The organism is Paramagnetospirillum marisnigri (assembly GCF_001650715.1).
GTDB lineage: Bacteria > Pseudomonadota > Alphaproteobacteria > Rhodospirillales > Magnetospirillaceae > Phaeospirillum > Phaeospirillum marisnigri.
In genome coordinates this window covers 115,343-168,256 of the sequence record NZ_LWQT01000010.1, presented here as the reverse complement: position 1 = coordinate 168,256, position 52,914 = coordinate 115,343, and the positions used below count along the sequence as shown (strand labels likewise).

42 protein-coding genes and 1 tRNA gene (1 of these 43 running past the window's edge) are annotated in these 52,914 nt (G+C 65.5%); 23 read left to right on the top strand and 20 right to left on the bottom strand.

What is annotated here, in order from left to right; all coding sequences use genetic code 11:
• Positions 1 to 325 precede the first annotated feature (325 nt).
• The 4 genes from A6A04_RS00705 (at position 326) to hemA (ending at position 5,132) form a co-directional block, all read left to right on the top strand.
• Positions 326 to 1,792 (top strand): redoxin domain-containing protein, encoded by a 1,467-nt coding sequence (locus A6A04_RS00705; protein ID WP_068489331.1) that lies wholly within the window; start codon positions 326 to 328, stop codon positions 1,790 to 1,792.
• A 75-nt stretch (positions 1,793 to 1,867) separates the two neighbouring features.
• Complete coding sequence (locus A6A04_RS00700; protein WP_068489330.1) at positions 1,868 to 2,173, top strand: hypothetical protein; 306 nt, start codon at positions 1,868 to 1,870, stop codon at positions 2,171 to 2,173.
• A 217-nt stretch (positions 2,174 to 2,390) separates the two neighbouring features.
• The gene (locus tag A6A04_RS00695) at positions 2,391 to 3,770 is read left to right on the top strand and encodes an aspartate aminotransferase family protein (RefSeq protein ID WP_068489329.1); all 1,380 of its coding nucleotides are present in this window, start codon (positions 2,391 to 2,393) and stop codon (positions 3,768 to 3,770) included.
• 123 nt (positions 3,771 to 3,893) lie between these two features.
• The gene (hemA, locus tag A6A04_RS00690; protein WP_068489328.1) at positions 3,894 to 5,132 is read left to right on the top strand and encodes a 5-aminolevulinate synthase; all 1,239 of its coding nucleotides are present in this window, start codon (positions 3,894 to 3,896) and stop codon (positions 5,130 to 5,132) included.
• Between the two features lie 12 nt (positions 5,133 to 5,144).
• Here hemA and A6A04_RS00685 read toward each other — a convergent pair whose 3' ends face one another.
• Complete coding sequence (locus tag A6A04_RS00685; protein WP_068489327.1) at positions 5,145 to 6,617, bottom strand: hypothetical protein; 1,473 nt, start codon at positions 6,615 to 6,617, stop codon at positions 5,145 to 5,147.
• Between the two features lie 305 nt (positions 6,618 to 6,922).
• Between A6A04_RS00685 and A6A04_RS00680 the strand changes: the two genes are divergently transcribed.
• Positions 6,923 to 8,602: a methyl-accepting chemotaxis protein gene (locus A6A04_RS00680; RefSeq protein ID WP_068489326.1), complete on the top strand. Its 1,680-nt coding sequence runs from the start codon at positions 6,923 to 6,925 to the stop codon at positions 8,600 to 8,602.
• A gap of 12 nt (positions 8,603 to 8,614) precedes the next feature.
• Here A6A04_RS00680 and A6A04_RS00675 read toward each other — a convergent pair whose 3' ends face one another.
• The gene (locus A6A04_RS00675) at positions 8,615 to 9,595 is read right to left on the bottom strand and encodes an NAD-dependent epimerase/dehydratase family protein (RefSeq protein ID WP_068489325.1); all 981 of its coding nucleotides are present in this window, start codon (positions 9,593 to 9,595) and stop codon (positions 8,615 to 8,617) included.
• Between the two features lie 203 nt (positions 9,596 to 9,798).
• Here A6A04_RS00675 and A6A04_RS00670 point away from each other — a divergent pair, with 203 nt between their 5' ends.
• The 3 genes from A6A04_RS00670 to A6A04_RS00660 all read left to right on the top strand — a co-directional run bounded on the left by A6A04_RS00670 (position 9,799) and on the right by A6A04_RS00660 (position 17,883).
• Entirely contained in the window at positions 9,799 to 13,239 is a 3,441-nt protein-coding gene (locus A6A04_RS00670) for an indolepyruvate ferredoxin oxidoreductase family protein (RefSeq protein ID WP_068489344.1), read from the top strand.
• Positions 13,240 to 13,276: 37 nt separating this feature from the next.
• The gene (locus A6A04_RS00665) at positions 13,277 to 16,873 is read left to right on the top strand and encodes a tetratricopeptide repeat protein (protein ID WP_068489324.1); all 3,597 of its coding nucleotides are present in this window, start codon (positions 13,277 to 13,279) and stop codon (positions 16,871 to 16,873) included.
• Positions 16,874 to 17,067: 194 nt separating this feature from the next.
• The gene (locus A6A04_RS00660) at positions 17,068 to 17,883 is read left to right on the top strand and encodes an amidohydrolase family protein (protein ID WP_068489343.1); all 816 of its coding nucleotides are present in this window, start codon (positions 17,068 to 17,070) and stop codon (positions 17,881 to 17,883) included.
• Positions 17,884 to 17,889: 6 nt separating this feature from the next.
• Here the strand turns inward: A6A04_RS00660 and A6A04_RS00655 are convergent, their stop codons facing one another.
• The 9 genes from A6A04_RS00655 to A6A04_RS00615 form a co-directional block, all read right to left on the bottom strand.
• Positions 17,890 to 18,231 (bottom strand): MORN repeat-containing protein, encoded by a 342-nt coding sequence (locus A6A04_RS00655; protein ID WP_068489323.1) that lies wholly within the window; start codon positions 18,229 to 18,231, stop codon positions 17,890 to 17,892.
• Between the two features lie 66 nt (positions 18,232 to 18,297).
• Entirely contained in the window at positions 18,298 to 18,519 is a 222-nt protein-coding gene (locus A6A04_RS00650; RefSeq protein ID WP_068489322.1) for a hypothetical protein, read from the bottom strand.
• A 49-nt stretch (positions 18,520 to 18,568) separates the two neighbouring features.
• Positions 18,569 to 19,336 carry an anti-sigma factor family protein gene (locus tag A6A04_RS00645; protein WP_068489321.1) on the bottom strand — a complete coding sequence of 256 codons (768 nt, stop codon included), beginning with the start codon at positions 19,334 to 19,336 and terminating at the stop codon, positions 18,569 to 18,571.
• Positions 19,333 to 19,839 carry a sigma-70 family RNA polymerase sigma factor gene (locus A6A04_RS00640; protein ID WP_068489320.1) on the bottom strand — a complete coding sequence of 169 codons (507 nt, stop codon included), beginning with the start codon at positions 19,837 to 19,839 and terminating at the stop codon, positions 19,333 to 19,335. The genes A6A04_RS00645 and A6A04_RS00640 overlap by 4 nt, the downstream gene beginning before the upstream one ends.
• Before the next feature lie 6 nt (positions 19,840 to 19,845).
• Positions 19,846 to 20,220: a COG4315 family predicted lipoprotein gene (locus tag A6A04_RS00635; RefSeq protein WP_068489319.1), complete on the bottom strand. Its 375-nt coding sequence runs from the start codon at positions 20,218 to 20,220 to the stop codon at positions 19,846 to 19,848.
• Between the two features lie 85 nt (positions 20,221 to 20,305).
• Positions 20,306 to 20,716, bottom strand: coding sequence for a response regulator transcription factor (locus A6A04_RS00630; RefSeq protein WP_082914586.1), 411 nt, complete (start codon positions 20,714 to 20,716; stop codon positions 20,306 to 20,308).
• Positions 20,717 to 20,864: 148 nt separating this feature from the next.
• Complete coding sequence (gene ppdK, locus A6A04_RS00625) at positions 20,865 to 23,549, bottom strand: pyruvate, phosphate dikinase (protein WP_068489318.1); 2,685 nt, start codon at positions 23,547 to 23,549, stop codon at positions 20,865 to 20,867.
• A gap of 82 nt (positions 23,550 to 23,631) precedes the next feature.
• Entirely contained in the window at positions 23,632 to 25,692 is a 2,061-nt protein-coding gene (gene glyS, locus A6A04_RS00620) for a glycine--tRNA ligase subunit beta (protein ID WP_068489317.1), read from the bottom strand.
• A 4-nt stretch (positions 25,693 to 25,696) separates the two neighbouring features.
• The gene (locus tag A6A04_RS00615) at positions 25,697 to 26,578 is read right to left on the bottom strand and encodes a glycine--tRNA ligase subunit alpha (protein ID WP_068489316.1); all 882 of its coding nucleotides are present in this window, start codon (positions 26,576 to 26,578) and stop codon (positions 25,697 to 25,699) included.
• Between the two features lie 162 nt (positions 26,579 to 26,740).
• Here A6A04_RS00615 and A6A04_RS00610 point away from each other — a divergent pair, with 162 nt between their 5' ends.
• The 4 genes from A6A04_RS00610 to A6A04_RS00595 all read left to right on the top strand — a co-directional run bounded on the left by A6A04_RS00610 (position 26,741) and on the right by A6A04_RS00595 (position 30,701).
• Positions 26,741 to 27,511: an enoyl-CoA hydratase gene (locus tag A6A04_RS00610; RefSeq protein ID WP_068489315.1), complete on the top strand. Its 771-nt coding sequence runs from the start codon at positions 26,741 to 26,743 to the stop codon at positions 27,509 to 27,511.
• 3 nt (positions 27,512 to 27,514) lie between these two features.
• Positions 27,515 to 29,032, top strand: a complete 1,518-nt coding sequence (locus A6A04_RS00605) for a 3-hydroxyacyl-CoA dehydrogenase (RefSeq protein WP_068489314.1) — start codon at positions 27,515 to 27,517, stop codon at positions 29,030 to 29,032.
• Between the two features lie 73 nt (positions 29,033 to 29,105).
• Positions 29,106 to 30,107 (top strand): glycosyltransferase family 4 protein, encoded by a 1,002-nt coding sequence (locus A6A04_RS00600; protein WP_068489313.1) that lies wholly within the window; start codon positions 29,106 to 29,108, stop codon positions 30,105 to 30,107.
• A gap of 57 nt (positions 30,108 to 30,164) precedes the next feature.
• On the top strand, positions 30,165 to 30,701 hold the full coding sequence (locus A6A04_RS00595; protein WP_216636065.1) for a heme utilization protein: 537 nt from the start codon (positions 30,165 to 30,167) through the stop codon (positions 30,699 to 30,701).
• Here A6A04_RS00595 and A6A04_RS22805 read toward each other — a convergent pair whose 3' ends face one another.
• On the bottom strand, positions 30,702 to 31,250 hold the full coding sequence (locus A6A04_RS22805; protein WP_068489312.1) for a PAS-domain containing protein: 549 nt from the start codon (positions 31,248 to 31,250) through the stop codon (positions 30,702 to 30,704).
• 92 nt (positions 31,251 to 31,342) lie between these two features.
• Between A6A04_RS22805 and A6A04_RS00585 the strand changes: the two genes are divergently transcribed.
• The gene (locus A6A04_RS00585) at positions 31,343 to 31,762 is read left to right on the top strand and encodes a thioesterase family protein (RefSeq protein WP_068489311.1); all 420 of its coding nucleotides are present in this window, start codon (positions 31,343 to 31,345) and stop codon (positions 31,760 to 31,762) included.
• Here the strand turns inward: A6A04_RS00585 and A6A04_RS00580 are convergent.
• The gene (locus A6A04_RS00580) at positions 31,759 to 32,274 is read right to left on the bottom strand and encodes a thermonuclease family protein (protein ID WP_245651034.1); all 516 of its coding nucleotides are present in this window, start codon (positions 32,272 to 32,274) and stop codon (positions 31,759 to 31,761) included. The two genes, A6A04_RS00585 and A6A04_RS00580, sit on opposite strands and share 4 nt — an antisense overlap.
• A gap of 146 nt (positions 32,275 to 32,420) precedes the next feature.
• Between A6A04_RS00580 and alaS the strand changes: the two genes are divergently transcribed.
• Positions 32,421 to 35,045, top strand: coding sequence for an alanine--tRNA ligase (gene alaS / locus A6A04_RS00575; RefSeq protein ID WP_068489309.1), 2,625 nt, complete (start codon positions 32,421 to 32,423; stop codon positions 35,043 to 35,045).
• A gap of 73 nt (positions 35,046 to 35,118) precedes the next feature.
• Complete coding sequence (locus A6A04_RS00570; RefSeq protein WP_068489308.1) at positions 35,119 to 35,493, top strand: hypothetical protein; 375 nt, start codon at positions 35,119 to 35,121, stop codon at positions 35,491 to 35,493.
• Positions 35,494 to 35,557: 64 nt separating this feature from the next.
• Here A6A04_RS00570 and A6A04_RS00565 read toward each other — a convergent pair whose 3' ends face one another.
• From A6A04_RS00565 to A6A04_RS00540, 6 genes are all read right to left on the bottom strand, one after another.
• Entirely contained in the window at positions 35,558 to 35,830 is a 273-nt protein-coding gene (locus A6A04_RS00565) for an HU family DNA-binding protein (protein ID WP_068489307.1), read from the bottom strand.
• A 211-nt stretch (positions 35,831 to 36,041) separates the two neighbouring features.
• A complete protein-coding gene (lon, locus tag A6A04_RS00560) occupies positions 36,042 to 38,453 on the bottom strand; it encodes an endopeptidase La (RefSeq protein ID WP_068489306.1) in 2,412 nt (803 codons plus the stop codon).
• 128 nt (positions 38,454 to 38,581) lie between these two features.
• Positions 38,582 to 39,847, bottom strand: a complete 1,266-nt coding sequence (clpX, locus tag A6A04_RS00555; protein ID WP_068489305.1) for an ATP-dependent Clp protease ATP-binding subunit ClpX — start codon at positions 39,845 to 39,847, stop codon at positions 38,582 to 38,584.
• A 152-nt stretch (positions 39,848 to 39,999) separates the two neighbouring features.
• On the bottom strand, positions 40,000 to 40,644 hold the full coding sequence (gene clpP / locus A6A04_RS00550) for an ATP-dependent Clp endopeptidase proteolytic subunit ClpP (RefSeq protein ID WP_068489304.1): 645 nt from the start codon (positions 40,642 to 40,644) through the stop codon (positions 40,000 to 40,002).
• 43 nt (positions 40,645 to 40,687) lie between these two features.
• The gene (gene tig / locus A6A04_RS00545) at positions 40,688 to 42,085 is read right to left on the bottom strand and encodes a trigger factor (RefSeq protein WP_068489303.1); all 1,398 of its coding nucleotides are present in this window, start codon (positions 42,083 to 42,085) and stop codon (positions 40,688 to 40,690) included.
• Between the two features lie 112 nt (positions 42,086 to 42,197).
• Positions 42,198 to 42,282 (bottom strand) — tRNA-Leu (locus A6A04_RS00540).
• Positions 42,283 to 42,524: 242 nt separating this feature from the next.
• On the opposite strand from A6A04_RS00540, the gene A6A04_RS00535 reads away from it, so the two are divergent.
• Positions 42,525 to 43,856 carry a globin-coupled sensor protein gene (locus tag A6A04_RS00535; RefSeq protein WP_068489302.1) on the top strand — a complete coding sequence of 444 codons (1,332 nt, stop codon included), beginning with the start codon at positions 42,525 to 42,527 and terminating at the stop codon, positions 43,854 to 43,856.
• A 17-nt stretch (positions 43,857 to 43,873) separates the two neighbouring features.
• Here the strand turns inward: A6A04_RS00535 and A6A04_RS00530 are convergent, their stop codons facing one another.
• A complete protein-coding gene (locus tag A6A04_RS00530) occupies positions 43,874 to 45,667 on the bottom strand; it encodes a sensor domain-containing diguanylate cyclase (protein ID WP_068489301.1) in 1,794 nt (597 codons plus the stop codon).
• 214 nt (positions 45,668 to 45,881) lie between these two features.
• On the opposite strand from A6A04_RS00530, the gene A6A04_RS00525 reads away from it, so the two are divergent.
• From A6A04_RS00525 to A6A04_RS00495, 7 genes are all read left to right on the top strand, one after another.
• Entirely contained in the window at positions 45,882 to 46,394 is a 513-nt protein-coding gene (locus A6A04_RS00525) for a (2Fe-2S)-binding protein (protein WP_068489300.1), read from the top strand.
• Complete coding sequence (locus A6A04_RS00520; protein WP_068489299.1) at positions 46,391 to 48,577, top strand: xanthine dehydrogenase family protein molybdopterin-binding subunit; 2,187 nt, start codon at positions 46,391 to 46,393, stop codon at positions 48,575 to 48,577. Before A6A04_RS00525 ends, A6A04_RS00520 begins: the two co-directional genes overlap by 4 nt.
• A 70-nt stretch (positions 48,578 to 48,647) precedes the next feature.
• Positions 48,648 to 48,848 (top strand): hypothetical protein, encoded by a 201-nt coding sequence (locus A6A04_RS00515; protein ID WP_068489298.1) that lies wholly within the window; start codon positions 48,648 to 48,650, stop codon positions 48,846 to 48,848.
• A gap of 60 nt (positions 48,849 to 48,908) precedes the next feature.
• Complete coding sequence (locus tag A6A04_RS00510; RefSeq protein ID WP_068489297.1) at positions 48,909 to 49,913, top strand: cysteine synthase A; 1,005 nt, start codon at positions 48,909 to 48,911, stop codon at positions 49,911 to 49,913.
• A 45-nt stretch (positions 49,914 to 49,958) separates the two neighbouring features.
• On the top strand, positions 49,959 to 50,816 hold the full coding sequence (gene sseA, locus A6A04_RS00505; RefSeq protein WP_068489296.1) for a 3-mercaptopyruvate sulfurtransferase: 858 nt from the start codon (positions 49,959 to 49,961) through the stop codon (positions 50,814 to 50,816).
• A gap of 519 nt (positions 50,817 to 51,335) precedes the next feature.
• The gene (gene metC / locus A6A04_RS00500; RefSeq protein WP_068489295.1) at positions 51,336 to 52,505 is read left to right on the top strand and encodes a cystathionine beta-lyase; all 1,170 of its coding nucleotides are present in this window, start codon (positions 51,336 to 51,338) and stop codon (positions 52,503 to 52,505) included.
• Positions 52,505 to 52,914 carry the 5' portion of a DUF1007 family protein gene (locus A6A04_RS00495; RefSeq protein ID WP_068489294.1) on the top strand. The gene runs 184 nt beyond the window's last position, so the window shows 410 of its 594 coding nt (coding positions 1-410); it begins with the start codon at positions 52,505 to 52,507; its stop codon lies beyond the right edge, outside the window. Before metC ends, A6A04_RS00495 begins: the two co-directional genes overlap by 1 nt.

The window sequence follows — 52,914 nt, the reverse complement described above, 5'->3', positions numbered from 1 at the left end:
GGAGGCGGGTTCTACCCCGCCAAAACAACCCCGTCAACACTTGTTTTTACCCGAAGGTAAACCCCGTCGACCGGGCCGTCCCACCACCCAAAACCCAGGGGGTTCGTTGCAGCGGGAGGCGGGTTGTAGTCCCATCCGACGATGCCGTCAACACCTAAATATGAAGGATCGATGACGGCGCCCCTGCGGTCGGGACGAAATTCAACCTTACTCCCGCACCCGGTACGACGCAACTGGCTTGTTGCCCGCTGCGGCCCTTGCAACCGACCGTCCGGGCAACCTTATAGAAGAGCAGGACTTGATTGGATCGGGTGGATTGCCAGGCATGTTCGGATTGACCCACGCCCCCGATTTCGACCTCCCCGGCCTAGCCTGGCTCAACACCGATGCCGCCATATCCCTTTCCGATCTGCGCGGGCGTCTGGTGATCCTGGATTTCTGGACGTTCTGCTGCGTCAACTGCCTTCATACCCTGCCGACATTGCGCCTGATCGAGGAGGAATTCGGCGACGAGGTGGCGGTGATCGGCATCCACAGTCCTAAATTCGACCACGAACGCGGGCTTGGCGCCCTGGCCGACGCCATCCGGCGCCACGACATCCGACATCCCGTGATCCACGATCCCGGCTCGTTGCTGTGGGACCAGTACTGCATCCGCGCCTGGCCCTCGCTGGTGCTGATCTCCCCCGATGGCATGGTGATCGGCCAGATGGCGGGCGAGCCCGATCCCGAGATGATGCTGAACGGCGTCGCCAGCATGTTGCAGCAGTTCCGTCATGAGGGCCAGTTGTGCCCGACCCCGCTGCCCCGCTGCCAGCCCATGCCCCAGACCGAGGGAGGAGCGCTGCGTTTTCCCGGCAAGATCAAGCCCTGCCCTGGCGAGGCTGGCGCCAGACAGTGGGCCATCGCCGATGGCGGAAATCATCAGGTGGTGCTGGTGGACGACCAGGGGCGGGAACTGCAGCGATGGGGCAGCGGCACGGCCGGTTTCAGCGACGGCACGGCTTCCGCCAGTTTCAATTCCCCCCAGGGACTGGCATGCGACAGCTTCGCCATCTATGTGGCGGATACCGGCAATCACACCATCCGCCGCATCGACCGCCAGACCTCGCGGGTGACCACCCTGGCGGGCAGCGGACGGCGCGGCGGCGCCCTGTGGCCGGGCGCCAATCCGCCGGGAACCGGGTTGGCCTCGCCCTGGGATGTGGAAGTGGTCCATGGTTCGCTCTATATCGCCAATGCCGGCAGTCATCAGATTCTCCGTCTTGACCTCGCCGACGAGTCACTGCATCTGGTCGCGGGAAGCGGCGGCGAGAATCTGCTGGATGGCATGGCCGAGGATGCCCTGCTGGCCCAACCCAGCGGCCTGGCCCTGGCCCCCGACGGACGCAGCCTCTATCTGGCCGATGCCGAAAGCTCCGCCATCCGCCGCATCGCCCTGGACGGCGATGCCGAGGTCACCACCATCGCCGGGCGCGGCCTGTTCGACTTCGGCAGCGATGATGGCCCGCTGGCCGAGGCCAGCTTCCAGCACCCCCTGGGGCTGGCCCTGGCCGGTGACATTCTCGCGGTAGCGGACAGCTATAATGGCGCGGTGCGGCTGGTCGACCTGGAGCATGGGCAGGTGCGCAGCCTCAGCCCCATTTGCACCGATGCCGCATGCCGCCCCTGGTCGGAACCGGCCGGCATCGCCGCCGATGGCCCCGACCGGCTGCTGCTGAGCGACACCAACAATCACCGCATCGTGGAGATCGATCTGGCGACTGGACGGAGCCGGACCTGGATGGAATAGACTATGGGGCAACCGCCCGATTGTCAGCAGGGGGCGCCTCGGCCTACTGTTGACCGAGCTGTTGGGGAGCGAAACATGGCGGCAAAGTCACGCACGGAAATCATCGACGATATCGAGGACTGCATCGGCCGCAATGGCGGCAATTTCGGGGAATGGTATGTGGGCTTCACCGGCAGCCCGAAAACCAAGCTGTTCGGCCTGCACAAGCTGAAGGAAAAAGGCGACGCCTGGATTTCGCGGCTCGCCAAGGATGAGTTCGAGGCCCACGAGGTGGCCGAATTCTTCCGCACCACTCGCAAGACCAAGGGCCCCGGCGGTCAGCCCGGCGACAACGACCTCTATGTCTATGCCTATAAGATGAAGTCACACACCAAGCCGTAATACCAAACTGCGATGAGTTGGACTCATTGCGGTTTGGCTAGGCCCAAGGGGCCGCGCGCCACATGGCGCGGGAGGCAAGGGCCACGGAGGTGGCCCACCCGCCGCTTGAGGGCGCGTTGATCGGTTTCGATCAACGCCGTTTGGAATAACCGAACCCCTTGCCCTCCCCTCCCCCGGCGGGTCTATGCTGCGGGTCCTTTCAAGACCGGGAGGCCCCATGGATTCGCGAGCCCGCAACCGCACCACCGCCGAGCGCGACGTGGATTCGGTGCTGCACCCCTACACCAACCTGATCCGCCACCAGGAGGTGGGGCCGCTGGTCATCACCCATGGCAAGGGCGTGAAGGTGTTCGACGAGGCGGGCCGCGACTATTTCGAGGGACTGGCGGGGCTGTGGTGCACCTCGCTGGGCTGGGGCGAGGAGCGGCTGGTGGAAGCGGCGGCGGCGCAGATGCGCAAGCTGCCCTTCTACCACCTGTTCAGCCACAAGACCCACGACCCGGCGGTGGAGCTGTGCGAGCGGCTGCTGGCCATGGCCCCCGTCCCCATGTCCAAGGTGTTCCTGGCCGGGTCGGGCTCGGAAGCCAACGACACCGCCCTGAAGCTGATCCGCTATCGCGCCCATGCCCTCGGCCAGCCGAACAAGATCAAGGTCATCGCCCGCGACAAGGCCTATCACGGCGTCACCGTCGCCACGGCGGCGCTGACCGGCCTGCCCAACAACCACCGCTCGTTCGGATTGCCGGTGGACGAGGTGATCCGCGCCGCCTGCCCGCACCATTACCGCTTCGCCCGGCCCGACGAAAGCGAGGAGGCGTACTCCAGCCGTCTGGCTACCGAGTTGGAGGCGCAAATTTTGAAGGAAGGCCCCGACACCGTCGCCGCCTTCTTCGCCGAACCGGTGATGGGCGCCGGTGGCGTCATCGTGCCGCCCGCCGGCTATTTCCCCAAGATCCAGGCGGTGCTGGACAAATACGACGTGTTGCTGGTGGCCGACGAGGTCATCTGCGGCTTCGGCCGCACCGGCAAGATGTTCGGCACCGAAACCTTCGGCATCCGGCCTGACATGATGACCCTGGCCAAGGGCTTGTCCTCGGGCTACGCCCCCATCTCGGCGCTGATGGTCAACCAGCGGGTCTACGGCCCGGTCGCCGAGGAATCGGGGCGCATCGGCGTGTTCGGCCACGGCTATACCTATGGCGGCCATCCGGTGTCGGCCGCCGTGGCGGTGGAGACCCTGAAGATTTATGCCGAGCGCGACATCCTGGCCCAGGTGAACGCGGTGGCGCCGGTACTGCAGGACGGACTCGCCGCCTTCCGTGGTCACCCCCTGGTGGGCGAAACCCGCGGCGTCGGGCTAATCGGCGCGGTGGAACTGGTGGCCGACAAGGCGAGCAAGGCGCCGTTCGATGCCGCCCTGGGAATCGGCGCCAGGGTGGTGGCCAAGGCCCAGGCCCATGGCGTGATTCTGCGGGCCATGGGCGATACTGTCGCCTTCGCGCCCCCCTTGATCATCTCGGCAGAGGAAATCCGAGACCTGCTGCGGCGTTTCGGCCAGGCCCTTGACGAAGCTCATGGCGAGATCACTCGCGCATAACTATGTGATACTTCAGTCGAAAGCCCAGGCGCATTACATCTTGTACACTTGCGCCCGAGCTTTTCGATCCTCTAGGATCGCCAAGGCTCGCGCCGGTTCAACGGCGCGTCGGGAGGAGCGTCGATGGATTACGAGCATTACTTCGCCAAGCGGATTTCCGAGCTGAAGAGCGAGGGCCGCTATCGCGTCTTCGCCGATCTGGAACGGCAGCGCGGGCGCTTCCCGGTCGCGCTGAACTACCGCGACGGCAAGACCTATGAAGTGGTGGTCTGGTGCTCCAACGACTATCTCGGCATGGGCCAGCATCCCGACGTGATCAAGGCCGCCCAGGAGGCGCTGGACCGCTGCGGCGCCGGAGCCGGCGGCACCCGCAACATCTCGGGCACCAATCACTATCATGTGATGCTGGAAGAGGAACTGGCCGCCTTCAACGGCAAGGAAGCCGCCTTGCTGTTCACCTCGGGCTATGTGGCCAACCAGACCACCCTGTCGACCCTGGGCGCCACCATTCCCGGCTGCGTCGTCTTTTCCGACGAGCTCAACCACAATTCCATGATCGAGGGCATCCGCCACGGCCGCTCGGCCAAGCATGTCTTCCGCCACAACGACCCCGAGAACCTGGACCAGTTGCTGTCGGCCTACCCCAAGGAGACCCCCAAGCTGGTGGCCTTCGAGTCGGTCTATTCCATGGACGGCGATATCGCGCCCCTGGCCGAGCTGTGCGACGTGGCCGAGGCCCACAACGCCATGACCTATCTGGACGAGGTCCATGCCGTGGGTATGTACGGCGCCGAAGGATCGGGCGTGGCCGAGCGTGATGGCGTGCGCGACCGCATCACCATCATCCAGGGCACCCTGGCCAAGGCCATCGGCGTGGTCGGCGGCTATATCGCCGCCTCGGCCTCCTGCGTCGATTTCGTCCGCAGCTTCGGCCCCGGCTTCATCTTCTCCAGCTCCATGCCGCCCGCCACCGCCGCCGCCGCCCTAGCCTCGGTCCGCTTCCTCCGCGCCCATCCCGAACTGCGCGACAAGCACCAGGAACGTGCCGCCATGGCCAAGCGTCGCCTGCTGGAACGCGGCATCCCGGTGATGCCGTCGGTCAGTCATATCGTGCCGGTGATGGTGGGCAATGCCGCCCTGTGCAAGCAGGCCAGCGACATGCTGCTGACCGAGCACGGCATCTATGTGCAGCCCATCAACTATCCCACCGTGCCGGTGGGGACCGAGCGACTGCGCATCACCCCCACGCCGCTGCATGACGATGCCATGATGGATCATCTGGTGGAGTCGTTCTGCGCCGTGTGGGAGCAGTTGGACCTGCAGAAGGTCCATCATCCCCGGGCGGTAAAGGCGGCGGAGTAATCCGCCGCTCCCTCAGGCGGCGACGAAGCGCGATCTTGGCGCCGGAACCACCATGGCCGGACGGGGAATGTCCTTCATCAGGCCGGGGCCGTTGACCATTTCCAGGCCGCCCTGCACCAGCCCGCCCACCACCTTGCGGCGACGCGCGCTCCAGAGATAGCAGCCGATGCCGTCCTTGGCGGTGGCCTCGTGCATGCGCTCCATGCTTTCGAGCAGGTGCTCGTCGTCCATCTTCTCCTCGGGCCGCAGTTCGGACAGGTCGAGCCCCACCATGGAAACACCGATCTCGGCCGCCAGGGAGCTGCGCTTGGCCGAGATGCGGGTGCGCACCAGCACCTCGCGGCACAGCTTGCGCAAATAGGACACCACCGCCTCCAGTTCCGGCGTGGTAGTTCCATCGGGAATGCCGAATATCTCCACCACCAGCCGCTGGTTGCGGATGTCCTGGGTCAGGTCGGAGAAGGGAACGATGACGCTGCCCCGTTGATCCGAGGCCAGCGACGACCAGCTGACGGGTACGATGGCCGAGGCCTGGTTGGCGGCCTCGTTGCCGGAACGCGCCGCCGCCAGGATGTCGCGCACCGCCGCCGAAACCACGAAGCGATCCAGAACCAGCGCGGTCTTCTCGTCACCCGGTGGGTAGGCGCGCACGCCCTCGATGGGCTCGTCGCCCTCGCGGTCCAAACGGCAGATGCGGGCGCCATAGGCGGAGATGGCCTCGCCCGACGCCACCCAGGTGGGCCGCCAGGTCAGGGAAAGCTTGGCACCCGGCGGCAAGGCTCCCACCATGTCGGGATCGAAGGCCGGCGCCTTCTTGGTGCCGCTGGCCTCCATGACCTCCCAGGCCATCTCTTCCTTGCGGGCCTGTTCGGATCGACCCAGGCTGGTCCATTTGTTGTCGCTGTCCGCCACGGTCTGTGGCCCCTGGGTCCGTCGGCTGGTCACCGCCGCCTGAACCCGGCTGGGAATCAGGCTGCCGTCGGCATCCACCGCCTCGGCGGCCGACAGTTCGGCCGACAGCGCCAGGGACTTGCCCCCGGCTGCCATATGCTCGCCGAAGAGATGGCGGCCCAGATCCTCGACCATGGCCCGCGTGCATTGACGGGCGGTATCGGGGGACCGGTTAGGGAAGGCGACGATCCAGGCATCCTCGCCATCACGGCAGAACGGGGTTTCGCGCCCGCCATGGCGACGGATCACCTGTTCGACGATCATGGCGACCTTGTCGCCGAGGCGAAGCCATTTATCGCCCACCGATTCCCGGTATTCCGCCAGGGAGATGATATGGAGGCATCCCTTGAACTCGGGATCATTGAGGAAACGGTCGCGCAGGGAATCGGCGGCGGCTTCCGCATTGCCGCCGCGAGGCTTTGAAGGCTCGTCGCTTTTCGCTGCCGTGCCTGGGCCGGTCTGCCGGTCATCCTCCCAGATCGTCCGGAGGGACTGCGCCAGACGAAGCCAAATGCTCGCCGGACCTGCACTCATAACGCCCTCCGCCCGCATTTCGTCCCGATAGGTATAATATTAGTCCGTTTCATGGCGGACGCAAGGACTAGGGGCACATCAACGTAATTGTTGTCTTCAACACCCCCAGCATAATAACCACATTTTTAATATCATTACTCAGGCGCATGCCTGGGTCTCGTCAGCCGCAAGCAAGACGACTGATGAGACGCTCCCTCCTAGGGGGGTTGCAAATCACTTTCACGGTCAACATATGGGATTCAGCTTATGACATCCGCCATAGACCAGCGGGTCGGTGGCGCTCTCCTATCCATAAGGAGCGTCCCATGCTTGACCGGTTCACCGTCGCCCAGAAACTGATGATCGCCTTCGGCCTTATCCTCGCCGTGGTCATCGGTCTGTCGCTGTTCGCCGTCAACCGCTTGGCAGCGGTAAAGAGCGTCGCCACGGAAATGGAAGTGAACTGGCTGCCCAGTGTCGATGTCTCGCGGGAGTTGGACGCGTTGCTGGCCAAGCAGCGAGCAACGGTCTTCCGCCATTTGCTCACCACTGACGCCAAGGAAATGGTGGCGGTGGAAGGCATTCTTGAATCTCAGTATGGACAATTCGTGTCCGCCAAGGAGCGCTATGCCAAGCTGATTTCCTCGCCGGAGGAACAGGCTAATTTTGATTCCTGGACCAAGGTCATGACGGATTACCAGGCAATGACCACCCGCGCCCTGGATCTGTCGCGAAAGAACGAGAACGACAAGGCCCGTGATCTGATCCTGTCCAGCATGCAGCTCTACACCGATGCCCAGAAGCATGCGACCAAGGCCATCGACATCAATATCCTGGGCGCGCAGCAGGCTTCAAAGTCCGGGGATGACATGTATCTGACCACCCGCGCCATGCTGTTCGTCACCGTGGCGGGTGTCATAGCTTTGGTCATCGCTTTCGGCATGATGCTGCGCAAGAGCATCGCCGAGCCCATCATCGCCATGACCAGCGCCATGCGAAATCTGGCGGAAAAGGACGTCTCGGTGACCATCCCGGCGGTGGGGCGGGTCGACGAGGTCGGGCGCATGGCCACCGCCATGCAGACCTTCAAGGACAATATGGTCCGCTCCGAGCAGTTGGAAGCGGAGCAGCGGGCCGCCCAGGAACGCAACATGGCTCGTGGCCGAACCATCGAGAGCCTGACCCAGAATTTCGACAAGGCCGTTTCCAATGTCCTGGCCGAGGTTTCCAAGGCCTCGGGCGACATGGAGCACGCCGCCCAGGGCCTGAGCGCCACCGCCCAGCAGACCAGCCGCCAGGTGGTGATGGTGGCCGCCGCTTCCGAGGAAGCCTCGGCCAGCGTGCAGACCGTTGCCTCGGCCGCCGAGGAGCTGGCGGCCTCCATCCACGAGATCGGCCGACAGGTCACCCAGTCCTCCCATGCGGCCCGCACCGCATCGGAAGAGGCGGTGCGGACCAACCAGACCGTGACCGGACTGGCGGAAAGCTCGGCCCGCATCGGCGCCGTCATCAGCCTGATCAACGACATCGCGTCGCAGACCAACCTGCTGGCGCTCAACGCCACCATCGAGGCGGCCAGGGCGGGCGACGCGGGCAAGGGCTTCGCCGTGGTGGCGGGCGAGGTCAAGAATCTCGCCAACCAGACCGCCAAGGCCACCGACGAGATCGGCCTGCAGATCGCCGCCGTGCAGGATGCCACCCGTCTGGCCGTGGATGCCATCGGCGGCATCGTGCGGCGCATCGAGGAAATCAACCAGATCTCCGCCGCCATCGCCTCGGCGGTGGAGGAGCAAAGCGCCGCCACGGCTGAAATTGCCCGCAATGTTCAGCAGGCGGCCTCCGGCACCCAGGAGGTGTCTTCCACCATCGGCGATGTCACCAAGGCGGCGGAGGAAACCGGCGCAGCGGCGGGAAGCGTGCTGACCTCGGTGCGATCGGTCAACCAGCAGGCCGATGGATTGAAGAACGTGGTCGCCACGTTCCTGGACGGCGTCAAGGCGGCGTGATGCCGCCTTGCGTCACAGCCCGTGATACGACTTGAACCAGTCGATGAAGGCGGGCACGCCGACGGAAATGGGGGTGGTGGGCGCAAAGCCCACATCGCGCTGGATGGCGGTGATGTCGGCCGCCGTCTCCTTGACGTCGCCGGGCTGCATGGGCTCGAACTGATAGATCGCCTTCCTGCCCAGCGAGGTTTCCACCAGGCCGATGAAGTCCATCAGCCGCTCGGAGCGGTTATTGCCGATATTGTAGAGGTGATAGGGCGGCGAGACCCCATCATCGGCAGGCGGGTTGTCCAGCACCCCCACCACCCCGGAAACGATGTCGTCGATATAGGTGAAGTCGCGGCGCATATCGCCGTTGTTGAACACCTTGATGGGCTCGCCCGCCATGATGGCCTGGGCGAACAGATAGGCCGCCATGTCGGGCCGCCCCCAGGGGCCGTAGACGGTGAAGAACCGCAACCCGGTGGTCGGCACCCGGAACAGATGGCTGTAGGAATGGCTCATCAGCTCGCCCGCCCGCTTGGTGGCGGCGTAGAGCGAGATGGGAGTGTCGACCCGGTCGTCCACCGAGAACGGCAACTTGGTATTGGCGCCATAGACCGAGGATGAACTGGCATAGACGAAATGGCGGCAGCGGCCCGAGCGCCGCGCCAGTTCCAGCATCACCAGATGGCCTTCGATATTGGAATGGGTGTAGTCGTGCGGCGCGGTTAGGGAATGGCGCACCCCGGCCTGGGCCGCCAGATGGACATAGGAGTCCACCTCGGGATTGGCGTCGGCGATCACCGTCATGGCGGCACGGTCGGCGATGTCGGCGCGGTTGAAGGTGAAATTGGGATGGGCGGCCAGCCGAGAGAGCCGCAATTCCTTCAGGCTGACATCGTAATAGGGAGTCAGGTTGTCGACGCCCACCACCGTCTCGCCACGCTCCAGCAGGCGCTGGCAGGTATGATAGCCGATAAATCCGGCGGCGCCGGTGACGAGGACGGACATGCTTCAAGGCCCCTGATTCCCAACCGCCTCCATATAGCTTGAACGCCGAGGGAAATCATCCCCCGTCTTTCACTCACGAAACCGTAACATCCTTGCCCCGTCACCGCGCTTCGCGTGCGTTCATTGCTATTTTGGGCCACCATCTTCACAGCCGCCGCCCAGGGGCCACCTGTAAAGCAGAGAGGGGAGAGGAGATGGCCACCATGACCTTCACCCGCACCGTGACCCTTGACGACAAATACGTCCAGGACCAGGGGCGCGTCTATCTGTCGGGCATCCAGTCCCTGGTGCGGCTGCCCATGATCCAGCGCCTGCGCGACAAGGCCGCCGGGTTGAATACCGGCGGCTTCGTCTCGGGCTATCGCGGCTCGCCGCTGGGCGGGTTGGACAAGGAGCTGTGGCGGGCGGAAAAGTTCCTGGCCGCCCATGACATCCGTTTCCAGCCCGGCCTCAACGAGGACCTAGCCGCCACTGCCGTCTGGGGCACCCAGCAGATCGGCCTGTTCCCCCAACCGTCCAAGGATGGCGTCTTCGCCCTGTGGTACGGCAAGGGCCCGGGACTGGACCGCAGTGTCGACGTATTCAAGCACGGCAATTCCGCCGGGACCGCGCCCCATGGCGGCGTTCTGGTGCTGGCGGGTGACGACCACGGCGCCAAGTCCTCGACCCTGGCGCATCAGAGCGAGCACGTCTTCATGGCGGCGCAGATGCCGGTGCTCAATCCGGCTGGCGTGCAGGAGCTGATGGATTTCGGCTTGTTCGGCTGGGCGCTGTCGCGCTTTTCCGGCCTGTGGGTGGGGATGAAGGCCATTTCCGAGACGGTGGAAAGCTCGGCCTCGGTGCTGGTGGACCCCTGGCGTCAGCAGTTCGACAGTCCCGTCGATTTCGAGATGCCGCCAGGCGGGTTGTCCATCCGCTGGCCGCACAAGTTCCTGGAGCAGGAAATGCTGCTGATGCGCCACCGCATTCCGGCGGCGCTGGCCTTTGCCCGGACCAACCGCATCGACCGGCTGGTGATCAACTCGCCGCAGCCGCGCTTCGGCATCGTCACCGTGGGCAAGTCCCATCTGGAAGTGTTGCAGGCCCTGGCCGATCTCGGCATCGACGAGGCCCATGCCGCCGAGATCGGCATCCGCCTCTACAAGGTGGGCATGAGCTGGCCGCTGGAGCAGACCGGCATCCGCGCCTTCGCCGAGGGCCTCGACGAGATTCTGGTGGTGGAGGAAAAACGTTCCGTCGTCGAGGAACAACTGAAGGCCCAGCTCTATAACTGGCGGGAAGACGTGCGCCCCCGCGTGGTGGGGGAGTTCGACGAGGCCGGGGCCTGGACCCTGCCCGCCGCCGGAGAACTGACTCCGGCCCAGATCGCCCGGGTCATCGCCGCGCGCATCGGCCGCTTCTACACCTCGCTTCGGGTCAAGGAGCGCCTGGACTGGCTCGACGCCAAGGAACGCCAACTGGCCGCCGTGCCCCAGGGCTTTTCCCGCATTCCCTATTTCTGCGCCGGGTGTCCCCACAACACCTCGACCCATGTCCCGGAAGGCAGCCAGGCCATGGCGGGAATCGGCTGCCATTTCATGGCCACCTGGATGGACCGCGAGACCCTGACCTATACCCATATGGGTGGCGAGGGCGCCACCTGGATCGGCCAGGCCCCCTTCACCACCCGCGCCCATATGTTCCAGAATCTGGGCGACGGCACCTATACCCATTCCGGCTCGCTTGCCATCCGCGCCGCCCTGGCCGCCAAGGTCAACATCACCTACAAGATCCTGTTCAACGACGCCGTCGCCATGACCGGCGGCCAGCCCGCCGAGGGCGCCCTGTCAGTGCCCATGATCGCCGCCCAGGTGCGTGCCGAGGGGGTCGGGCGCATCGCCGTGGTCAGCGACGATCCCGGCAAGTATCCCGCCGATGCCGGTTTCCCGGCCGCGGTCAGCTTCCATCATCGCGACGACCTGGACGCGGTGCAGCGGGAGTTGCGCGAGGTCAAGGGCGTCAGCGTTCTGATCTATGACCAGACCTGCGCCGCCGAGAAGCGCCGTCGCCGCAAGCGCGGCCTGATGCCCGATCCGGCCGAGCGGGTGGTGATCAACGAGAAGGTGTGCGAGGGCTGCGGCGATTGCGGTGTGCAAAGCAATTGCGTCGCCGTGGTGCCGGTGGAAACCGAATGGGGCCGCAAGCGCGCCATCGACCAGTCGTCGTGCAACAAGGATTTCAGTTGCGTCAAGGGCTTCTGCCCCAGCTTCGTCAGTGTTCGGGGCGGCGCCATCCGCCGCAATGCCGAGGCCGACGAGCCCGACACCGCCCCCCTGCCCGAACCCGTGCTGCCCGCCGCCGACAAGCCGTTCGGCATCGTGGTCACCGGCATCGGCGGCACCGGCGTGGTGACGGTGGCCGAGGTCCTGGGCATGGCCGCCCATCTGGAGGGCAAGGGCGTGACCTCGCTGGACCAGACCGGCCTGGCCCAGAAGAACGGCGCCGTCATGAGCCATGTGCGCATCTGCGACGACCCCGACAAATTGCACGCGGTGCGTATCGCCGCCGGACAGGCGCGGCTGTTGCTGGCCTGCGACATGGTGGTGGCGGCCGGGTTCGAAACCCTGAGCAAGCTCAAGCCCGGCCAGTCCATGGCGGTGGTCAACGACCACCAGTCCATGCCGGCCACCTTCACCCATGCGCCCGACCTGGACTTTCCCGGCAGGGGCATGCACGACACCATCCGCGAGCAGGTGGGCGGCGATGTCGACTTCCTGGATGCCTCCCGGCTGGCCACCACCCTGCTGGGCGATGCCCTGGCCACCAACATGTTCCTGGTGGGGTATGCCTGGCAGAAGGGCGGCATTCCCCTCACCGAGGCCGCCATCCTGCGCGCCATCGACCTCAACGGCGCCAAGGTGGAGTTCAACCGGCGCGCCTTCCGCTGGGGACGCCGCGCCGCCGTCGATCTGGCCGAGATCGAGAGATTGGCGGCCCCGCCGGTGGACCGCTCCGACCATCGCCGCCTGTCGGAAAGCCTGGACGAGTTGATCCGCCGCCGGGTCGAGCACCTGACCGCCTACCAGGACGTCACCCTGGCCGAGCGCTATTACAAGCGCATCAGCCGGGTGCGCAAGGCCGAACGCCGGGCGGCCCCGGCCTCCGAGTCCCTGACCGAGGCGGCCGCCCGTTCCCTGGCCAAGCTCATGAGCTACAAGGACGAATACGAGGTGGCCCGCCTCTATTCCGATGGCTCTTTCCTCGCCTCGCTGAAGGAGCAGTTCGATTCGTGGGAACGGCTGGAACTGCATCTGGCGCCGCCGTTGCTGGGCGGGGGCAAGCGCCGTTTCGGCCCCTGGGTGCTGCAGCTGATGCCGTTACTGGCCCGCCTGAAAGGGCTGCGCGGCACCCCGTTCGACCTTTTCGGCTATACCGCCGAACGCCGCCAGGAACGGGCCCTGATCGGGGAATTCACTCAAATTCTCGACGAACTGGCCCAGGGACTGACCCCGGACAATCACCGGCTGGCGGTGGACATCGCCTCGCTACCCCGCCAGATTCGGGGATTCGGCCCCGTCAAGGCCAAGGCGGCGGCCGAGTATCACGCCCGATTGGCGCAACTGATGACCGCCTTTCGCTCGACTGAAGTCAAATCCGCCGATTGAGCTTGATTAACGCCCCCGGTCGCGTTTGACTTCGGGAATGATGGAGATCGAGGACGGGATCATCGAGGCGGGCGATGGGGACGGAGAGGTCGATTCCGTCACCGTGGTCATTGACGGCCTGCTGGAGGAAGCGGAACTGGCACGTCGCGTCGGCGACTTTACCGGTGCCGTAGCCGCCTTCGAACGCATCGTCGAGGTGGACCCCGACCATACAGAGGCCCGCCTCGCCATCGCCCAGATCCACCTGCAAAGCGGTCGACCGCAACAGGCGCTGCACTGGTGCAACCAGATCCTGTCCCTGGATTCCGGCCATATGGGCGCCCGGGTGGAAATGGCCGAGGCCATGCGCCTGCTGGGCCGCAACGACGACGCCCACGCCATTCACGAACTGCTGGTGCATGAGCGGCCCACCGCCCCCATGACCTGGTGCGGCCTCGCCCGGCTGCTGGCCGACGAGGGCCATCTGGCGGCGGCGGAAACCTGTCTGCGGCGCGCCCTGGCCCTGGCGCCCAGCCATCTGCCATCGCTGACCGCCCTGGCCCGTCATCTGGCCAAATGCGTCCGCCACGACGAAGCCGTCGACCTGTTCCACGACGCCATCGCGCTGGACCCCGACGATCCCGCCCACCACGCGGGCATGGCGCTGTCGCTGATGGCCCTGGGCCGCATGGAAGAGGCCTCCTTGCGCATCGACCGCGCCTTGGCCCTGGACGACGAAAACCTGGAAGCCCGCCTGGCCCGCGCCGACCTGCTGGTCATGACCGGACGATTGGCCGAGTCCTGGCGCGACGCCGAATGGCGCTGGCTGCGCCCCGGATCGGGGCGACCCGCCATCCACGGGCTCGCTTGGGATGGAGCGCCCTTGAATGGCGCCAGCCTGCTGCTGTTCGCCGAGAACAGCCTGTCCGACACCCTGCGCATGCTGAGATACGTGCCGCTGGCGGCCCGGCCCAATGCCCGACTGATCTTGGTGGTTCAGCCTGGGCTGATGCCCTTGGTCACCGGAATGGAGGGAGTGACCCGGGTGGAACGCAGCGACCGGCCGCTGCCGCTGGACGTGGAGGCCGACTTCGTCGCTTCGCTGATGGACCTGCCGCGGCTGCTGGATTTCGACCTGGAGCACATGCCCGAGGCACCGTGGCTGGAGCCGCCGCCGCGCCGCCGCCGCCCCATCCTGGCGCCGCCCGATACCGCCTTGAAGGTGGGCATCGCCTGGGCAGGGCGCGATCAGGCCGCCGCCATTCCCTTCCCGCTGTTCCTGCCCCTGGCGGAAATCCCCGGCGTCGTGCTGTTCGCGCTGGAGGTCAGCGCCGATGCCGACGCCGCCGCCAATCTTGCCGACCCCTCGCTGGTCACCGATCTCGGCCCCACCATCGCCGATTACGCCGATCTGGCCGGACGTATCGCCGAGTTGGATGTCATCGTCGCCGCCGACTGCCCCACCGCCCATCTGGCGGGCGCCATGGGCAAGCCGGTCCTGGTGCTGATCCCCGCCGACGGCCATCCCCGCTGGATGCGCGACACCGAGCGCTCTCCCTGGTATCCCACGGCCCAGTTGCTGCGGCGCGGCCAGGGAGAGGACTGGGAACCGGTACTGCATGCCGCCCGACTGCATCTGGCGCGGCTGGCCGATGACAGCGCCACCGCCCAGGCGCGGCTGCGCTTCCGGGCCATGGGACCAGCCCCCGCCCACCGCGCCCTGCTTGACGCCCATCTGCGACCCGGCGACCTGCTGGTGGACTGCCAGGCCGATGATGGCGACCTGATTCCCGAGCGCGACGATATCGAGGTCTTGGCCATCGACCCCAGCCCCTCCCGGGCCGCCGCCCTGCGCGAGCATTTCCGCGACCGTCCCACCATCGAGGTGATCGAGGCGGCCCTGGGACGCGATGGCGAAGAGGTCCTGGCCAGCGCCCATGTCCGTTCCGGGCGGCGGGTCTTCAGCCTTCCCCCCGGCATTCCCGGCCACATCGCCACCACCAGCCTGGACCGGCTGTTGGCCGAGCGTCCCGGCTTCGCCGCCCGCCGGCTGGTGGTGCGCGTCGGCCAGACCGGTTGGGAGGAATCCGTCCTGGCAGGAATCTCCAGCCGCCCGGCCGACGTGATCCTGTTCGAGCATCGCCCCGGATCCTCCGCCGCCGAGCGGGCGGCCGAGATGGGTTTCAGCCTGTGGAGCTTCCCCACCGAGGTGGCCTTTGGCCCGCTGGCCCCTTTCGACCAGCGCCCGGGTACCGTGCTGGCCCTGGCACCCGGCCTGGAACCGGTCGAGCATTATGGTCCCGCCACCCTGCCGCCCTCCCCCGCCGAAATCGGCAAATGGCATGCCGAGGCCGAACGGCTGGTGGAGGACGGGGTTTCGTTGCAGGGCATGCGGGATTTGGGCGGAGCGGCGGAATGCTACGCCAAAGCCCTGATCAAGGACCCCTTCGCCCCGGGTGCCAACGCCAATAAGGGCGTGCTGATGCATATGGCGGGGCGGCGAGACGCCGCCATCGCATGTTATCGCCGCGCCCTCACCCGGGTAGTTACCGCCGGAGTCACCGCCAATCTGGGCAATGCGCTTCGCGAGTTGCATCGCTATGACGAGGCCGAGGTCGCCATCGAGCGCGCCCTGGACATGGACCCCGATGACCCGGATTTCATCTACGACCTTGCCATGCTGCGACGCGACCAGGGCCGCCTGGACGAGGCCGCCCGCCTGCTGCGTCGCATCCTCGACCGCCGACGCGGCGCCGAATGGTCCCTGGCCCAGGTGCTGATGGCGGCGGGGGAAACCGCGGATGGGCTGGCGCTGTTCCGCGCCCGCCCCTCGGCACCGCCGCCCGATCCCCAGGTCCCGCCCTGGCAGGGCGAGGATCTGATGGCCGACAACATCATGGTGTATCAGGACTGCGATCTGGCCGATGCCATCTTGTTGTCCCGCTTCATCCCGCAAATCGCCGCCCGGGGCGGACTGGTCACCGTCTTCTGCGTCCCCGAACTGGAGCCGCTGCTCCATGACGTCACCGGGGTCGAGCATGTCACCATCGGCGACGAACCCCTGCCGGTCTGCGAATACCGCGTCGCCATGAGCCAGTTGCCCCGCCTGCTGCATGGCGCCACCACCCTGCGCGCCCAGCGCGGCGGCTATCTGAGCGTGCCCGACCATCTGCGGCCGCGCCGCCTGCCCAAGGACGAACGCCTGCGCGTCGGTCTGAGTTGGGGCGGGCGCCCGCTCGATCGCGCCTGCCCGCTGGGGGAGATGATCGGTCTGGCCGCCGATCCGGAACTGGCTCTGACCGCCCTGGTGGACACGGAGGCGGAGCGTTCCCTGAGTGCCATTGGCGCCCATACCCTGGTGGAGGTCCTGGCGCCGCCGCCCGCCGACATGGCCGAGGCCGCCGCCGTCATTGCCGGGCTGGATGTGGTGGTGGGCGGCGATACCCCCGAACTGCATCTCGCCGCCGCCATGGGCAAGCCCGCCTGGGTCCTGCTGCCCGACGCCTTCACCTGGCGTTGGCCGCGCGGCCGCGACGACAGCCCCTGGTATCCCACCGCCCGGCTGTTCCGCCAGTCCCCGGACGGATCGTGGCGCCACGCCGTCAGCCGCGTGGCGGCCGGCCTCAAGATCCTGACGGCCAAGAAACGGGGTTGATCCCGCCTTGACGCACGGATGCGGCACCGCCATCTGATACCGGTCGGCGAATGAAATAACCTGTCATCCCGACAACCATCGGGAGGAGGGATCCCATCCTGATCCGATCGCTCAGAATCGGCACGACCACACCAAGTGGAGATCCCTCGCTCCGCTCGGGATGACAGCCGAACTTCGGCGCAAGGGAGATGGATATGCCTGCATGGCTGACGGGAATTCTGATCGGCCTGCTGCTCTCGGCACCGCTGGCCGCTGGGGAACGGCCCCTGTTCGATGCCCATATCCATTACAGCCATGACGCCTGGGACTCCACCCCCACCGCCGAAGCGGTGGCGCGGCTGCGCCAGGCGGGCATTGTCGCCGCCCTGGTGTCCAGTTCCAGTGACGAAGGCACCCAGCGCCTTTTCGCCGCCGCCCCCGATCTGATCCGCCCGGCGCTGCGGCCTTATCAGCGGCGGGGACAGTTGACCTCGTGGCTGCGCGATCCCGCCATCCTCGCCCATGTGGAGGATCGGCTGCGGACCCATCGCTATGTCGCCCTGGGGGAATTCCACGTCTCCGGCGCCGATGCCGACCTGCCGATTGTGCGACGCATGGTGGAATTGGCCCGCCAGTATGGATTGGTGCTGCATGCCCATTCCGACGCCGATGCGGTGGAACGGTTGTTCCGCCAGGACCCGAAGGCCCGCATCCTATGGGCCCATGCCGGGTTCGAGAAGCCGGAGACGGTCCGCGCCCTGATGCGGCGCCAGCCCAATCTTTGGGCCGACCTGTCCTTCCGCTATGACGTGGCGCGGGGCGGCGATATCGCCCCGGAATGGAAGAGTCTGCTGCTGGAATTTCCCGACCGCTTCATGGTCGGAACCGACACCTATACCCCGGAACGCTGGAGAGAGGTGGGCGAGCACGCCGCCTGGGCGCGGGACTGGCTCGACAAGCTGCCGCCCGAGGCGGCGGCACGAATCGCGCGGGACAACGCCGAGGCGCTGTTCCCGCCGATCGGGCGGTAGGCGACCCTACCAGAACATGTGCGGCGTGCGGTGCCCCAGGACGAAAGTGGCTTCCTCGACATCGCCATCGGCGCGGATGATCTTGCCCTTGCCGTGCTTGCGCCCTTCCAGCATGCCGCCGATATACTGCTCGTAGGCCTTGCCGCGAATGGACCACACCACCTTGCCCTGCCCCACGGCCAGGCCGTTGTAGCAGGCGCCGGTCCAGCTCACGGTCTCGCCGGGTTCGGGGAAATCATTCCAGACCTTGCAGTTGGACGCCGTATCGACGGCCCAACCGCCCGCCAGCGCGACGGAGGGAAACGCCAGGACGGCGCCGAACAACACCAGGGCTTTCAGGTTTCTCATGGGTCTCACCGGTTCAGGTTGCTTGGCCGGGAGTTTAACCAAGCCGAAGGCCGTGGGAAACCGATTTCAACCGACGGCGAGACTCTTGTCCTTGCGCCGCGTCACCTGAACCTGACCGTCCATCCCTTTGACATAGGTGGTCTTGCCCAAGGCCAGATTGTCGAGAATGGTCACCAGGGCGCGGGGCAGGGCCATGAACTCCTTCGAGCCGCGCGCCGAGGCGCCGTAAGTGGCGATGGCGGCACGAATCTGCTCACGGGTCTGGGGCTTGCCGTCGGGGCCGATCATGGCGCTCTCCTGCCGGTGAAGGACATCCGCCCATATTGCATGGGCGGGATCACTTCTCCAACTGGTGATACACCGCCTGGGCCAGGGGCAGCAGGCGGTCACGCGGCATGTCGGCCACCAGGGCATAGCCGAAGGGCCCATCCATCCAGGTGAAGGCCTCGACCCCGTTCTGGTTGGCGAAACGGAAGGCAGTGGTCTCGCCCCCGCCGGACCGGCGCAGATACAGGGTCAGGCGCTGGCCGCTGGCGCTTTCATACATGAACTGGGCGGCGGCGCTGGACTCCGAGGCGGGCAGCAGCCGCCCGCCCATCAAGGTAAATCCGCCCGACGACAGGTCGGGGACCTTCAACGGCGCTCCCAGCCGCTTGGACAACCAGCCCACCAGATGGGCCTTGTCTGACACCGCCACCTCGACCGGATGGCGCACCTCCGCCGCGAAGACCACATGGGCGGACACGGCTTCGGCGGCCATGGCGGTGGCGAGCGGACGCCCGTCCCCCTGGCCGTCGCCGCGCAACCACCATCCCCCCGCCCCCCCCGCCAGGACCAGGGCCAGGGCGGCGGCCAACCGCAGAACACCTGCCAGGGGCGCCCGGCGGCCAGACTTGACGGCGGCAAGGCTCAGGCGCGGCGGAACCGGCTCGTCCAGCACCGGATCGAACAGGCGATGCAGGCCCTCCTTCTGATCGGACCAGCGGCGAAGCCGCTCGGCCTCCTGCGGTTCGGCTTCCAGCCATGCCTCGACCTCGATGGTCCGAGCCGGATCGAGCTCGCCATCGAGATAGGCATGGAGGTCGTCGTCACTCAGCCGCGTCATTTCACTCTCCTGATCGCCGGTTCGGCGCCGTGCATCAACCGGGCGAGACGATCGCGTCCGCGCTTCAGGCGCGACATCACCGTTCCCACCGGCACGCCGGTCACCTCGGCCACCTCGGCGTAACTCATCCCTTCCAAACCCACCAGCAGCACCGCCTCACGCTGTTCCGGCGCCAGTTGCGCCAGCGCCGAGGCAAGGTCACGCATCACCAGACGCTCCATCTGCCCCGGGGCCACCACCGCCTGATCCAGTCCGTCGTCGGAGGCGTCCATGTCCGGCCGCGCCCGGTGACGGGCCAGGTCATTGAGCCAGACATTGCGCATGATGGTGAAGAGCCAGGCCTTCAGATTGCTGCCGCGCCGCCACAGGGCAAGACGCGACAGCGCCCGTTCGAGGCAATCCTGCACCAGATCGTCGGCCCGGGCGACATTGCCGGTCAGCGCCCTGGCATAACGCCGCAGGCCTGGGATCTGTGCCTCGATCTGGCTCTCCACCGAACTCATGATCGATCAGGGCTTGGCGGCGTGCCAGATATCCTTGAAGCCCTCGCCGGTGGTGTCGCCGGGCTTGGCGTCCTTGACCCACAGATACAGCGGCTTGCCCTTATAGGCCCACTGCATGGCGCCATCGGGCCGCTTGATCACGGAATAGTCACCCTCGGCCATGGCACCGGCACCGGCCATGTAGGGCGGCCAGTTCTGGGCGCAGGCGTCGACACAGCTGGAGGTGCCGGGGGCGTCCTTGTCGAAGGTGTACAGGGTCATGCCCTTGGCATCGGTCAGCACCGGCCCCAGGGAGCTTTGACCGGTCATGGCCGGGGCGGCGACGGCGGCGGTGGCAGCCAGGGCGGCGGCGGCGAGAACGGCGAGGAAGCGAATGGTCATGGGTCCCTCCATCAATGGCTCGGATCGGCCATATGGATGAAACAGGGCACCCCCCCGCCTTATTCCCTCCGCCTTGAAAAAAAGATCAGGCGCCCTTCAGCTTCTTCAGCGAGGCCACCAGGGTGTCACGGGTGAAGGGCTTGGCCACGTAGCCATCGGCCCCTTTCTCAAGGGCGACCTTCACGTCATCCAGATCGGTCTTGGCGGTGACCATGACCACCTTGACCCCGGGAATGCGCTGCTTGGCGCCTTCCAGAACCCCCATGCCGTCGATGCCGGGCATGATCCAGTCACAGATAATGATGTCGGGCCTGGCGGCGCCGCTGTCGAGCTTGGCCAGGGCGTCGGCGCCGTCCACGGCAGCCACCACCTTCTTGGCGCCGAGGCCGCGCAACAGGCTGGCTTCCAGCATGCGGGAACTGGACATGTCCTCCACCACCAGGAAGGTCTTGTCCGCCATCCAGGCGGTGAAGGCGTCGTCGAAAGTCTCGGTCATGGGGCGGTTCCTCGCTGGTGGCGCCTACAAACTTTCGTCTGTATGCGTAGACAAGAAATGCCACTTCGCGAGCCCGGGCTCAAGGGGAATGCGGAAAGAAATAAGGGGGCCGAAGCCCCCTTATTCCAAAGAACCCACCAAGCATCGCTCAGGCGGTGCCCGACGAGCCGCTGGCGCCCAGGGCCGCCTGGGCGGCGGCCAGACGGGCGATCGGCACCCGGTAAGGCGAGCACGAGACGTAATCGAGACCGGCGATCTGGCAGAAGGCGATGGAGGCGGGATCGCCGCCATGCTCGCCGCAAATGCCGAGCTTGAGGCCGGGATGGGTGGCGCGGCCACGTTCGGCGGCGATCTTGATCAGTTCGCCGACGCCAGCCTGGTCCAGGCTGGCGAAGGGGTCATGCTCGTAGATGCCCTTCTGCCGGTAGACCTCGATGAAGGGACCCGAGTCATCGCGGCTCATGCCGAAGGTGGTCTGGGTCAGATCATTGGTGCCGAACGAGAAGAACGCCGCCGTCTGGGCGATGTCCCCCGCCAGCAGGGCGGCGCGCGGCAGTTCGATCATGGTGCCGACCATATAGGGAACCGAATGGCCCATCTCGGCGAAGACAGCGGCGGCTTCCTTGTCCACCGCGGCCTTCATCAGGTCCAGTTCCTTGCGGGCACCCACCAGCGGGATCATGACCTCGGGCACCACGGTGCGGCCGGTTTCATGACTGACATGCACCGCCGCCTCGAAGATGGCGCGGGCCTGCATCTCGTAGATTTCCGGATAGGTGATGCCGAGACGGCAACCGCGATGGCCCAGCATGGGATTGCTTTCGTGCAGGGCGGCGCTGCGGGCCTTCACCGTGGCGACATCGACCCCGGCGGCCGTGGCCACCTCGGCGATGTCCTCCTCGGTCACCGGCAGGAATTCGTGCAGCGGCGGGTCCAGCAGTCGGATGGTCACCGGCAGCCCCTGCATGATCTCGAACAGATCGACGAAGTCCTGGCGCTGATAGGGCAGCAGCTTGGCCAGGGCGGCGCGGCGGCCCTTCTCGGTCTCGGCCAGGATCATCTCGCGCATGGCGATGATGCGCTTGGGATCGAAGAACATGTGCTCGGTGCGGCACAGGCCGATACCCTCGGCGCCGAACTTGCGGGCCGTGCCCGCATCCAGCGGGGTTTCCGCATTGGCGCGGACCTTCAGGGTGCGGATGGTGTCGACCCATTCCATCAATGTGGCGAAATCGCCGGTCATCTCGGGCTGGATGGTGGGTACCGCGCCCAGGAACACCTCGCCAGTGGAACCGTCCAGGGTGATGACCTCACCCTCCTTCACCACCTGCCCCATCACCTTCAAGGTCTTGGCGGCGTAGTCGACCCGAATCTCACCGCAACCCGCGACGCAGGGCGTGCCCATGCCGCGCGCCACCACGGCGGCGTGGCTGGTCATGCCGCCCCGGGTGGTCAGGATACCTTCCGAGACATGCATGCCGCCGATATCCTCGGGGCTGGTCTCGATCCGGACCAGGATGACCTTTTCCTTCTTATTGGTGACCCAATCCTCGGCCTCGTCGGCGGAGAACACCACCTTGCCCGAAGCCGCGCCCGGCGAGGCCGGCAGGCCGCGCGCCAGCATCTTGCGCGGCGCCTTGGGGTCGAGGGTGGGGTGCAGCAACTGGTCCAGCGAAGCGGGATCGATGCGCTTGATGGCGTCCTTGCGGGTGATGACGCCTTCGCGCGCCATGTCGACGGCGATCTTCAGCGCCGCCTTGGTGGTGCGCTTGCCGGTGCGGGTCTGGAGCATCCACAGACGGTTCTGCTGAACCGTGAACTCCATGTCCTGCATGTCCTTGTAGTGCGCCTCCAGCTTGTGGCGCACCGCGTTCAACTGCTTGAACACTTCGGGCATGCACTCTTCCATGGCGGGCAGGTCGGAACTCTGGGCCTGCTTGCCGGAAATGGTCAGCTGCTGCGGCGTGCGGATGCCCGCCACCACGTCCTCGCCCTGGGCGTTGACCAGGAACTCGCCATAGAACTCGTTATCGCCATTGGAGGGATTGCGGGTGAAGCAGACGCCGGTCGAGCAATCCTCGCCCATATTGCCGAACACCATGCTCTGCACATTGACGGCGGTGCCCCAGCTTTCCGGAATCTCGTGCAGGCGGCGATAGGTGATGGCGCGTTGGTTCATCCAGGACCCGAACACGGCGCCGACAGCGCCCCACAACTGCTCGTGCACGTCCTGGGGGAAGGGCTTGCCGATCTGTTCCTTCACCTTGTCCTTGTACTTGGCGACCACCTTCTTCCAGTCGTCGGCGGTGAGGTCGGTATCCAGGCGATAGCCCTTGTCCTCCTTCACCTCCTCCAGCACTTCCTCGAAATTGTGATGGTCGATGCCCAGCACCACGTTGGAAAACATCTGGATGAAGCGGCGATAGCTGTCATAGGCAAAGCGGGCATCGCCCGAGCGGGCGGCCAGGCCTTCCACCGATTTGTCGTTGAGGCCCAGGTTGAGGATGGTGTCCATCATGCCGGGCATGGACGCCCGCGCGCCCGAGCGCACCGAGACCAGCAGCGGATTGGCTTCATCGCCGAATTTGAGACCGATGATGCTCTCAACCTGCGCCAGGGCGGCCAGAACCTCGTCCTTCAAGGACGGCGGATAGGCCTCGCCATTAGCGTAGTAGTAGGTGCAGACCTCGGTACTGATGGTGAAGCCGGGCGGAACCGGAATGCCCAGCGCGCTCATCTCAGCCAGGTTGGCGCCCTTGCCCCCCAACAGATTCTTCATGTCGGCGCGGCCCTCGGCCTTGCCGCCGCCGAAGCTGTAGACCCACTTTTCCATGGTCGTCCTCACTCCCAACTGGTCTTACCGGACTTAAGTGATAATGCGCCTTCCCAGGCGGTCTGCATAGGGGTGGAGCCCCTTACCCCTCCACCTTGGAGACATCGGCCAGCCGGCCCATGGCGGCACCGATGGCGGCCAGCAGCTTCAGGCGGTTGACCCGCAGCGCCGGGTCATCGGCATTCACCGTCACCTTGTCGAAGAAGGCGTCCAGCGGACGGCGCAGGGTGGCCAGCGCCGCCATGGCAGCCTGGAAGTCCTCGGCCTTCAGCGCCGCGTCCACCTGGGGGCCGATACCGGCCAGGGCCTCGGCCAAGGCCTTCTCCTCGGGCAGTTGCAGGCCCTCGGGGGTACCCGTATAGGTGACGCCGTCCTTCTTTTCCTCGATGCGCACGATATTGGCGGCGCGGCGATAGGCTACCAGCAGATTGGCGCCATCGTCCGAGGCCAGGAAGGCGGCCAGGGCATCGACCCGGGCCAGCAGCCGCACCAGATCGTCCTCCCCACCAAGCGCGAACACCGCGTTGATCAGGTCGTGGCGAACGCCCTTTTCCTTCAGCGCGACCGTCAGGCGGTCGGCGAAAAAGGCCATCAGGTCGGAGGCGACACTGGCCGCATCGGCGGTCAGCGCCGACTCGAAGCTCTTATGAGCTTCGGTGAACAGCGTCCGCAGCGACACCCGCAATCCGTTCTCGACGATCAGCCGGATGACGCCGAGCGCGGCGCGGCGCAGCGCGAAGGGGTCCTTGGAGCCGGTCGGCTTCTCGTCGATGCCGAAGAAACCCACCAGCGAGTCGATCTTGTCGGCCAGCGACACCGCCACCGAGGCCAGGGCGGTGGGGCAGGAATCGCTCGGCCCCAGCGGCGAGTAGTGCTCGGCGATGGCATTGGCCACCTCCGGGTTGAGGCCGTCGTTCAGCGCGTAATAGCGGCCCATGATGCCCTGGAGCTCGGGGAACTCCCCCACCATCTCCGACGACAGGTCGGCCTTGCACAGGGTGGCGGCCACCAGGGCGTTGGTGCGTTGCTCCAGGCTCATGAAGCCCATGGCACCCACCAGATTCTGGATGCGGACCACCTTGTCGGCCAGGGTGCCGAGCTTGGCGTAGAACAGCCGCTCGTCCAGCTTGCCCAGGCGGCTCTGCAAACTGTGCTTGCGGTCGGTGTCCCAGAAGAACTTGGCATCCGAGAGCCGGGCGCGCAGCACCCGCTGGTTCCCGGCGACAACCGCCTTGCCGCCATCCGAAGTTTCCATGTTGGAGACCACGATGAAGCGCGGTGCCAGCGAGCCGTCGGCCTTCAGCAGCGAGAAATACTTCTGGTGCGAGCGCATTGAGGTGATCAGCACCTCGGCGGGTACATCCATGAAGGCGTCGTCGATGGAACCGATCAACGGCACCGGCCATTCCACCAGCCCCGAGACCTCGGCGAGCAGACCGTCATCGGCCTTCAGCGTCAGTCCCTCCGCCGCCGCCAGCGCCTCGGCACCGGACAGGATGGCGTGGCGGCGCTCCACCGGGTCCAGCATGACCTTGGCATGGCGCAGCTTGTTGAGATAGTCGGCGAAATCCTTGACCCGGAAGGTCTCGGGGGCCAGGAAGCGATGACCGGCGGTCAGGTCGCCCGCCGCGACCGGCCCGAACGCCACCGGCACCACCTGACCGTCCAGCAGGCTGATGATGGACTGCACCGGGCGGACCCAGCGCACGGCATTGGCGCCCCAGCGCATGGATTTGGGCCAGGGGAAGTCGGCCATGGCGGCCTGCACCACCTCGGTCAGCACCTCGGCGGTGGGGCGGCCCTTCTTGTTGATGACCGCGAAATAGAACACGCCCTTGCCGGTATCGCGTTGCTCCAACTGCTCCACCGTCATGCCGGTGGACTTCAGGAAGCCGTCCATGGCCTGGGCGGGGGAGCCGACGCGGGGGCCGCGCTTTTCCTCCGACACATCGGGACCGGCCAGGGGCAGGCCCTCGATCACCAGCACCAGACGGCGCGGCGTGACATAGGCGCGGGCGGCCTCGAAACCGATGCCGTTCTTGCCCAGGCCATCGGTGACCATGCGGTGCAGGTCGTCGGCGGCGCGGGACTGCATGCGGGCGGGGATTTCCTCGGAGAGGATTTCCAGCAGATACTCGGCCATTGCTTTAGGCCTCCTTCTTGGTACGGGAGGCGAGCCAGCCCTCGCAGCAGGCCTTGGCCAGGGCGCGGACGCGGCCGATATAGGCCTGGCGCTCGGTCACCGAGATGACGCCCCGGGCGTCCAGCAGGTTGAAGCGGTGGCTGGCCTTGATGCACTGGTCATAGGCGGGCAGCGCCACTCCGGCGGCCAGCAGGTTCTGACACTCCTTCTCGGCGTCGAGGAAGTGTCGCAGCAGAATGTCGGTATCAGCATGTTCGAAGTTATGGGCCGAATATTCCTTCTCGGCCTGGAGGAAGACATCGCCGTAGGAGACGCCGTCGCCGTTGAAGTCCAGGTCATAGACGTTCTCGACGCCCTGGATATACATGGCCAGGCGTTCCAGGCCATAGGTCAGTTCCACCGCCACCGGATCGCATTCGATGCCGCCCACCTGCTGGAAATAGGTGAACTGGGTGACCTCCATGCCGTCGCACCACACTTCCCAGCCCAGGCCCCAGGCGCCCAGCGTCGGGCTTTCCCAGTCGTCCTCGACGAAGCGGATGTCATGGGCCAGCGGGTCGATGCCCAGGCGGCGCAGGCTTTCCAGGTAAAGCTCCTGGGAATTCTGCGGACTGGGCTTCAGCAGCACCTGATACTGGTAGTAATGCTGCAAGCGATTGGGATTCTCGCCATAGCGCCCGTCCTTGGGACGGCGCGATGGCTGGACATAGGCGCATTTCCAGTTATCCGGCCCCAGCGCGCGCAGCGTGGTGGCGGGGTGGAAGGTCCCTGCTCCAACCTCCATATCATATGGCTGGAGGATGACGCAGCCCTGCTCGGCCCAGAAGGCCTGGAGGGTGAGAATCAGGCTCTGGAAGCTGGGCTTCTTGGCCCCGATAATGCCCATGGGAATCCGCCGTTTTTCAGGAGTGGCAACAAATCCGTCGCAACCCTAGCGGCCAGCCCGGACTCGGTCAAGGGTGCCGCCGATGATGACAGGCCTGGGGAAATGCTCTACACAGGAGGCAAGTTTGAAACGTGATTTCGCACAGCGAAACAAGAGGAAACCATGACCGAAGTCCTGCTGGAACGCCCGCTTGACGGCGTCGCCCTGCTGCGCATTAACCGGCCCGAGGCCAAGAACGCCCTGAACGCCGAAGTGCGGCGCCTGCTGGCCGAGCATATGAGCGTCCTGGGATCGGACACATCGGTTCGCGCCGTGGTGCTGACCGGCAATTCCGAGGCCTTCGCCGCCGGAGCCGACATCAAGGACATGGCCGAGATCGGCGCCATCGAATTGATGCTGAGGAACAACCACCTGCTGTGGCGCACCATCGCCCAATGCCCCAAGCCGGTGATCGCTGCGGTCAATGGCTATGCCTTCGGCGGCGGCTGCGAACTGGCCATGCACGCCGACATCATCATCGCGGGCGAGAACGCCAGCTTCGCCCAGCCCGAGGTCAAGGTGGGCATCATGCCCGGCGCGGGCGGCACCCAGCGGCTGGTGCGCGCCGTGGGCAAATCGCGGGCCATGTGGCTGGCCATGACCGGCCAGGCCATCTCGGGGACCGAGGCCGCAGCCATGGGACTGGCGGCCCGGGTGGTGCCCGACGATCAGGTGCTGGAAACCGCGCTGGACATGGCCAAGACCATTTCGCGCATGCCGCCGCTGGCCATCGCCCAGATCAAGGAGGTGATGCTGGCGGGCATGGACGCGCCGCTGGATACCGCCCTGATGCTGGAACGCAAGGCCTTCCAGATGCTGTTCGCATCCCGCGACCAGAAGGAGGGCATGAAGGCCTTCCTGGAAAAGCGCAAGCCCGTCTATGAGGGACTCTAAGTCATGACTCTCGACGCCACTCGAACCGACCTGACCCTGGGACTGGTGGGAACCGGCGCCATGGGGCGCGGCATCGCCCAGATCGCCTGCGCCTCGGGCTGCACCGTCATCCTGGTGGATGCCCGCCCCGGCGCGGCGGCCGAGGCCCGCGACCACGTGCTGAAGATGCTGGGCAAGCTGGCTGAGAAGGGCAAGCTGGCGGCCGAAATCCTGGCCGCCGCCCCCGAGCGGCTGGTGGTGGCCTCGGGCACCGCAGATCTCGCCGCCGCCCATGTGGTGGTGGAGGCCGTGATCGAGGATCTGGGGGTCAAGCAGGCCCTGATCCGCGAGTTGGAAGCCATTGTCTCCGACACCTGCATCATCGCCTCCAACACCTCGTCGCTGTCGGTGACCGCCATCGCGGCGGCCGCCCGCCTGCCCGGCCGGGTAGCGGGTTTCCATTTCTTCAATCCGGTGCCGCTGATGAAGGTGGTCGAGGTCATCGACGGCATCGTCACCGATCCCTGGGTGGCCGATGCCTTGACCAGCCTTGCCAAGCGCATGGGCCATGCCCCGGTGCGGGCCAAGGACACGCCGGGCTTCATCGTCAACCATGCCGGGCGCGGCTATGGCACCGAGGCGCTGAAGCTGCTGGGCGAGGGCGTGGTGGAGGTGGAAGCCGCCGACCGCCTGCTGAAGGAGGCCGCCGGGTTCCGCATGGGGCCGTTCGAACTGCTGGACCTCACCGCGCTGGACGTCTCCCATCCGGTGATGGAAAGCATCTACGACCAGTATTACCAGGAGCCCCGCTACCGTCCCTCGCCCATCACCCGCACCCGGCTGGCCGCCGGGCTGCTGGGCCGCAAGGTGGGGCGCGGCTTCTATGTCTATGACGGCGACAAGCAACTTCTGACGCCGCCCCCCGCCGCTCCCGCCGCCCGACCCGGCACCGTCTGGGTGGCGCCGGGCGATGGCTGGGCCGCCGTCGCCACCCTGGCCGCCAAGCTGGGCGCCAGCGTCGAGGCCGGAGCCCGGCCCAGCGCCGAGGCCCTGTGCGTGGTGGCGCCCCTGGGCGAGGATTGCAGTTCGGCCTGTGTCCGCCTCGGTCTCGATCCCCGCCGCACCGTGGCGGTGGACCCGCTGTTCGGCCTCGATTCCCATCGCACCGTCATGACCAATCCCCTGACCAGCCCCGCCATGCGCGATGCCGCCTGGGGCCTGTTCGCCGCCGACGGCAAGCCGGTGACGGTGATCAAGGACAGTACCGGCTTCGTCGCCCAGCGGGTGGTCGCCACCATCGTCAATATCGGCTGCGAGATCGCCCAGCAACGCATCGCCAGCCCCGACGACATCGACAAGGCGGTGACCCTGGGCCTGGGCTATCCCTTCGGCCCGCTGGCCTGGGGCGACCGCATCGGCCCGGAAAAGATTTTGGCGGTGCTGAAGGCCATCCATGGCATCACCGGCGACCCCCGCTACCGCGCCAGCCTGTGGCTGAAGCGCCGGGCGCAACTGGGAGCCTCGCTGCTGACGGCGGAGTGATTTCACCAAGCTGTCACTTGAGCGCGGTTGCCAGCCGTCCTACCCATGGCCCGAACCGGCAGGGAGGGACGAGATGCGCATCGCCATGGTCACGGACGCCTGGATGCCCCAACGCAACGGCGTGGTGCGGGTGCTGGGCAGTCTGACCGAGGGATTGCGCGGCCTGGGTCACGAGGTCGAGGTGATGGAGCCGTCCGGCTTCACCACCATGCCCTGCCCCAGCTATCCGGAAATTCCGCTGGCGTTGTTCCCCAAATCGCGGCTGCGCGAACGCCTGGACGTATTTCGGCCCGATGCCGTCCATCTCGCCACGGAAGGGCCACTGGGCTGGGCGGCGCGCGCCTGGTGCCTGGAACGGGGCTATCCCTTCACCACCGCCTATCACACCAAATTCCCGGAATATGTGCGGGCGCGCACCGGCGTGCCGCTGTCCTGGCCCTATGCGGTGATGCGTCGCTTCCACGGCCCCGCCGCCGCCACTTTGTGCCCGTCGCCCTCGGTCTATCGCGAGCTGCAGGAGTGGAACTTCCCGGCGGCGGTGGAGTGGTCGCACGGGGTCGACATCGACACCTTCCGGCCGCGCGGCAAGGATTTCCTCGACCTGCCCCGCCCCATCTTCATGTATGTGGGCCGGGTGGCAGTGGAAAAGAACCTGCCCGCCTTCCTGTCCCTGGACCTGCCCGGCTCCAAGGTGGTGGTGGGCGACGGCCCGGCCCGTGCCGGGTTGATGAAGCGCTTTCCCGATTGCCATTTCCGCATCGTCAATGGGGATGACGAGTTGTCCTCGGCCTTTTCTGCCGCCGATGTCTTCGTCTTTCCCAGCCTGACCGACACCTTCGGTCTGGTGATGCTGGAAGCCCTGGCCTCTGGCGTCCCGGTGGCGGCCTTTCCGGTCACCGGGCCGTTGGACGTGATCGGCGACGCGCCGGTGGGCGTTCTGTCCCATGACCTCAGGGAGGCGGCACTGCAGGCACTGCACCTGTCGCCCGAGGATTGCCGCGCCCATGCCGCCCGCTTTTCCTGGGCAACAGTGACCGGCCAGTTCCTCGAGCATCTGCACCCGATCAGTCGTTGAGTTTTGCGGCCGTATCATCGACACTGGCGCCTTCATCGGTACCAGAGGAGAACCGCCTTGAAAGTCGTTCCCGCCGCCGTCTGCGCCGCCCTGATCTGGACCGCCTGGACCGCGCCCCTGTCGGCGGCGACCGGAGCAGCCACCAAGGCCGGTTGCGCCAGCACCGAACAAGTCACCGCAGCCCAACTGCGTCAGTTCCACTACCAACTTCAGGTGGCGGCTTTGAACTGCCGGGCCGACGATCCCAGCCTGCCCGGCAAGTGGCAGAGTTACATCCAGCGCCATGCAGCCACTCTGAGCGAGAATGCGGGCATCCTGCTACGCTTCTTCAAGAGTGCCTCTGCCTTCGATCGGCACAATACCATCCTGACCAACCGGGAATCAGTCACCGTTCACGAAATCAATGGTTATTGTGAGATGCGGGCACCGCAGTTCGACAAGGCGGTCAGCCTGACCGGGTCGCAACTGGCCACCTATGCCGCCGAGGTGGTGGGCTCGCCCGACAACATCCGTCCCTGCCGCGATCCCAAGCCCCAGAAGGCCGACGCGCCGGCTTCCGCAAAGCCGAAAAAGACCGCCAGCAAGGACGACTGATCACAGCGGGATCAGGCCACGCGCCACCGCCTCGGCCACCAGCCGGATCTTGGACGCCACCCCCAGCTTGCGGCGGCAATTGCTCAGGTGGAATTCCACCGTCTTGGGCGAAATCCCCACCAGGACCGAGGTCTCCCATGAGGTCTTTCCCCTGGCCGCCCACAGCAGCACCTCGCGTTCGCGCGCCGACAGGGATGGGCCTTCGGTGGCGGCGTCAGCCCTGGCCAGGGCGGTGAAAATCTTGACGAACCCCCCATCGGGCATGGGCTTGCCACGAACCCGCAACAACAGCCCATTGGGGCGCCGCCGCTCATAGGTGTCGTGCAGCAGGGACAGACGCTGGCCGACGATGATGCGACGCTCGCCGGAGCCGTGTTCGCCGCGCGCAATGTTGAAATCGACGAAATCCAGGAACGGCGTCCCCGGCCGCATCAGACCGGCGGGAAAGTCCAGCAGGTCCACAAAGGCCCGGTTCCAGGCCGTCAGGCGCTGGCTCGCATCGAAACTGGCGATACCGTCATCAAGGGCATCGAGAATCTGTTGCCGCATGGCCGCCCTGCCCCCCTGGAAGTCCTCCCAGTTTACGCCCCGCCAGAATCATCTAGGCTGCCGGAGCCCCCCTACTGTCCTGGAAGGTAGCCATGAAGTCCAGTCCCAGCGTTGGAGATCACCACCGCTTCGCATTCGTCGTCACAGACGCCAAGACGGTACCCAGCCTGTACCCCGAGTCAGAGGACTTTTGCGCCATGCCGCCTGTCTTCGCCACCGGCTTCATGGTCGGTCTCATGGAGTGGGCCTGCATCGACGCCTTGAAACCCCACCTTGAGGATGGAGAGGGCAGCCTGGGCATCGCCATCGAGGTCAACCATGTCGCCGCCACCTTGCCCGGCCAAACCGTCACCGTTGACGTCCATTGCATCGAGGCAGAAGGCAACCGCCTGGGCTGGCGGGTCTCGGCTCATGACGGCATTGATCTAATCGGAGAAGGGACCCATCGCCGTGCCGTGGTGGCATGGGAACGGTTCAACCAGCGACTGGCGGCTAAGCGAAAACGTCTCTAATCCTCGTCCTCGGCCTTGCGCCGGGCGGCTTCCCAGTCGCGGGGCAGAATCATGTCGGCGGCCCACAACCCCTTCTTGCCCTGGACCGCCTGTTTCTGGGCGTCGGCATAGGGGCCGTCCTTGGCGGCGCGAGCCAGCCCGGCTTGGATCAGCTGGCGGCCCAGATCCCCGTCCGAATTACGGCAGCGCCCCCATAGGAAGCCAGACGCCGCGTCGACGATCTCGCAGGCCACCCCCTTGGCCACCATCTCGGCCATGCGCTTCCGGGCCGGACGAGCGCAGTCGAATTCCTCCTTGGCCGCCTTGCTGGCACACAGATCCTTGCGGGCGGGCGCCGTCACCCCCACCAGGGCGACATGCAGGCCGCGCAGTTGCACCGAGCCGCCATCGAAGCCTTCCACCTTGCCCCAGACGCAGGCCCCGCCCTCCCCGTCCTCGGGGCATTTCGGCGGCGCAGGCGCCACCACCACCGGAGCCGCGGCAGGTGGCGGCGAGGGTTGGCCCGCCGCCATGCAAGGGCTCGTCATCAGCAAAGCAAATAGCGGAATGATGGTCTGTCGCATGCACGCGACCATAGCACGACGCCCCGCCGCTGGACAGTGCGCGCCCGCGCGGGGTAAAACCCTTGTCCTTGCCCTTTCTGCCTGCGATGGAAACCATGCCGACAGCCAATGACATCCGCAAAACGTTCCTCGATTTCTTCGCGAAGAACGGCCATGCCGTGGTGGCGTCCAGTCCGCTGGTTCCCCGCAACGACCCCACCTTGATGTTCACCAATGCGGGCATGGTGCAGTTCAAGAACGTCTTCACCGGGGTCGAGAAGCGCGACTATGTCCGCGCCGCCACCTCGCAGAAATGCGTGCGCGCCGGCGGCAAGCACAACGACCTGGACAATGTGGGCTATACCGCGCGTCACCACACCTTCTTCGAGATGCTGGGCAATTTCTCGTTCGGCGACTACTTCAAGGACCAGGCCATCGAGCATGCCTGGACCCTGATCACCAAGGATTTCGGCATCGACAAGAGCCGCCTGCTGGTCACCGTCTATCACGACGACGACGAGGCCGCCTCGGCCTGGAAGAAGATCGCGGGCCTGCCCGAATCCCGCATCATCCGCATTCCCACCTCGGATAATTTCTGGGCCATGGGCGATACCGGCCCCTGCGGTCCCTGTTCGGAAATCTTCTACGACCACGGCGATCACATCCCCGGCGGCCCGCCCGGCAGCCCCGACCAGGATGGCGACCGCTTCATCGAAATCTGGAATCTAGTGTTCATGCAGTTCGAGCAGGTGGACAAGGACACCCGCGTGCCGCTGCCCAAACCCTCCATCGACACCGGCATGGGGCTGGAGCGCCTCGCCGCCCTGCTGCAGGGCAAGCACGACAACTACGACGTCGACCTGCTGCGCGCCCTGATCATGGCCTCGGCCGAGGCCTCGGGCACCGATCCCGATGGCCCGCACAAGGTCTCGCACCGGGTGGTGGCCGACCATCTGCGCTCAAGCTCCTTCCTGATCGCCGATGGCGTGCTGCCCTCCAATGAGGGCCGTGGCTATGTCCTGCGGCGCATCATGCGCCGGGCCATGCGCCACGCCCATCTGATGGGCGCGACTGAGCCCATGCTCTACAAGCTGTTCCCCGCCCTGGCCCGCCAAATGGGCGAGGCCTATCCCGAGCTGATCCGCGCCCAGTCGCTGATCACCGAGACCCTGAAGCTGGAGGAAACCCGCTTCAAGGCCACCCTGGACAAGGGCCTGAAGCTGCTGGAGGAAGAGACCGGCAAGATGGGCGACGGCGCCAAGCTGGCGGGCGAGGTCGCCTTCAAACTCTATGACACCTACGGCTTCCCCCTGGACCTGACCCAGGACGCCCTGAAGGCCAAGGGGCTGGGCGTCGACACCGACGGCTTCAACGCCGCCATGGAGCGCCAGCGCGCCGAGGCCCGCAAGGCGTGGTCCGGTTCCGGCGAGGCCGCCACCGAAACCCTGTGGTTCGAACTGCGGGAAAAACTGGGCGCCTCGGAATTCCTGGGCTACGACGCCGAGCAGGCCGAGGGCAAGATCATCGCCCTGGTGGAGAACGGCAAGAGCGTCGAGGCCGTCCATCCCGGCCATTCCGTCGCCGTCATCGCCAACCAGACCCCGTTCTATGGTGAATCCGGCGGCCAGATGGGCGATACCGGCATAATCACCGTGGCGGGCGGCAAGGCCCTGATCACCGTCACCGATACCCAGAAGAAGCTGGGCGACCTGATCGTCCATTTCGGCACCGTCGAGGGCGGGCCGGTGGCGGTGGGCGAGGATGCCCATTTCGCCATCGATATCGGCCGACGCGATGCCACCCGCGGCCATCACTCCGCCACCCATCTGCTGCACTCCGCCCTGCGCGAGACCCTGGGCGACCACGTCACCCAGAAGGGCAGCCAGGTGGGGCCCGAGCGGCTGCGCTTCGACTTCGCCCACAACAAGGCGCTGTCGGCCGAGGAAGCCCGCAAGGTGGAAGCCCTGGTCAATGCCCAGATCTGGGGCAATGCCGAGGTCGCCACCAAGGTCATGACTCCCGACGACGCCATCAAGGCCGGTGCCATGGCCCTGTTCGGCGAGAAATACGGCGACGAGGTCCGGGTGGTCTCCATGGGCGAGTTCTCCACCGAACTGTGCGGCGGCACCCATGCCCGGCGAACCGGCGATATCGGCGGTTTCAAAATCGTGGCCGAAAGCGCCGTGGCGGCGGGCGTGCGCCGCATCGAGGCGGTGACCGGCCCGGCCTTCCTGGCCTGGGCGCAAGGACAGGAAGAGTTGCTGAGCCGTGCCGCCGAGGTGCTGAAGGCGGCCCCCGCCGACCTGCCCGCCCGCATCAGCGCCATGATCGAGGACCGGCGCAAGCTGGAACGCGAACTGGCCGAGACCCGCAAGCAGCTGGCGACCGGCGGCGGCCAGGGGGCGGCCACCAAGACCGTGGCGGGCGTCACTTTCGCGGGCAAGGTGCTGGACAATGTTCCGGCCAAGGACCTGAAAGGCATGGCCGACGAGATCAAGAAGCAGATCGGATCGGGCGTCATCGTGCTGGTGGGCACCGCCGACGGCAAGGCCTCCATCGTGGTCTCGGTCACCGACGACCTGACCGGGCGTTTCAGCGCCGTCGATCTGGTTCGTATCGGCTCGGAAGCCCTGGGCGGCAAGGGCGGCGGCGGTCGCGCCGACATGGCCCAGGCGGGCGGTCCGGATGTGACGGCAGCCCAGACGGCCATCGACAGGATCGAGACCTCCATCGCGGGCTGACCGCCGCCCTTCCCCCTCTACGCATTTCGGCATAGGCTACCCCTCTAACTCTATTTGGTTCGAGGGATAGCCTATGAAGAAAGCTCTATTGGCGGCCTGTGCCGCCTGGCCAATGCTGACAGGCGCCGCCCTGGCCGCCGATGGATCCGGCCTCGGTACCGTATTGAAGGATGCCGCGACCCAGGCGGCCGGACAAGCCGCCAAGGATACCATCGACAAGACCGTTAAGCCGTCCGATCGTGAATCCCGCGATCGCGACCGAGATCGCGGTGGCAAGGATCGCGACTATCGCGACAAGGACCGCGACAAGGACCGCGACAAGGACCGCGACAAGGACCGTGACTATCGCGACCGCCGGGATGCGCCCGGCAACTCCTATGAGCATCGGCGGGATGGACGCGGCCGTGACGACAATCCAGGCCGTGGGCGGGGACGCGACCGGGACTGAGGACAAATAAAAACGCCGACCGCTTCTGCGGTCGGCGTTTGCATAACTGGAAGAACGCGGCAGCTTACTGCACGGCGTCCTTCAGGCCCTTGCCAGCCTTGAACTTCGGCTGCTTGGAGGCGGGAATCTTGATCTTGTCGCCGGTGCGGGGGTTGCGTCCCTCGGACGCCGCGCGCTCCGCAACCGCGAAGGTGCCAAACCCAACAAGGCGAACTTCGCTTCCGCCCTTCAACGCATCGGTAATCGCCTGGAAAACGCCGTCGACGGCCTTGGCCGCATCGGACTTGGACAAACCGCTGGCACCCGCCACCGCCGTCACGAGATCGTTCTTGTTCACTGATGGCCCCCTTCGTTTAACCAAGAGTGATGGCCGCTAGGTCCAGGCCATCAAATCGGATGGGGCAGTCTAATTCAGGCGATCGGAAATCGTCAATTGGCAATAGTTCTGAAACAGGCGGAAACGCTTGATTATCACCATGGGCACAATCGAAACCAAGACGGCCGCTCCAATGGAGCGGCCGTCAGAGGCGATGCCTTGTTTCAACTGATCAGTGCGTGACCACGCCGCTGCCGGAGGTATCAGCCTCCTTGGCCACCTTGGGCTCGGTCACCTCTTCGGATTCCTCCCACTCGATGGGAACCGGCATGCAGACCAGGGCGTGCTGCAGGACCTCATCCACTGTCGAAACCGGGATGATGGCGAGGCCCTTCTTGACGTTGTCGGGGATCTCGGCCAGGTCCTTCTCGTTCTCCTTGGGGATCAGCACGGTCTTGATGCCACCACGCAAGGCCGCCAGCAACTTTTCCTTGAGGCCGCCGATGGGCAGAACCCGACCGCGCAGGGTGATCTCGCCGGTCATGGCCACATCACGGCGCACGGGAATGCCGGTCAATACCGACACGATGGTGGTGCACATGGCGACACCGGCCGAGGGTCCGTCCTTGGGCGTGGCGCCTTCCGGCACATGGACGTGGATATCGCGCTTCTCGAACACCGATGGCTTGACGCCAAAGGTGACCGAGCGCGAGCGCACATAGGAGCGGGCGGCCTGCACCGATTCCTGCATCACGTCACCCAGCTTGCCGGTCTGGGCGAAGGTGCCCTTGCCCGGCATGCTGACCGCCTCGATGGTCAGCAGCTCGCCGCCCACCTCGGTCCAGGCCAGGCCGGTGACGACACCGACCAGATCGGTCTCCTCGACCTCGCCGAAGCGATAGCGGTGCACGCCCGCGTATTTTTCCAGGTTGCGCGGGGTGACCGCGACCTTGGTCTTGCGGGTCGAGACGATTTCCTTGACCGCCTTGCGGGCCAGATTCGCCAGTTCGCGTTCCATGCTGCGTACGCCCGCCTCGCGGGTATAGTAGCGCACGATATGGCGCAGGGCCTCGTCGCTGATGGACCATTCCCCGCTTTTCAACCCGGCGGCCTTGATCACCTTGGGCAACAGGTGGCGCTTGGAGATTTCCACCTTTTCGTCCTCGGTGTAGCCGGACAGGCGGATCAGCTCCATGCGGTCCAGCAGGGGCTGGGGCATGCGCATGGTATTGGCGGTGGTGACGAACATCACGTCGGACAGGTCGTAATCGACCTCCAGGTAATGGTCGTTGAAGGTCGAGTTCTGCTCGGGGTCCAGCACCTCCAGCAGGGCGGAAGCGGGATCGCCGCGCCAATCGGCACCCAGCTTGTCGATCTCGTCCAGCAGGAACAGCGGATTGGACGACTTGGCCTTCTTCATGCCCTGGACAATCTTGCCCGGCATGGAGCCGATATAGGTGCGGCGATGGCCGCGTACCTCGGCCTCGTCGCGGACGCCGCCCAGGCTCATGCGCACGAAATTGCGCCCGGTCGCCTTGGCGATGGACTTGCCCAGCGAGGTCTTGCCGACACCGGGCGGTCCCACCAGGCACAGGATGGGGCCGCGCACCTTCTCGGTACGGATCTGAACCGCCAGATATTCCAGGATGCGTTCCTTGACCTTCTCCAGGCCGTAATGGTCGGCGTTCAGCACCCGCTGCGCCAGCCCCACATCCTTCTTGACCTTGGTCCGCTTCTTCCACGGAATCGACAATATCCAGTCGAGATAGTTGCGCACCACGGTGGCCTCGGCCGACATGGGGCTCATGGACTTCAGCTTCTTCAGCTCGGCCAGGGCCTTCTCGCGCGCCTCGGTGGTCAGCTTGGTCTTGGCGATGCGTTCCTCGATTTCGGCGCCTTCGTCCTTGCCGTCCTCGGTCTCGCCCAGTTCCTTCTGGATCACCTTCAGCTGCTCGTTCAGATAGTATTCGCGCTGGGTCTTTTCCATCTGCCGCTTGACGCGGTTGCGGATCTTCTTTTCCACCTGAAGGACGCCGATCTCGCCCTCCATGTAGGAATAGACCCGCTCGAGGCGCTCGGCCACCACCTCGACCTCCAGCAGTTCCTGCTTCTCGGAGATCTTGAGGGCAAGATGCGAGGCGACGGTGTCGGCCAGCTTGGCGGAGTCCTCGATCTGGTTGATGGAGACCAGAACTTCCGGCGGAATCTTCTTGTTCAGCTTGATGTACTGCTCGAACTGGCTGACCACCGAACGGGACAGCGCCTCCAGTTCCTGGGCATCGCCGGCGCGTTCGTCAACCACCTCGGCATAGGCCTGGAAGAAGCTGTCATTGTCGGTGAAGCCGGTGATCTTGGCGCGCTTGCCACCTTCCACCAGCACCTTGACGGTACCGTCGGGCAGCTTCAGCAGTTGCAGCACCGTGGACACCGTGCCGACGGTGTAGATGTCGTCGGTGGTGGGGTCGTCCTGGGCGGCATTCTTCTGGGCGACCAGCAGGATCTGCTTGTCCTCGCGCATCACGTCTTCCAGCGCGCGGACAGACTTGTCACGTCCAACGAACAGCGGAACGATCATATGGGGAAAGACGACGATGTCACGAAGCGGAAGGACCGGGAAAATATCGCCACGCGGGTGTTCGACCATGCTGCCTCGCTCACGCCTGCGGACCGGGAACATCCCGAACCGCGGAAAAATCTATAACCAATAGCTGGGGGGCTTTCTGCCGCCGTCAAGTGCTGCGGGCCGCGCGCGGTTCGGCGGCCCGCTGGTCCTCAGGCACTGGCGCCGTTTTCCTCGCGGCGTTCCGAGTAGATGAACAGCGGCTGGGCCCGCCCTTCCACCACTTCCTTGTTGATCACCACCTCGTCCACCGCGTCCAGACCGGGAAGGTCGAACATGGTGTCCAGCAGGATGGTTTCCATGATGGACCGCAGACCACGCGCGCCGGTCTTGCGGGCGATGGCCTTCTCGGCGATGGCCTTGAGCGCGTCCTCGCTGAAGGAGAGCTTCACCTCCTCCATCTCGAACAGGCGCTGGTACTGCTTGACCAGGGCGTTCTTGGGCTTGGACAGGATGTCGATCAGGGCGCTGACATCCAGATCCTCGAGGGTGGCCAGCACCGGCAGGCGGCCAACGAATTCGGGGATCAGGCCGAATTTCAGCAGATCCTCGGGCTCGACCTCGCGCAGGATTTCCCCGGTACGGCGCTCGTCGGGACCACGCACATCGGCGCCGAAGCCGATGGAGGTGCCCCGCCCGCGCGAGCCGATGATCTTTTCCAGACCGGCGAAGGCACCACCGCAGATGAACAGTATATTGGTGGTATCCACCTGCAGGAATTCCTGCTGGGGATGCTTGCGCCCACCCTGGGGCGGCACCGAGGCAACGGTGCCTTCCATGATCTTCAGCAGCGCCTGCTGCACGCCCTCGCCCGACACGTCACGGGTAATGGACGGGTTGTCGGACTTGCGGCTGATCTTGTCCACTTCGTCGATATAGACGATGCCGCGCTGGGCCCGCTCCACATTGTATTCGGCGGCCTGCAGCAGCTTGAGGATGATGTTCTCCACGTCCTCGCCCACATAACCGGCTTCGGTCAGGGTGGTGGCGTCGGCCATGGTGAAGGGCACGTCCAGGATGCGGGCCAGGGTCTGGGCCAGCAAGGTCTTGCCGCAGCCGGTGGGGCCGATCAGCAGGATGTTGGACTTGGCCAGCTCGACTTCGTTGCTCTTTCCGCCGTGCTGGAGCCGCTTGTAGTGATTGTGGACCGCGACCGACAGAACCTTCTTGGCGTGACTCTGGCCGATGACGTAATCGTCGAGGACGGCGCAGATGTCCTTGGGGGTCGGCACGCCATCGCGCGAGCGGACCAGATGGGTCTTGTGCTCCTCGCGGATGATGTCCATGCAAAGCTCGACGCATTCATCACAGATGAACACCGTCGGCCCGGCGATGAGCTTCCGAACCTCGTGCTGGCTCTTTCCACAGAACGAGCAGTACAAGGTGTTCTTGGAATCGCCGCTGGTGGACTTGGTCATCGAAACTCCATTAATTCAATGGCGGCCGCTTCCGCGACAGCCATGTTAGCCACAGCAGCATACGCCAGACAATCACAATTCTTCCCTAGCCCCATACGGAAACGGCCGGGCACCCCATATCTGGGGTACCCGGCCGCCCAATGGCAATAGCATCAGGATGCGGAAGCGTCGTCCGCCGGCACCGGGCGCTTGCTGACCACTTCGTCGATCAGGCCGAATTCCTTGGCCTCGTCGGCGGTCATGAACTTGTCGCGCTCCATCACCTTCTCGATCACCTCCAGCGGCTGGCCGGTGTGCTCGACATAGATGTTGTTGAGACGAGCCCGCAGGGCCAGGATTTCCCGGGCCTGGATCTCGATATCGGTGGCCTGGCCCTGGGCGCCGCCCGAGGGCTGATGAACCATGATGCGGGAATTGGGCAGCGAGTAGCGCTTGCCCTTCTCGCCCGCCGTCATCAGCAAAGAGCCCATGGAGGCGGCCTGGCCGATGCAGACGGTGGACACCTTGGGGCGGATGTACTGCATGGTGTCATAGATGGCGAGGCCCGACGTGACCACACCACCCGGCGAGTTGATGTAGAACGCGATGTCCTTGGTCGGGTTCTCCGATTCCAGGAACAGGAACTGGGCGCAGATCAGGCTGGCGACCTCGTCGAACACCTGGCCGGTCAGGAACACGATGCGTTCCTTCAGCAGGCGTGAATAGATGTCATAGGACCGCTCGCCCCGATTGGTCTGCTCCACGACCATGGGAACCAGGGTATTCATGTAGAGGTCGATAGGATCTCTCTCTCGCATGGTACTTCCTTTTCTAATCGGGGCGGCGTTTCCTAGGACCAGCCTATTCCTCGGCGGTCTTCTTCTTGGCGGCGGCCTTCTTCTTCGGCTTGGCCGGAGCCTCGTCACTCGCTTCGGCGGAAACGGCCAGATCGGGGTCGCGGCGCAGTTCCTCCACCGACACGTCCTTGTCGGTGATCTTGGCCAGCTCGATGATGAAGTCGATGACCTTCTCTTCATAAAGGGGCGCGCGGAGGTTTTCCAAGGCCTCCTGGTTCTTCTGGTAGTACTGGAGAACCATGTGCTCCTGGCCGGGATAGTTCCGGGCTTCCATCATGATGCCGCGGTTGAGGTCTTCCTGGGTCACGGTGATGTTATTGACCCGGCCCACATCGGCCAGCAGCAGGCCCAGGCGGACCCGGCGCTCGGCCAGGGCCTGATACTCGGCCTTCAACTCGTCGTCGCTCTTGCCCGCGTCGGAGGCATCAAGCCGACCGGCGGCCTTGTCCTCTTCCACCTGCTTCCAGATATGGTCGAATTCCTGCTGGAACATGGTGGGGGGAACGGGGAAATCGTGATTGGCGGCCAGCACGTCCAGCAGGGCACGCTTCAGACGCATGCGGGAGATGCCGTCCAGCGAGCGGGCGATCTCGTCGCGGATGGCGGTCTTGAGGGCATCCAGGCTTTCCAGCCCGACGCTCTTGGCCAGTTCATCGTCGATCTCGGCGGCCTTGGGGGCGCGCACTTCCTTGACGGTGACGTCGAAAGTGGCGGGCTTGCCGGCCAGATCCTCGTTGCCGTAACCCTCGGGGAAGGTGACTTCGACCACGGCTTCCGCACCGGCCTTCTTGCCCACAAGCTGGGCCTCGAAGCCGGGAATGAAGGTGTTGGAGCCCAGCTTCAGGGAGTAGCCCTGGGCGGTGCCGCCCGGGAAGGCGACGCCGTCCTTCTTGCCAACGAAGTCGATCACCACCACGTCGCCATCCTTGGAGGCGCGCTTGACCGGCTCGGAGCTTTCATTGCGGCTGGCGATATTGGCCAGGGCGTCATCGACCTCGGAATCGGGAACCTGCGCCTTGTCGCGCACCAGCGCCACGCTGGAGAAGTCCATGATCTTGATCTCGGGCAGCACTTCCACCGCCACCGAGAACTCCAGATCGGCACCCTCGGCGAAGCTGATGATCTCGACCTTGGGGGCCATGGCCGGACGCAGGCCGCCATCGGTGATGGCCTTGCCCGTGCCTTCGTTCACGGCGGTCTCCAGGACCTCGCCCATGATGGCCGGGCCATACTTCTTGCGCAGGATGCCCGGCGGCACCTTGCCCGGACGGAAGCCGGGAAGAGCGGCGGTGCGGGCGATTTCCGCCAGCTTGGCCTGCATCCGCGTCTCGAGTTGTCCAGCGGGAACGACGACCTTGAAATCGCGCTTCAGGCCATCGGCATTGATCTCGGTTACCTGCATCAGTCTATCGCCAATCGAATCGAGTGGGTTGCATCCATGGCCCCGGCGACGCGGAACAGCGGCGGCGGTGCTCGTCGGCCTACAAGGCGCTGGGGCCGATGGGCGCTGGCTCTGGTGCGGGCGAAGGGATTTGAACCCCCATGGCTTGCGCCGCTGGAACCTAAATCCAGTGTGTCTACCAGTTCCACCACGCCCGCTTGGTACCGAGCACGCTTGATCGACCCGCACGCGCGGAGGGCCGCCCCGTCGGGAGGGTCTGTCTATAACATGTTCGCCACGGGGGAAATAGGGAAAGTCGATTCCGATGTCGATTCCTGACCGCCACCGCCATGCCCGTCCCTTCCACTTTGGTATTAGAGAGTGTACAAACATTGAAACTTGCGCTGAGAATGCCCATTGTCTGGGGGCAGGGATACTTTCGTTATATTGGGGGTTGAAAATGAGCTTGGACCGTTCGGGCAATATCGCGTTCCTACAGATCGACGAGGAAACCAAGCGCACCTTGCGAGAGTTTCGCGATGTCCTGGCCCGTCATATCGACAAGGTCCTCGATACCTTTTATCGGCATGTGGCCAGCAACCCCGCCACATCCAAAATGTTCTCCAACCCCGAGCGCATGGCCCATGCCCGCGCCATGCAGAAGCGCCACTGGATGGAAAGCGTGTTCGCCGGACAGTTCGACGACCGCTATTTCGCCCAGGTCACCGAAATCGGCAAGGTCCACCAGCGGATCGGTCTGGAGCCGAAATGGTACACGGCGGGCTACTGCTTCGTGCTGAACATGGTCATCGCCGTGGCGGTGGAACACTACCGCAAGAATCCCCAGCGACTGACCCAGGTGCTGGCGGCGGTCAACAAGGCCGCCTTCCTTGACATGGACCTTGCCACCTCGGTCTATATCGAGACCAACACCGCCGCCATCATCGCCCGCGAACTGGGCGCCAAGGCCGACGTGTTCGAATCCGAGGTCAAGGGCTTGGTGGCTTCGGTTGCCTCGTCTGCCGGACAGATGGAAAATGCCGCCAAGGGCATGAGCGCCACCGCCGAGGAGACCTCGCGCCAGTCGACCACGGTGGCCGCCGCCGCCGAGGAAGCCACCGTCAACATCCAGACCGTCGCCGCCGCCGCCGAGGAACTGTCCTCGTCCATTACCGAGATCAGCCGCCAGGTGGCCCAGTCGGCCCAGATCGCTTCCAATGCCATGGTCGAGGCCAACCGCACCAACCAGATGGTGCAGAGCCTGGCCGAAGCCGCCAGCAAGATCGGTCAGGTGGTCAAGCTGATCAACGACATCGCATCCCAGACCAACCTGCTGGCGCTCAATGCCACCATCGAGGCCGCCCGGGCCGGCGATGCCGGCAAGGGCTTCGCCGTGGTGGCCAACGAGGTGAAAAGCCTGGCCAACCAGACGGCCAAGGCCACCGACGAGATCGCTGGTCAGATCAATGCCGTCCAGGCCGCCACCCGCGACGCGGTGGGGGCCATCGGCAGCATCGCCAACACCATTGGCCAGATCAACGAGATCGCCGGGTCCATCGCCTCGTCAGTTGAGGAGCAGGGTGCCGCCACCCAGGAAATCGCCCGCAATGTCCAACAGGCCGCCCAGGGCACCATGGAGGTCACCTCGACCATCACCATGGTGAACTCCACCGCCAGCGAGACTGGCGCGGCGGCGCGCCAGGTCCTGGAGGCGGCGACGGACCTATCGCGGAACTCTACCCGGCTGGAACAGCAGGTGGATCGCTTCGTCAGCCAGATCCGGGCGGGCTGAAGCGGGAAAACCGAGGCTTAGAGGCGGACGACGACCCGGTCGCGTCCGCCTTCCTTGGCCTCGTACATGGCCGCATCGGCACGGCGCAGCGCGCAATCGATCGTCTGATCGGTATCGGCCACCTCGGAGACGCCGAAGCTGGCGGAAATGCACAACGGCCCGTTCCCCTTCTCCGTGTGCAGCCGGATTTCGCCGATCCGGTCGTGAAGGCGCCGCGCCACTTCCTCTGCGGCCGCCAGATCGGTTTCCGGCAGCAGCACCGCGAATTCCTCGCCGCCCATGCGGCCAACCACGTCGATGTCGCGCAAGGCGGAAACACAGGCCTCAGCCACCGCCCGGATGGCGTCGTCGCCCACCCCATGGCCATGGCCATCGTTGATCCGCTTGAAGTGGTCGATGTCGAAGGTCACCACGCTGAGCTTGCGGTCATGACGATGGACCCGGCTCAATTCCGCCTCGGCCAGATTGAGGAAATGCCGCCGGTTCCCCACCCCGGTCAGGGGATCGGTGGTGGCGAGACGGCGCAGTTCGCGTTCCAGTTCCTCGCGTTCCGTAATATCGACCACGGTGCCGACAATGCCTGCCGCTGCCCCGTTGGCATCGGCATAGCAGGCCTTGTCGATCACCACATTGCGCCGGGAACCATCCGCATGGGGCACCTCGATCTCATAGGTCCGGTTGCCACGCCCGCTCAGCACATCCTGGTCCGCGGCGGCATAGGACTGCGCCAGGTCGCCCGGAAACATGTCGAAGACGGTGCGTCCGGTCATTTCCTCCTTGGCGGTACCAAAGAAGCGCTCATAGGCCTTGTTGCAGGTCACGAAATCCCCATGGCGGTTGCGGGCGAAAATGGGAATGGGAAGGGTTTCCAGCAGGGCGTCCTGGAACGACAGTTGCGCCCTGAGCGCCTTGTCCACCTGCCATTTCCAGTAGGACAGCACCGTGGCCACCACCGCCACCACCAGGGCCAACGCCAGAATCAGCAAGGCCTGGTCCCGTGACTTGGTCCAGGCCCCCAGAATCTCGGCCTGGGGAATTCCCACCAGGGCGTAGATGTCGTATTTGGGCAACTTCTTGATGGCATTGAACCGGTAGACGCCGTCGATGGGAGACTTCCGCTCGTACCAGCCCTCATCGTTTCCCCCCGCCAGGATGGCCCCGGCCTCGTCGGAGGGGATCGCCTTGCCGAACAAATCCTCGGAGACCGGGTGACGGACCAGCAGCCGATGCTGGGTATCGCGCAGCGATACGATGGAGCCCTGCGCCAGTGACAGGCCGCCGTAGAAGCCCTCCATGTAGCTGGTCATGCCGATATTGGCCACCACCATGCCGGCAAAGCGGCCATCGGGGCCGGTGATGGACCGGGCAATCTGGATCCCCCATTTGTTGGACACCCGGCCCTTGACCACTTCCGACACCACCGGTCCGTCGCCGCCGCCATTCTTCAGGGCGAGGAAATAGCCCCGGTCCCCCAGACTGCCGCCGGGCGGCGTCCCCACCGTATTGGCGAAGACATAGCCCTCGTGATCGGTCATGGTCATGGAGACGATGGCCTGGGATTTCCCCTGCAGCGCCATCAACTGGGCCTGCAACTCGGCTCGCCGCTGGGGCGCAAGGGTGCGCGCCTGGGCCATGTCGGCGACGCTCGGCAGTTTTACCGCCCGTTCCAACACCAGATCGGTGCGGTCGAAGGTGCCCGAGGCATGCTCGGCCACCAGCCGGACATAGGAGGTGGCCAGCCGGATGCCGCGCTGCCGGGCGTCGGCAAGGGAACGGTTGAGATCCACATAGACATGGACGAGCAGCAGCAACAGCGCCGCCCAAATGACGGCAATGGATACCCACGCCCCCCTGGCTGTCGTCACTGCCGCCAAGGTTCACCCCTTCTCCACACCACTAGACGATAACAATAGGCACGATTCCAGCCGTCCATAAAGGGTTGTATTTCCCTCTACCTCTGTCGGGGATTGCCCAGGATGGTCAGGCGAGCCATAGTCTTGCCTTCTGTCGGCAACGGAGGGTTCCATGACAGCCACGGCACCGAAGCAGGGCAAGGCCCCGCCCAAGACGCCGGATATCCGGCTTTCGGTCAATGGCAAGCCCCGGACCCTGTCGGCGGCCAGTTCAAAGCGGCCCCTGCTCCATGCCCTGCGCGATGAGTTGGGCCTGACCGCCACCAAATATGGCTGCGGCAAGGGGCAGTGCGGTGCCTGCACCGTCCTGGCCGATGGCCAGCCGGTGCGCGCCTGCCTGATGACGGTCGCGGAGGCGGCGGGCAAATCCATCACCACCCTGGAGGGTCTGGGCACGCCCAAGGCTCCCCATGCGGTCCAGGCCGCCTTCATCGCCGAACAGGCCTCCCAATGCGGCTATTGCACCAGTGGCATGGTGATGGAGACGGCGGCGCTGCTGGCCACCACCCCCGAGCCCAGCCTGGAGGATGCCAAGCAGGCCCTGTCCGGCCATCTGTGCCGCTGCGGCAGCCATCGACGCATCCTGCGCGCCGTCATGCGCGCCTCGGGGAGGCCCCAGCCATGACCACCGCCTTGTCCCGTCGCGACCTGCTGAAGGCGGCCGGCGCCCTGGTGGTCGGCTTCACTCTGCCCGTCCCGGTTCTGGCCAATGCGCGATCCGTGGCCGCCGATCAGGTGGATTCCTTCCTGGCCATCGCGCCCGACGGTTCGGTCACCATCTATTGCGGCAAGGTCGATCTGGGCCAGGGGCTGCGCATCGCCATCCGTCAGATGGCGGCCGAGGAACTCGGCCTGGGGGTCGAGCGCATCGCCCTGATCGAAGGCGATACCGACCTGACACCGGACCAGGGCCCCACGGCGGGCAGCACCGGCGTGGCTAAGGGCGGCGTCCAGATCCGCCAGGCCGCCGCCACCGCCCGCCAGGCCCTGATCCGTCTGGCCGCCCAGCGGCTGGAGATCGCCGAAGGCGAACTCGACCTGATGGACGGCGAGGTCCGGCCGCTGTCGGGCGATAACCGCGCCCTGGGCATCGGCGACCTGCTGGGCGAGGGCGGCTTCGGCCTCGCGCTCGATCCGGCGGCACCGTTGCGCAGGCCCTCGACCTATAAGGTCGTTGGCCAACCGCTGCCCCGCCCCGATGTCCCCGCCAAGGTCACGGGCCGCCATGTCTATGTTCACGACTTCACCCTGCCGGGCATGCTGCATGGCCGCGTCATCCGGCCGAACGCGGTGGGCGCCACGCTGCTGTCGGTGGACGAGACGGGACTGAAGGCGATCAAGGGCGCCCGCATGATCCGTATCCGGGACTTCCTGGCGGTGCTGGCCGACAGTGAATGGAATGCCATCCGCGCCGCCGCCCTGCTGAAGCCGGTCTGGAGCGAGGCCGCCACCCTGTCGGGGCATGAGCGGGTGCGCGACGCCATGAAGGCAGGCCCCTTCGTCGCCGAGGAGACCCTGGTCGCCAAGGGCGACGTGGACAAGGCCCTGGCCGAGGCGGGCGACCGGGTGCACCGGGCCGAATACTACTGGCCGGTTCAGTCCCATGCCTCGCTGGGACCGAGCTGCGCCGTCGCCGATGTCCGGTCGGATTCCGCCACCATCTGGACCGCGTCCCAGGCCACCCATCGGTTCCGCCCCGCCTTCGCCCGTCTGCTGGGCTTGCCCGAGGACAAGGTCCGCCTGGTCTATCTCGACGGATCGGGCTGTTACGGCATGAACGGCCATGACGACGCCGCCGCCGATGCCGCCCTGCTGTCCAAGGCGGTCGGCAAGCCGGTGCGGGTTCAGTGGAGCCGCGAGGACGAACTGGGCTGGGACCCCAAGGGTCCGCCGCAACTGCTGGCCCTGGAAGGCTGCCGCGACGAAAACGGGCTGATCACCGGCTGGCGCACCGAGATGTGGCTGCCCAAGGCCACCGCCGGATTGCCCAATGTGCCCCTGCTGGCCCCCCAGGCCGCCGGACTGCCGCAACCGCCGGGACTCATAACCGGCCTGATCGCCCAGAATGGCGACCCGCCCTACGGGGTGCCCGCCCAGGAGGTCAAGGTCCACTGGCTGGCCGATGCGCCACTGCGCCCCTCCAACATCCGGGCGCCGGGCAAGATTGCCAATGTCTTTGCCGTGGAAAGCTTTTTCGACGAGTTGTGCGCCGGAGCGCAACTCGATCCCCTGGTGGCCCGGCTGCAGGGGCTGCGCGACCTGCGCGGCCTCACCGTGGTGACCCGTGCCGCCGCCCGTTTGGGCTGGAAGCCCCGCCCCTCGCCCAATCCAGAGCCCGGTATCGGCCGCGGCGCCGCCTATGTCCATTACAAGCGCTCCGAAACCTATGTGGCCATCGCCATGGAGGCCGAGCTGGACAAGGAGTCGGGCCGTATCCGGGTCCGCCGCGTGGTCTGCTCCCATGATTGCGGCCTGGTGATCAATCCGGACGCGCTGCGTCTGCAGATCGAAGGCGCCATCATCCAGACCCTGTCACGCACCCTGCTGGAGGAAGTCACCTTCGACAGTCATCGCGTCACCGCCACCGACTGGACCAGCTATCCCATCCTGGGATTCGCCGACATCCCGGAAATCGAGGTGGATCTGGTGGACCGGCCCGACCAGCCGCCCATGGGCGGTGGCGAGGCCGCCGCCACGCCGGTTCCCGCCGCCCTGGCCAATGCGGTGTTCGATGCCTCCGGGCTGCGGCTGCGCACTGTTCCCTTCACACCGGAGAGGGTCAAGGCCGCTATCATGGAATCTTCTTGAGCGAGTCATTCCCACGACATGGTCATCCCCTATCTTTTCGCACCTGCCAAAAGATAGGGGATGACCAATCATGCAAGCATGCCTGCACTGCCCGGGAATTGCCTCGAAATGCCGGATATCGGAACGCCTGAACTGGCTGTCCCTGGTCCGCGAGCAGATCCCCACCATCCGGGGCAATTCCTGGCTGAGCAATCGCATCGACTACTATCTGAGCCTGGACCACTGTCTGTCCGAGCAGCTTGGGTTCCAGCGCCAAGCCTCAAACTCTTGAACTGATCATTCCGTCAAGCTACATTAGATGAATGGTAAATTAACGGATTATACACCAATCATGACGGATATTCGCGACGGCTTCCTCGATTCCATCGGCAACACCCCCCTGATCCGCCTCAAGCGGGCCTCGGAGGAAACCGGCTGCGACATCCTGGGCAAGGCGGAATTCCTTAACCCCGGCGGATCGGTCAAGGACCGGGCCGCCCTGGCCATCATCCGGGACGCCGAGGCCAAAGGGTTGCTGAAGCCGGGCGGTACCGTGGTCGAGGGCACGGCGGGCAATACCGGCATCGGCCTCGCCCTGGTGGCCAATGCCCTGGGCTATCGTACCGTTATCGTCATGCCCGAGACCCAAAGCCAGGAGAAGAAGGACATGCTGCGCCTGGTGGGCGCCGATCTTCGCCTGGTCCCGGCGGTGCCCTATGCCAATCCTGGCAATTACGTCCGCTATTCCGAGACCCTGGCCAAGGAACTGGCGGCCACCGAGCCCAACGGCGTGCTGTGGGCCAATCAGTTCGATAATCTGGCCAACCGCATGGGTCACTTCCACACCACCGGCCAGGAAATCTGGCGCCAGACCGACGGCAAGGTGGATGCCTTCACCTGCGCGGTGGGCACCGGCGGCACCCTGGCGGGCACCGGCATGGCCCTGAAGGAGAAGAATCCCAAGATCAAGGTCGTGCTCGCCGACCCCATGGGCTCGGCGCTCTACCATCACTATGCCCATGGCGAGTTGAAGGCCGAGGGCACCTCCATCACCGAGGGCATCGGCCAGGGCCGCATCACCCGGAACCTGGAAGGCGCCCCCATCGACGATCAGGTCCAGGTCACCGACGAGGAAGCGCTGCCACTGATTTTCCGTCTGGTCCGCGAGGAAGGGCTGGTTCTGGGAGGATCGAGCGGAATCAATGTGATGGCGGCAATCAAGGTGGCGAAGGCGCTGGGACCGGGACACACGGTGGTGACAGTTCTTTGCGATTATGGTACGCGCTATCAGAGCAAGCTGTTCAACCCGGCTTTTCTGCGCGAACGCAATCTGCCGACGCCGGACTGGCTGGAGTGAACGGCCCCTGGTCAAGACCAAATAAGCCTTAGGGGAAACCTCCGCATGACCTATCCGAATCCGGACGCCCTCGTCAGCACCGAGTGGCTGGCCAGCCATCTCAGCGCCCCCGATGTGCGGGTGGTGGATGCCAGCTGGTACTCGGCCGGCCAGAACCGCAACGCCCGCGAGGAATACGACGCCGAGCACATCCCCGGGGCGGTGTTCTTCGATATCGACGAGATCGCCGATTCCAACACCGTGCTGCCCCATATGCTGCCGCCCGCCGAGAAGTTCTCGTCCAAGGTGCGCAAGCTGGGCCTGGGCAACGGCAACAAGATCGTGATCTACGACGGCACCGGCTTCGCCAGCGCCGCCGCGCGGGCGTGGTGGATGTTCCGCACCTTTGGCCATCGCGATGTCTGCGTGCTGGACGGCGGCTTCCCCAAGTGGCTGCGCGAGGGCCGCGCCACCGAGGATCTGCCGCCGGTGCCCCGCACCCGCCACTTCATCGCCCATTACAACCACCTGCTGGTGCGTGACCTGGAGCATGTGCGGGCCAATATCGACAACAAGCGTGAACAGGTGCTCGACGCCCGCGCGGCCGCCCGTTTCAAGGGCGAGGCGCCCGAGCCCCGCGCCACCCGCCACCAGGGCCATATCCCCGGCTCCATCAACGTCCCCTTCGCCGATCTGATCGACGACAAGACCCGTTGCATGCTGCCCGCCGACCAGTTGCAGGCCCGCTTCAACGCCGCGGGTGTGGACATCAAGAAGCCCATCACCATCAGCTGCGGCTCGGGCGTCACCGCCTGTACCGTGGCGCTGGCCCTGAACCTGCTGGGCGCCCAGGACGTGTCCGTCTATGACGGTTCCTGGGCCGAGTGGGGCAACCGCGACGACACCCCCATCGAACAGGGCTGAGCTTACGAAAAGCCCAGGCCGACACGTTGCCCCCGCCGGAAACGGCGGGGGTTTTCGTTTCCCCCTTTGCACTACTCGACGCTTCAATTGACTTTTCATGTCATCCCGAGCGGCAGCGAGGGATCTCCGCCTGAACCGGGAATGCCGCTTATGAAAAGCCGTACCAGGACAAGATCCCTCCTCCCGATGGTCGTCGGGATGACAAGTCCTTTCCTGGTAACGCCATCGAAAGACTCGCTATGCCATATTGATGTCCGGGAAAAACACCTCCATATTGGAAGTGTCAGGACACGAGGAGGCATCGTGATGCGGAACCGGAAGATCAGAGCGCGGGTTGCGACGCAAGACACGGTCACGCCCTTCCTCATGGCTGCTGCGGCGGCGGTAGTGGTGCTGGCGGCGGTGGCGACGGCGCTGTCCTGACCCTTCGATTCAGCACTTGGTCCTGATGCGCGGGCGAGTCACCATGCGGGCTCGCCTCATTTTTTTGTCACGCCCGCTTTCCTTGTCATGAGCGCCATGAAAAAAGACACCCGCCTCCTCCACGCCGGTCGCCATCCCGAAAACTTCCACGGCGCCGTCAATCCACCGGTCTATCACGTCTCCACTGTGCTGCACCCTTCCGTCGCGGCCATGGAGAAGAGCGGCAAGACCCCGTTCGAGGGCATGCGCTATGGCCGGTTCGGCACGCCGACCACCTTCGCCCTGGAAGAGGCGGTGGCCGAGCTGGAGGGTGGGCATCGCGCCGTTGCGACCTGTTCCGGCCTCGCCGCCATCACCGGGGCCCTGATGGCTTTCCTGAAAAGCGGCGACCATCTGCTGATGGTGGATACCGCTTATTTTCCCACCCGCAAGTTCTGCGATGACGTCCTGCGCGGCCTGGGCGTCGAGACCACCTATTACGACCCGCGGGTGGGGGGCGGCATCAAGGCGCTGATGCGCCCCAACACCAAGGTGGTCTTCACCGAAAGCCCCGGCTCGCTGACCTTCGAGGTCCAGGACATTCCCGCCATCGCGGAAGCGGCCCATGCGGGCGGCGCCGTGGTGATGATCGACAACACCTGGGGGGTGCTGACCTTCCAGCCTTTCACCAAGGGCATCGACATCTCCATCCAGGCGGCGACCAAGTATATCGTCGGCCATGCCGACGCCATGCTGGGCACCATCACCTGTGCCACACCCGAACTGTGGCACAGGGTGAAAAGCTCGGTGGCGGCCTTCGGTCAGTCGCCCGGCGCCGAGGAGATGTATCTGGGCCTGCGCGGCCTGCGCACCCTGGCGGTCAGGCTGCGCCAGCACGCCGCCACGGCATTGCGCCTGACCCAATGGCTGGAAGCCCGCCCAGAGGTGGACCGGGTGCTGTATCCGCCGCTGCCTTCCGACCCCGGCCACGCCTTGTGGAAGCGGGATTTTTCCGGCGCCTGCGGCCTGTTCGGCGTCATCTTGAAGCCCGCGTCCAAACCGGCGGTGGATGCCATGCTGGACGGATATGACCACTTCAAGCTGGGTTTTTCGTGGGGCGGCTTCGAAAGCCTGGTGATTCCCACCTCGGGCCATTCCATCATCCGTACCGCCTCGGCGTGGGAACCGGCGGGGCCATCTCTCCGCTTCCATGCCGGGCTGGAGGATGCCGACGACCTGTTGGCCGACCTGGAGCAGGGCTTCGAGCGGCTGCGGCAGGCGGTCTGATGCGCCGCCCGGCCGCAGCCCTGGTCGCCGTTCTGGCTTGGCTGAGCTGGGGCGGCAGCGCTGCCGCCCATCCCCATGTCCTGGTGGATGTGCACGCCCTGGCCGAGTTCAAGAACGGCCGCATCGTCAGCCTGTTCATGGGCTGGAAGTTCGATCCGGTCTACAGCGCCACCCTGTTCCAGGACTTCGACAAGGACAAGAACGGCAAGCTGGATCCCGCCGAGATCCGGGAGATCGAGGCCCAGGCCTTTCGCGAGACCAAGGACCAGGGCTACTTTACCTATGCCAAGCTGGACGGCAAGCCGGTGGCCTGGAAGGATGTCAGCGACTTCACGGTCATGGGGGTGAAGGATTCCCTGCTCTACGCCTTCCGCCTGCATTTCCCCGAGCCCATTGATCCGCGCAAGGG

Bases quoted from the DNA above. Each gene is read 5' to 3' on its own strand.
- A6A04_RS00570 (WP_068489308.1), top strand. From the start codon at position 35,119: ATGAAGAAAGCTCTATTGGCGGCCTGTGCCGCCTGGCCAATGCTGACA.
- clpX (WP_068489305.1), bottom strand. From the start codon at position 39,847: ATGACCAAGTCCACCAGCGGCGATTCCAAGAACACCTTGTACTGCTCG.
- A6A04_RS22805 (WP_068489312.1), bottom strand. From the start codon at position 31,250: ATGCGGCAACAGATTCTCGATGCCCTTGATGACGGTATCGCCAGTTTC.
- A6A04_RS00525 (WP_068489300.1), top strand. From the start codon at position 45,882: ATGACAGCCACGGCACCGAAGCAGGGCAAGGCCCCGCCCAAGACGCCG.
- A6A04_RS00640 (WP_068489320.1), bottom strand. From the start codon at position 19,839: ATGAGTTCGGTGGAGAGCCAGATCGAGGCACAGATCCCAGGCCTGCGG.
- A6A04_RS00520 (WP_068489299.1), top strand. From the start codon at position 46,391: ATGACCACCGCCTTGTCCCGTCGCGACCTGCTGAAGGCGGCCGGCGCC.
- A6A04_RS00695 (WP_068489329.1), top strand. From the start codon at position 2,391: ATGGATTCGCGAGCCCGCAACCGCACCACCGCCGAGCGCGACGTGGAT.
- ppdK (WP_068489318.1), bottom strand. From the start codon at position 23,549: ATGGAAAAGTGGGTCTACAGCTTCGGCGGCGGCAAGGCCGAGGGCCGC.
- hemA (WP_068489328.1), top strand. From the start codon at position 3,894: ATGGATTACGAGCATTACTTCGCCAAGCGGATTTCCGAGCTGAAGAGC.
- A6A04_RS00535 (WP_068489302.1), top strand. From the start codon at position 42,525: ATGAGCTTGGACCGTTCGGGCAATATCGCGTTCCTACAGATCGACGAG.
- A6A04_RS00665 (WP_068489324.1), top strand. From the start codon at position 13,277: ATGATGGAGATCGAGGACGGGATCATCGAGGCGGGCGATGGGGACGGA.
- A6A04_RS00670 (WP_068489344.1), top strand. From the start codon at position 9,799: ATGACCTTCACCCGCACCGTGACCCTTGACGACAAATACGTCCAGGAC.
- A6A04_RS00510 (WP_068489297.1), top strand. From the start codon at position 48,909: ATGACGGATATTCGCGACGGCTTCCTCGATTCCATCGGCAACACCCCC.
- A6A04_RS00585 (WP_068489311.1), top strand. From the start codon at position 31,343: ATGAAGTCCAGTCCCAGCGTTGGAGATCACCACCGCTTCGCATTCGTC.
- A6A04_RS00645 (WP_068489321.1), bottom strand. From the start codon at position 19,336: ATGACGCGGCTGAGTGACGACGACCTCCATGCCTATCTCGATGGCGAG.
- A6A04_RS00615 (WP_068489316.1), bottom strand. From the start codon at position 26,578: ATGGGCATTATCGGGGCCAAGAAGCCCAGCTTCCAGAGCCTGATTCTC.
- A6A04_RS00650 (WP_068489322.1), bottom strand. From the start codon at position 18,519: ATGATCGGCCCCGACGGCAAGCCCCAGACCCGTGAGCAGATTCGTGCC.
- A6A04_RS00630 (WP_082914586.1), bottom strand. From the start codon at position 20,716: ATGACCGAGACTTTCGACGACGCCTTCACCGCCTGGATGGCGGACAAG.
- glyS (WP_068489317.1), bottom strand. From the start codon at position 25,692: ATGGCCGAGTATCTGCTGGAAATCCTCTCCGAGGAAATCCCCGCCCGC.
- A6A04_RS00610 (WP_068489315.1), top strand. From the start codon at position 26,741: ATGACCGAAGTCCTGCTGGAACGCCCGCTTGACGGCGTCGCCCTGCTG.
- A6A04_RS00685 (WP_068489327.1), bottom strand. From the start codon at position 6,617: ATGAGTGCAGGTCCGGCGAGCATTTGGCTTCGTCTGGCGCAGTCCCTC.
- clpP (WP_068489304.1), bottom strand. From the start codon at position 40,644: ATGCGAGAGAGAGATCCTATCGACCTCTACATGAATACCCTGGTTCCC.
- A6A04_RS00600 (WP_068489313.1), top strand. From the start codon at position 29,106: ATGCGCATCGCCATGGTCACGGACGCCTGGATGCCCCAACGCAACGGC.
- A6A04_RS00605 (WP_068489314.1), top strand. From the start codon at position 27,515: ATGACTCTCGACGCCACTCGAACCGACCTGACCCTGGGACTGGTGGGA.
- alaS (WP_068489309.1), top strand. From the start codon at position 32,421: ATGCCGACAGCCAATGACATCCGCAAAACGTTCCTCGATTTCTTCGCG.
- sseA (WP_068489296.1), top strand. From the start codon at position 49,959: ATGACCTATCCGAATCCGGACGCCCTCGTCAGCACCGAGTGGCTGGCC.
- A6A04_RS00700 (WP_068489330.1), top strand. From the start codon at position 1,868: ATGGCGGCAAAGTCACGCACGGAAATCATCGACGATATCGAGGACTGC.
- tig (WP_068489303.1), bottom strand. From the start codon at position 42,085: ATGCAGGTAACCGAGATCAATGCCGATGGCCTGAAGCGCGATTTCAAG.
- A6A04_RS00655 (WP_068489323.1), bottom strand. From the start codon at position 18,231: ATGAGAAACCTGAAAGCCCTGGTGTTGTTCGGCGCCGTCCTGGCGTTT.
- A6A04_RS00705 (WP_068489331.1), top strand. From the start codon at position 326: ATGTTCGGATTGACCCACGCCCCCGATTTCGACCTCCCCGGCCTAGCC.
- A6A04_RS00660 (WP_068489343.1), top strand. From the start codon at position 17,068: ATGCCTGCATGGCTGACGGGAATTCTGATCGGCCTGCTGCTCTCGGCA.
- lon (WP_068489306.1), bottom strand. From the start codon at position 38,453: ATGGTCGAACACCCGCGTGGCGATATTTTCCCGGTCCTTCCGCTTCGT.
- A6A04_RS00580 (WP_245651034.1), bottom strand. From the start codon at position 32,274: ATGGCGGCGGGCCAACCCTCGCCGCCACCTGCCGCGGCTCCGGTGGTG.
- metC (WP_068489295.1), top strand. From the start codon at position 51,336: ATGAAAAAAGACACCCGCCTCCTCCACGCCGGTCGCCATCCCGAAAAC.
- A6A04_RS00680 (WP_068489326.1), top strand. From the start codon at position 6,923: ATGCTTGACCGGTTCACCGTCGCCCAGAAACTGATGATCGCCTTCGGC.
- A6A04_RS00675 (WP_068489325.1), bottom strand. From the start codon at position 9,595: ATGTCCGTCCTCGTCACCGGCGCCGCCGGATTTATCGGCTATCATACC.
- A6A04_RS00515 (WP_068489298.1), top strand. From the start codon at position 48,648: ATGCAAGCATGCCTGCACTGCCCGGGAATTGCCTCGAAATGCCGGATA.
- A6A04_RS00635 (WP_068489319.1), bottom strand. From the start codon at position 20,220: ATGACCATTCGCTTCCTCGCCGTTCTCGCCGCCGCCGCCCTGGCTGCC.